Genomic DNA, 57195 nt, shown 5'->3' with positions numbered 1-57195 from the left:
TGGTTGGGCAATGCCGGTGCCGGTGGTGACGGCGGGTCCGGCGGGGCCGGTGGTGACGGCGGCGATACGAGGTTGTTCACCCTGTGGGGCCGTGGCGGGGCCGGTGGTGACGGTGGTAGCGGCGGCGCGGGTGGTGATGGCGGCAGGGGCGGATACCTGATCGGCAGCGGCGGCGCGGGCGGTCAGGGCGGAAACTCCACTGACGTGTCGGCTGCGGGCGGGGCCGGCGGTCATGGTGGCAGCACCGGCTTGTTGTCGATCTGGGGTGACGGCGGTAGCGGCGGCGCGGGCGGTACCGGGGCTAACGCTGTCGGCATCGGCGGCACGGGCGGTGCCGGCGGGGCCGGTGGTGATGGCGGGCTGGGCAGCTGGATCTTCGGCCGCTCCGGTGACGGTGGTGTCGGGGGCACGGGTGGGGTCGGCGCTCAGGGAGTCGCTGGAACCAACGGTGCCGATGCGACCATCCCCGGCGGGGTCGGCGGGACGGGCGGTACCGGCGGGGTCGGCGGGACGGGCGGCACCGGTGGGGCCGGCGGGCAGGCCGGGAACGGGTGGTTGTTCTGGCGCGGACGCGACGGTGACGGCGGTGACGGCGGGGCCGGCGGTCGCAGCGGGACGGGCGGTACCGGTGGACGAGGCGGTGATGGTGATGCCGCCACTCCTGATGGCGGCACCGGCGGCAACGGCGGCACCAGTGGTGCCGCCGGTATCGGCGGGGCCGGGGGTGTGGCCGGTGGGACCGGAGCGACCGCGGGTCACACCGGTGCCACCGGCGTCAGCGGCGTGTCCGGTGACGGCGGTATCGGCGGTGACGGCTACAACGCCGGGGCCGATCCCAGCGCTGTGCCGGGTACCGCTGGCGGTAACGGTGGCGCCGGCGGTGACGGCGGGTCTACCGGTAATGGTGGTGCCGGCGGTGCTGGTGGTAGCGGTGCGGCCGGCATGGCCGGAGCGTTGGGGACGAACGGAAGCGGCGGCGGTCTCGGCGGTAACGGTGGTGCCGGCGGGCGTGGTGGCTCGATCTCGGGTAACGGCGGTGCCGGTGGGGTCGGCGGCCTCGGCGGGGTCGGCGGCGCTGGCGGTGTCGGTGTGACCGGACTCGACGGCGCGACCGCCGGTGCGCAGGGCCAAGCCGGCGGTAACGGCGGTATCGGCGGTATCGGCGGGGCTGGCGGTAACGGCGGTGCTGGTGGGGTGGCCCTGGGTTCGGGTAGCGCGGGCGGCAACGGTAACGGCGGTAACGGCGGGGCCGGCGGTAGTAGCGGGACAGGCGGCACCGGCGGACGAGGCGGTGATGGTGATGCCGCCACTCCTGATGGCGGTACCGGCGGTAACGGCGGCACCAGTGGTGCGGGCGGTATCGGCGGGGCCGGGGGTGCCGCCGGTGGGACCGGAGCCACCGCGGGTCACACCGGCGCCACCGGCGTCAGCGGCGTGTCCGGTAACGGCGGTAACGGCGGTGACGGCTACAACGCCGGGGCCGACCCCAGCGCTGTGGCGGGTACCGCCGGCGGTAACGGCGGCGCCGGCGGTGACGGCGGGTCTACCGGTAATGGTGGTGCCGGCGGTGCTGGTGGTAGCGGTGCGGCCGGCATGGCCGGAGCGTCGGGGACGAACGGAAGCGGCGGCGGTCTCGGCGGTAACGGTGGTGCGGGCGGGCGTGGTGGCTCGATCTCGGGTAACGGCGGTGCCGGTGGGGTCGGCGGCCTCGGTGGGGTCGGCGGGGTCGGCGGCGATGGTGTGACCGGACTCTCCGGTGCGGCCGCCGGTGCGCAGGGCCAAGCCGGTGGTGACGGCGGCACCGGCGGTATCGGCGGGCTGGTGGTAACGGCGGTGCTGGTGGGGTGGCCCTGGGTTCGGGTAGCGCGGGCGGCAACGGTAACGGCGGTAACGGCGGGGCCGGCGGTCGCAGCGGGACAGGCGGCACCGGTGGACGAGGCGGTGATGGTGATGCCGCCACTCCTGATGGCGGTACCGGCGGTACCGGCGGCACCAGTGGTGCCGCCGGTATCGGCGGACGAAGTGCCCCGGCACACCGAACGACCGCGGGTCACACCGGTGCCACCGGCGCCAGCGGCGTGTCCGGTAACGGCGGTAACGGCGGTGACGGCTACAACGCCGGGGCCGACCCCAGCGCGGCACCGGGTACCGCCGGCGGTAACGGCGGCGCCGGCGGCGCGGCTGCCGCTGGTGGCATCAACGGCGACGGCGGCAAGGGCGGTGACGGCAGCGCCGGCGCGGCGGGCGTCGATGGCGCGACAGCCGGGGCCGCTGGCGGCACCGGCGGGGCGGGTGGCGCGGGTGGGTTCGGCGGCGCGGCCGGAACCGGGGCAGGTACCGCAGGCACCGCAGGCACCAACGGCGACGGCGGTGTCGGCGGGGCCGGCGGCAACGGCGCCGACGGCTCTGCCGGCGTAGCAGGCGGCCGGCGGCGGGACCAACGGGCGGCCGGCGTCGGCGCCACCAACGGCGACGGCGGCAACGGCGGGACCGGCGGGACCGGCGGCACCGGTGCCACCGGGATCGACGGCACCGACGGCGCCAAAGGCACCAACGGCACCACCGGCGGGATCGGCGCCGCGGGCGGCGCCGGCGGCAACGGCGGGCAGGCCGGAAGCGGCCCAGGCACGGCGGGCAACCAGGGCGACGGCGGCGGCGGCGGCGGCGGCGGGGTCGGCGGGACCGGCGGGGACGGCGGGTCCAGCATCGCCGGTAACGGCGGGGACGGCGGTGCCGGCGGCGGCGGCGGGACCGGCGGGACCGGCGGCAACGGCCTCACCGGCGGGACCGGCGGCGACGGCGGGACCGGCGGGACCGGCGGGGACGCCGGCGCCCCAGGCTACGGCGGCCCCGGCGGCCCCGGCAGTGCCGGCAGTCCCGGCACGCCCGGCGCCGCGCCCAGCGGCGGGACCGGCGGTGCCGGCGGCGGCGGCGGGACCGGCGGTGCCGGCGGTACCGGTGCCGCCGGCTAGGCATAAACCGCCGCTGCGCGGGGAAGCTGGCGGGCTTCAGACGGGAGAAACCGTCGAGCCCGCCGGCACCGGGTGGAAGCCGATCGTCGCGTCCTCGGCGCGGCGTTATCCGCCAGCTTGCCGCAGGGCTCGCCTGGCTCGACACGGCTGACCTGATCCAGGCGGTCATAGCGCGGTGCGTCGATCTCGATGCTCAGCGCGCCCAGATCGTCGTCGCGCTGCTCGCAGCGATCGCGCCCCGATCACCGGGACAACCCCGGTGGACCAGCATCGGGATCGCTCGAGCAGAACGGCGTCGACGGTAGCCGACTCACGGCCACCGTCTTCACTGTGCGCTAGCCGATTCAGCGATGTGCCGCTCTATCACCTCGGTCTCGGTGCTGGTGCGGATCCCCTGGACCCCACGGAATTGCGCTACCTCGCCGACCGGTGCTTACTTCGTCACCGGGTTCGATCTCCCCGACGGCGACGACGGTGTCACCCAAGACGGTGTGCGGTGTGAGCAGGTGTGGTCCGGCACGGGCGATCGTCTCTTCTATCACTACGGCTACGGAGACGCATCACCGGCGGATCGACGCCGATACCGGCCAGCGGCAACGGTTCCCCTCGGCGATCCTGCCGGCATGGGCGCGCACGTCACCGCAGATGACGTCTACCTGTGGGTCGACGGCATCCACCTCAAAGTCTGGTTGGAGCAGGAGAAGCTCTGCTTGTTGGTGATGATCGGGGTTCGCGCTGGTGGCCCGCAAGGAGCTCGTCGCCTTGGCCGACGGCTACCGGGAGTCGGCCGAGTCGTGGGCCGATCTGCTGCGGGGTTGTCGCCGGCGTGGGATGGCAGCCCCGGTGCTCGCTGTCGGTGACGGGGCGTTGGGGTTCTGGACGGCAGTCCGCGAGGTGTTCCCGGCTAGTCGTGAGCGGCGGTGCTGGTTTCACAAACAGGCCAATGTGCTTGCCGGGCTGCCCAAGTCAGCACACCCGGGCGCGATCTCGGCGATGCGGGAGATCGACGACGCCGAACACATCTACCATGCGCAGGTCGCGATCAAAGCCTTCGAGGTCGACTACGGTGCCACGTGCCCACAGCGGTCGCCACGATCGTCGGCGACGCCGACGTGCCCTTGGAGTTCTACAGGTATCCCGGCCGAGCACTGGATCCACCTGCGCACCACCAACCCGATCGACAGCACTTGTGCCACCGTGCGGTTGAGAACCAAGGTCACCAAGGGTTGTGGATCCCGCGCCGCGGGAATTGTGATGGCCTACCAGCTGATCGACGCCGCATAAGGCCGCTGGCGGGCCGTCAACGCCCCGCACCCGGTCGCCCTCGTCTGTGCTGGCGCGGTGTTCCACACAGGCATAACTGGTGGTAGGCGTCGATGACGAACGTGGCGGGCTGGCCAACCAGGTTGGTGGTGTAGCCCTTCCACCCCGGAGCGACCAAGAGCGTCAACCGCGAGCTGGAGGCCAAGACCCGAGCCCCGGACAGCGTGATGAATCGGTTGCGCTTGACTGCGCCGTGTCCCTCGATAACACGCTGAGCCTTGGCGATCTGTTCATCGATGCCATGCGGCGTGCGCCGAGCCCGGTCGTGGCGGTATTGGCAGTGGATTGCCCGATCCGCAATCCCGCGGGCCTTCTCCGAGGAACTCACCGGCAAGGGCTGGGTCAGCACCAGCCCGTCGGGGATCGCCTCGTCGGGATGTGTGTCACGCCACTCGCGGACGACATCGGGCAAGGAACGGAATCCCCGCGTCCAGGACGTAGGACGAGCCGGCGGCCTGCACCGCGACCCGGTTGGCCTCGCAGATCATGCCCGCATCAGCGACGACGGTCACATCGGTGAGTTGGTGGGCGGCCGTGAACGCGGTGATCACCGGCAGCATCGTGGCGGTCTGGGCCCGGTCACCCTCCAACGCCGCGACCGACAGTGGCACGCCCGCCGCATGGGTGAGCAATCCGAGGGTGATGTGTGGGTCCAGCCGTCGCTTGCTGAACCCCGGTTCGCCGAACCCGTCACCGGCATCGGTCTCGACGTGCAGGTGCTGACGTCTTAGAGCACCAGGCTGGCTGGCCCCAGGCCGGGCAGGGGCGGCGCGTCACGCGAAGACACGAAAAAAGCAGGTCACAGACCTGCAGGACTGCCCGACCGCCGCCAGTGATAAAAGTCAGGACACAGTCGAACCTGGCGTCCGGGCTCGACCGCACGCTGGTCCTCGACGGTGGCGGCGAGTATCACGTGGCCTGGTACTGCGGCTTCTTCGACGGACTGCTCGAGCAGGGGCACCTCGGCCGGTGCGTACATCGGGTCGTCGATGACGTCGGGTCACTTCTAGGACCTGCGCGACGCATTCGACTTCTTCGGCCAGTTCCCCTCCCGCTTCACCCAGCTCGCACCGGTGTCGAACGCCAACCCCAGCCACCAGCACGCCCGCGAGATCAACTTCGAGGTCAAATGCGGCGACACCGAGACCATCCGCCTGATCGGGCACGCCGCGCTGGCCGCCGGCCACGATGTTCACCACGGCCAACGACTGCTACACCGGTCAGCGACTAGTGGGGGGTCAGGATGTGTTGCAGCGCACAGGAATTCCACTGGTGAATGCTTCGGCAGCAAGCTCGTCGCCGCCCGGCGTGATGGGCCCGATGTGGATGGGGCAGCGGGTACTGCATGGACCGGGATTTCCAAGACCTGGGCGCGCACGGACGTGGTGGCCGGTTCGAAGCGGGCGTTGGTGATCACGTTGACCAACGGCTACGAGGGCAGCCTGCTCAGCGGCATCCCGCACAACATCTATCGCGAGATCGACGCGCTCAAGGCCGTCGGGACCACGCCTCTGCTGGTCATCGTGGGTACCCCGCCCGGGGTGAATCGCCGGTGACTTGAGGGTGATGCACTGGCGGCCGGTCTGAGGGGCGGCGTCCGCTCTGGGCGAATACGCAGGAGGCCACCCTTGAGTGCTAGCACTCGCATGTATAGAGTGCTAGGTGGCTTGCGGACAAACCCCCTGTGTCGGCTCCCGCGACGACGGCGCGAGGGTATGGACGTATGCCGAACACCTGGTAATTCCGACCTGGTCCGGGCGCGCAAGCCCCGGCCCGCAAGTTAACTAAGTGGAGGACTCCATCGTGGCCGTGAACATCAAGCCACTCGAGGACAAGATCCTCGTACAGGCCAATGAGGCCGAGACGACCACCGCGTCGGGTCTGGTCATCCCGGACACCGCCAAGGAGAAGCCGCAGGAAGGCACCGTCGTCGCAGTTGGCCCCGGCCGCTGGGACGAAGATGGCGAGAAGCGGATTCCCCTGGATGTCGCCGAGGGCGACACCGTCATCTACAGCAAGTACGGCGGCACTGAAATCAAGTACGGCGGAGAAGAGTACTTGATCTTGTCTGCCCGCGACGTGCTGGCGGTCGTCAACAAGTAGCAATCGTGAACCGCCCCGGAGATCCCCGCATGCGTACGGGTGGTTTCCGGGGCGGATCGCGCTGAAGCCAAGTCAGGACTGACATATGAGCAAGCAGATTGAGTTCAACGAGACTGCGCGCCGGGCCATGGAGGTCGGCGTCGACAAGCTCGCCGATGCCGTGAAGGTAACCCTGGGTCCGCGTGGTCGCCACGTGGTGCTCGCCAAGGCGTTCGGTGGCCCGACGGTCACCAACGACGGCGTGACGATCGCCCGCGAGATCGAGCTCGAGGATCCTTTCGAGAACCTCGGTGCCCAGCTGGTGAAGTCGGTGGCCACCAAGACCAACGACGTCGCCGGTGACGGCACCACCACGGCCACCGTGCTCGCACAGGCCATCATCAAGAACGGCCTGCGCAACGTTGCCGCGGGCGCCAACCCGATCGCCCTGGGCGCGGGTATCGGCCGGGCCGCGGACGCTGTGTCCGAGGCGCTGCTGGCCGCGGCCAAACCGGTGTCGGACAAGGTCGCCATCGGCCAGGTCGCCACCGTCTCCTCGCGTGACGAGGAAGTCGGCGAACTCGTCGGCGAGGCGATGACCAAGGTCGGCACTGACGGTGTCGTCAGCGTCGAGGAGTCCTCGACCATGAACACCGAACTGGAGATCACCGACGGTGTCGGTTTCGATAAGGGCTTCATCTCGGCCTACTTCGTCACCGATTTCGATTTGCAGGAAGCCGTCCTCGAGGACGCGTTGATCCTGCTGCACCGCGACAAGATCAGCTCGCTGCCCGACCTGCTGCCGCTGCTGGAGAAGGTGGCTGAGGCCGGTAAGCCGCTGCTGATCGTCGCCGAGGACGTCGAGGGTGAGGCGCTGTCGACTCTGGTCGTCAACGCTATTCGCAAGACGCTCAAGGCCGTTGCGGTCAAGGCGCCGTTCTTCGGTGATCGGCGTAAGGCGTTCCTCGATGACTTGGCAGTCGTGACCGGCGGACAGGTGGTCAACCCCGACGTCGGCCTACTGCTGCGTGAGGCCGGCCTCGAGGTGCTGGGCTCCGCGCGTCGCGTGGTGGTCAGCAAGGATTCCACCGTCCTGGTCGACGGCGGCGGATCTGCCGATGACATCGCGGGCCGCGTCAAGCAGCTCAAGAGCGAGATCGAGGCGAGCGACTCCGATTGGGACCGCGAGAAGCTGCAAGAGCGGCTGGCCAAACTGGCCGGCGGCGTTGCGGTGATCAAGGTCGGTGCCGCCACCGAGACCGCGCTCAAGGAGCGCAAGCACCGGGTCGAGGACGCCGTTGCGGCGGCCAAGGCCGCGGTCGAGGAAGGCATTGTCGCCGGCGGCGGAAGTGCTCTGGTACAGGCGAACTCGGCACTCGACGCGCTGCGCGCAGAGGTGTCCGGTGACGAGGCGCTCGGCGTCGAGGTGTTCGCCTCGTCGCTGTCGGCTCCGCTGTTCTGGATCGCCACCAACGCCGGTCTCGATGGGGCTGTCGTGGTCAACAAGGTCGGCGAACTGCCCGTCGGGCACGGCTTCAATGCCGCGACGCTGACCTATGGCGACCTGATCGCCGACGGCGTGATCGATCCGGTCAAGGTGACGCGCTCGGCGGTGCTCAACGCCGCGTCGGTGGCACGCATGGTGCTCACCACCGAGACCGCGATTGTTGAGAAGCCGGTCGAGGTCGACGAGCATGCCGGGCATGGCCACGGCCACGGGCACGCGCACTAGATAGTTCATTACGAAACACCCCCGGTCCTGTTGGGCCGGGGGTGTTTCGTCTTTCGGTAGGGGTTGCAGCGGTCAGGAATTGTGAACTAGTAGGCGGGCTTCACTGGCAGGCTGGCTGTTCCGCGTATAGGCGCTGATTGTCATAGGGCGCATCGCCCGCCATGGGGTAATACTTACGACTTGAAATGTATTCGGCCTCAACGGTCCAGGAGTTACCTGTCGTCGGTCAACGCGACACTCAACCGCCGGGTCGCCGCCGCAAGCTGCTCACCCAGCCGGGTGACGTCGGCACCGCTCATCGGCTCGGCGCTGGGCACCAGGCTCAGCATCAGCGAGATCCGCGAATCCGGTCCCAGGATCGGGGAGTCGATGTGGCTCACCGTGTAGGTGTCGCCGGGCGCGAGACTCGCGGGGAACCATTCCTCCTGATGGATCAGTTCGTCGGTCAGCGCCTGGGCCAGTTGGCTCAGCCGGGTGGAACGCACCTCGGCACTGCGCACCACGAGCGCCAGTTCCTGCAGTCGCAGATCAGGCAGGATGTGCAGGCCCACCGCGTACCCGCGCTCGGTGGCATTGGCGATCGCCTCGCGATAGCGATCGCGCACGTCGTCGGGAAGCGCGGACAGCCAGCGCTCCCGGACCTCGGGCCCTCGCCACGCGACGGTCGACGCCCCATACGGCGGCCGGTGCGGAATCTGGGTGCCGATCGGCATCGGGTGACCGCCGCCGTGGCTGCTGCGGACCTGATCGACGACCGTCGAAAAGTCCTCGTCCACCGAGAACGCCACGCAATGGGTGCCCGTCGCGCCCGACAGTTCGGCCATCGCCGAACGCGCCAACACCAGTGCGGGGTAACGGCCGGCCGCTTTTCGCCCGAGGCGCACCAGCGCGGGGCCGAGGTGGTACGTCTTGCGAATCGGGTCGCGCAGCAGCCAACCGGCTCTCAGGAGCTCCGACAGCATCGAATGACAGCTCGCTTTGTGCACACCCAAATGGCGCGACACCTCGGCCAACGTGATCCCACGGGTCCCATCGACAGTCAGATGTTCGAACAGGTTCACCACCCGTTCGGTCTGGGGCGACGGACGCGGAGCCATGCCTGATGGTCGCATAGTGCGACCGCTTGCGGTGTGATAAGCGACCATGTGACGATGGCCACAATGAAGGACCTTCGAGGCAACGTGGCCGTCGTGACCGGGGGAGCCGGCGGGATCGGTCGTGCCATGGGCACGCGCTTCGGCCAGGAGGGCATGAAGGTGGTGCTCGCCGACGTCCTCGCCGAACCGCTTGCCGAAGCGACCCAGGCGCTGACGGACGAGGGCATCGAGGCAATCGGCGTGGTCACCGACGTCACCGATTTCGGCTCCGTGGAGTCGCTCGCCACGCAGGCGCTGGACCGATTCGGCGCGGTGCACGTGGTGTGCAACAACGCCGGCACCGGCGCGGTCTCCGAGGGCTACATGTGGGAACACGACCTCGCCGACTGGCACTGGGGGATCGACGTCAACGTGCTCGGCGTCATCCACGGCATCAAGGCGTTCGTGCCCATCCTGCTCGAACAGGGTGACGGACACGTGGTCAACACCTGTTCGGGCAACGGCGGTTTCGCGCCGATCGCCAGGGGCGCGATGGGCGGGCCGGCGACGGCCGTCTATCCGATGACGAAGGCCGCCGTGCTGTGCCTGACCGAGAGCCTCTACACACACCTGGAGATGACCGGGACCGGGGTGCGGGCCCACGCCCTGTTCCCGGGCGGCTTCTTGAACACCGGCATCTGGGAGTCGTGGCGGCACCGGCCGGATCAGTACGCCGCGACGCAGGAGCGGCGCACCCCCGTCCAAACCCTGGCCAAGGTGGTGGACCGCTTCGAATCTGCCGGTGTGCAGCTCGAATTCACACCGTTGGAGACCGTGGCCGACCAAGTCGTCGAAGGAATTCGGGCGGATAACTTCTGGATGATGGGCCCGCCCGCGCCGTCGGATCAGGTCGTCAGCGCCAAGGCGGCCTCGATCCTGTCTCGCGGTGAGCCGGACTATTTGGTCGACGTGCTCGGCAAAAACGCCGGGAACGCGTCGGAAAACGAAGGAGAAAAGTGATGAACGCCAACGTAGTTCGTTACGGACCTCGCCCGCCGGAGGCGCGGGTCGACCATGAGATCGACGCCACCAAGGCACCGATCGCCACCGAAGCCGTTACGGTCACCTACCGCACCGATCCGGAGATCGTCGCGGCGGTCCTGCCCAAGCCGCTGCAGCCGGCGGCCGAACCGCTGGTGCGGATTCAGCTTCAGCGTGTCCAGATCGAGGGGCGCCCGGCATTCGGCTCGGCGGTGTTCTCGGTGAGAGCCCGGCACGGCGACGTTCACGGTGACTACCCGTTGTTCATGCCGCAATCCACCGAACAGTCGGTGACCGGCGGGCGCGAAACATTCGGCGAACCAAAGAAACTCGCCGAGATCTCCGTCGATCGCGATGGCGACGGCGTCAGCGCCAGCGTCACTCGGCTGGGGTATCCCTTGATCAAGGTGACCGGCCGCATCAGCGGGCCGGCCGAGTTGCCGCCCGACCAGATGAACACCGAGTTCTATTTCAAGTTCCTGCGGGCGCCCGAAGGCGGCGGCATCACCGACCCGCACCTCGTCTACGGCGAATACCACCGGCATTACGAGCTACTGGAGGACATCGACGGCACGGTCGAGTTAGGGGAGTCGTCCTTGGATCCGGTCGCCGACATCGTTGTCCGCGAGATCAGGTCGATCACCTGGTGTCGTCGGCGCACCGTCCAGGTGGGGCGCATCGTCGAGCCGGTGCCACAGGAATGGCTTTTGCCTTACGTGCACCAGCGCTACGACGATGTGGCCCTGCTCGCCGCTCCATGGCCCGAGCCGACCCGGGTGTAGTGCATGGGCCGCTACACGGTCATCTCGGCTGACTGCCACGCCGGCGCGGACCTGCTCGACTACCGCGACTATCTCGAGCCGGCCTTCCGAGACGAATTCGACAGCTGGGCAGCGGCATACGTCAACCCGTTCGCCGATCTCGCCGACGCTGACGCTGAGCGCAACTGGGACAGCGACCGGCGCAATGCCGATCTGGATATCGAGGGCGTTGCGGGAGAGGTGATCTACCCCAACACCATTCCACCGTTCTTTCCGTCCTCGAGCCTGGCGGCAGTGCCGCCGGAGACGGCCCGCGAACTGGAGCTGCGCTGCGCGGGCCTGCGGGCCCACAACCGCTGGCTGGCCGACTTCTGCTCGCTATCGCCACAGCGGCGTGCCGGGGTGGGTCAGGTCATGCTGCAAGATCTCGACCACGCCGTCGACGAGGTCAAGCAGATCGCCGCACTCGGTCTGCGCGGCGGTGTTCTGTTGCCCGGAATTCCGCCCGGAGCGGGCATTCCGCAGCTCTACGCAGAACACTGGGAGCCGCTGTGGGTGGCCTGCGCAGAGGCTGGCGTCGTGATCAACCACCACGGCGGCAATGCCGGGCCGAGCCCGCTCGACGGATGGGGTAGCTCGTTTGCGATCTGGGTGTACGAGACGCACTGGTTCGCGCACCGAGCGCTATGGCACCTGATCTTCAGCGGCGCGATGGATCGCCATCCGGACCTCACCGTGGTCTTCACCGAGCAGGGCGCCGGATGGATTCCGGCAACGCTGGATTCGCTCGACGTCGCGGCGGCCCGTTATGCGCGCGAGGGGTCGGCGATCGCCCGCTTCGCCGGGCCTACCGCAGGCTCGCTTAGCCTGAAGCCCAGCGAGTTCTGGAACCGGCAGTGCTATGTCGGCGCCAGCTTCATGCGGCCCGTCGAGTGCGCCGAGCGCCATACCATCGGTATCGACCGCATCATGTGGGGGAGCGACTACCCGCACCTGGAAGGTACAGGAACCTTTACCCGAGAAGCGTTGCGCTACACGTTCTCCGGTGTTCCACCTCAAGAAGTGGCGGCCATGCTCGGCGGAAACGCCGCGGCCGTCTACGGATTCGATCTCGCGGCGCTGCAACCGCTGGCCGACAGCATCGGCCCGACGGTGGCCGAGGTCGCCGAGCCACTGACCGCGGTACCGGCCGGCGCGAGCAGCACGGTCTTCGAGCCTGATCCGATTAGAACCTGGTAACGAAAGGCCCATTGTGGATCCGTACGCCATCATCTCCGCCGACACCCACGCCGAACTCCCAACCGAGCAATACCGGGAGTACGTCGACCCCGAGTACCGCGACGACTTTGAGGTCTACCTCGAGGAGAAGATCGCTGCGTCCCAAGCCGGCGGGTTCATCGACGAGGAGTTCGCGCAAACATGGTTCGACGAACATGGTGAGGGCATCGCCGGCGGATGGGATGTCGCACAACGGGATAAGGAGCTCGACGGTGACGGCGTGGCCGGCGAGGTCATCTTCCCCGACGCCGACGCCGTGACCGGAGTCGCGGGAGCGCCCTTCGGGGCCGGCCTGGGACAATCGGGAGACCTGGACCCGGGCCGCGCGATGGCCGGAGCACGCGCGCACAACCGCTGGCTGGCTGAGCTGTGCAGTCACAGCCCCGAGCGCAGGGCCGGGGTTGCGGTGATCCCGATCCTGGCCGACGTCGATGCGGCCGTCGCCGAGATCAAGCGCGCCGCCGATTCCGGTCTGCGGGGCGGGATCCTAATCCCGGTGCTGTGGGGCGACTACCCGCCCTACCACGATCGTCGCTACGACAAGGTCTGGGCCGTCTGCCAAGACCTCCAGATGCCGGTGCACACCCATGTCGGCCCGGCGCCGAGCGCGGACTACGGACAGCACCTGGGTATCTACACCACCGAGGTGCGGTGGTGGGGAGCGAGACCGCTGTGGTTCGCCTTATGGGCGGGCGTCTTCGAACGGTTCCCCACCCTGCGCTGGGGTGCTACTGAGTGCGGAGCATACTGGGCCAACGATCTGCTCTGGTTGATGGACACCCGCTTCCTGCGTGAGCATTCGGCCAAGAAGATGAGCACGTTGCTTGAGGGCGATCTGACGATGCCGCCTTCGGAGTACTTCGACCGGAACTGTTTCATCGGGGCCACCACGACCGAGCGTCGCGAACTGGCGCGGCGTTACGAGATCGGTGTTCCGAACCTGCTGTGGGGTAACGACTATCCGCACCCGGAGGGAACGTGGCCGAACACGCGCAAATGGCTGCGGCACACGTTCTGGGATGTCCCGATCGACGAGACCCGGCAGATCCTCGGACTGGCCGCGGCCGAGATCTACAACTTCGATCTCAAGGCGCTGGCGCCGCTGGTCGAACGGATCGGCCCGACGCCTGAGGACCTCGGCCAGGACGATGCGGTGAGCATCCCCAAGTGGGCGGCAGCCCGCGAGGCGGGGCGTCACTGGTTGACAGAAGCGGAGCCGCTGCCCGAGCTCATCGAGAACTGATATAGAAAGCCGTGATGCATTCGGCTGATGAGCCGCACCTGAAATTCGAGCGTGATGGCGACGTCGTCGTACTGACGATGAACAATCCGCAGCGGCGAAACGCGCTGACGCCGTCAATGATCGAGTTGATGGCGCAGGCGTGGGATGAGATCTCGTCGACGGCTGGATGGTTCGGGGCATGCTGTGAAATTGCGGCGTTCCGCGACATACGCCCACCGCGACACACCGGACGATGAGCCGGGAGAGGATTGGTATGGCACACACTGGGCCGCTGAGCGGTATCCGCATTCTGGAACTGTCGATTGCGCTGACCGGACCCTATATCGGCGCCCTGTTCGCCGACCAGGGCGCCGATGTCGTGAAGGTGGAGCGCCCCGGTATCGGCGACATCATGCGGTGGATCGGCCCGAGCGTCAACGGGCTGAGTGCGGTCTTCCGGGTGTGCAATCGCGGCAAGCAGTCCATCGCCGTGGACGTGCGGACCGCCGCCGGCAGGCAGATCGCGCTCGAACTGGCAGCGCAGGCCGACGTCGTCATCCAGAACTTCCGCCCCGGTGTGGCGCAACGGCTCGGCCTCGGATACTCCGACGTCGTCGCGATCAACCCCGACGTCGTCTATCTGTCGCTGACGGGATTCGGTGAGGTGGGGCCCTACCGCGATCGGAGCGCCTACGACACCGTGATTCAGGCCTACGGTGGGTTGGCATCGAGTCAGGCTGGCAAGTCGGGCGAGCCGATCTTCCTGCAACAGGTGGTCGCCGATAAAGTCACGGCGCTCTATGCCAGCCAGGCCGTCACCGCCGCACTGTTGGCGCGCGCGAACGGACGCGGCGGCCAGCACGTGCATGTCTCGATGGTCGACGCGGTGGTGTCATTTCTGTGGGCGGACGCGGCCGGCAATGAGGTGCTGCTCGATTCGGACGGCTCGCAACCGTCGAGTTTCACCCAGGGCTTCAGGCCTTTCCGGTTCATCGATGGCTGGGGTGTGGTGACGCCGATCTCGGACTCCGATTTCACGGGGATGTGCCGCGCGCTGGATGCGCCCGGGTCTGATGATCCGCGACTGGCGACCGCGGACCTCCGCAATCAGCACCGGCCGTTGATGGGAGAGGTGATGCAGGCCTGTTACGCGGGCGCGGAGAAGCTCACGGTGGACGAGGCGACGGCGCGTTTCGAAGCCGAGGATGTGCCATTCGCCATGATCGTGCCGCCCGGTGAGTTGCCCAACGACCCACACGCCATCGAAATGGGGTTGTTCGTGGACGCCGAGGACGCGGTCGTGGGGCGCACCCGGATTCCGCGGCACCCGGCGTTGTTCGACGGTACGCCCGCTCAACTAGCCGGGCCCGCACCGGCTTTGGGTGAGCACACGGCCGATGTGCTGAATCAGTTGGGCCGGTCCGATCAGGAGAGCGCGCTGAGAGCAGCCGGCATCATCGCGGGATGAGGTGCGCTTAGTCCCGGCCGCCGACTAGCAATCCGGCCGAGGCGAACGTCAACCCGGCGCGCAGCTCATCGAGTCGAATCGGGGTGGCGCATGTCGATCGTGTCCATGCGTTCACCGTAGATGCGCCCGGTCGCGGGCGGGGGGTACTGCTGGTACCCCGAACAACAATCACTCCCCGGTCACAGCCAGCCGACATAGTGTCGAACGCATGCGAGCAACCGTGATGTACGAAGCCGGCGACGTGCGCGTCGAGAATGTGCCCGACCCAGTCCTGCAGCGCCCCACTGACGCCATCGTGCGTGTCACGAGCGCCTGCATCTGCGGCAGCGACCTGTGGCCGTATGCGTCCATGCCGCACCAGGACGGCGGCCGCCGGATGGGCCACGAGTTCATCGGCGTCATCGAGGACGTCGGCACCGAGGTGACCGGCTTCGGTCGCGGTGACCTGGTTGTGGCTCCCTTCGTCTGGGCGGACAACACCTGCGATTTCTGCCAAGAAGGTCTGCAGACGTCCTGTCGCCACGGCGGTGGCTGGGGAGCGCGCGATGTCGATGCCGGGCAGGGCGAAGCCGTGCGAGTTCCTCAGGCCCAGGGCACACTGGTGAAGCTCCCCGTCGCTGCCGATTCGGCACTGATGCCGTCGCTGTTGACGTTGTCCGATGTGTTCTGTACCGGGCATCACGGCGCGGTGACCGCCCGTGTGCGCCCGGGATCCTCGGTGACCGTCATCGGTGACGGCGCGGTCGGGTTGTGCGCGGTGCTGGCCGCCAAGCGACTCGGTGCCGAGCAGATCATCCTCAATGGCCGCCACACCGACCGCACCGATCTGGGGCGGGATTTCGGCGCGACCGACGTGGTGGCCGAACGCGGCGACGAAGCCGTGACGAAGATTCGCGAACTCACCGCCGGGGACGGCACACAGGCGGTGATCGAATGCGTCGGGACCGAGCAGTCCTTGGTGACCGCTCTCGGCGCGGTACGGGCCGGCGGCGCGGTCAGCCGGCTCGGAGTTTCTCAATACCGCCAGGTCCCAATGGGATTCGACACGATGATGCGCAACATCACCCTGACCGGCGGAGCCGCACCCGCAAGGGCCTACATCGAGGAACTCATGCCCGACATCCTCGACGGCGTCGTACAACCCGGTCGGGTCTTCGATCGGACCATCGCACTCGATGAGACGCCCGACGGCTATCGCGCCATGGCCGACCGCAAAGCCCTGAAAGTCCTTATCCAGCCCTGAATTAGGAGCACTCACTATGAAGCATGTTCAGCTACGCGACCTCGACGTCGCCCGGATCGGCCTCGGCGCGATGGGGATGTCGTTCGCCTTCACCGGCGCCGGCAGTGACGACGCCGAGTCGATCCGCACCATTCACCGCGCGATCGATCTGGGGGTGACACTGATCGACACGGCCGAAATCTACGGCCCGTACATCAACGAAGAACTCGTCGGACGTGCGCTCAAGGGCCGGCGTGATGACGTCGTGCTGGCCACCAAGTTCGGCATGATCTCCCACACCGGGTCAGGTCCGGGCACCCTCGACAGCAGCCCGGCCAACGTCCGCATCGCCGTCGAAGGATCGCTGAAACGCCTCGACACTGACCGCATCGATCTGTACTACCAGCACCGGGTAGATCCGACCACACCCATCGAGGACACCATTGGTGCGCTCGCCGAGCTGGTGACCGAAGGCAAGATCCGCCACATCGGGCTCTCCGAGGCGGGCGTCGGAACCATTCGGCGCGCCAACGCCGTTCACCCCATCACCGCACTGCAGTCGGAGTACTCGCTGTGGACGCGTGACCCCGAGCCCGAGACGCTGCCGCTGCTGCGCGAACTCGGCATCGGATTCGTGCCCTACTCGCCGCTCGGCAAGGGGTTCCTGACGGGCGCGATCCGCTCGATCGACCAGTTCGACAAGAGCGACTTCCGCGCCACCAACCCGCGTTTCACCGGAGAGAACTTCCAGCGCAACCTGGCCATCGCCGATGAGGTGGCAACGATCGCCACCGAGGTCGGCGCCACGCCGGCACAGGTCGCCATCGCATGGCTGCTGGCCAAGGGTGACGACATCGCCCCCATCCCGGGCACCAAACGCGTCACCCGCCTTGAGGAGAACGTCGGAGCCGACGCCGTGGAGCTCACCGCCGAACAGATCGCCAAGCTCGACAACCTGACTCCGGCCTCGGGTGAGCACCACAACGAGGCGCAGATGGAGATGATCGGCCGCTGAGGGGCTGATCGGCCGCGCAGGGGCTGGCCGGCCGCGCACGAAGGTTGCCACATCCGGTCGGTGACCGCAGTAATGTGCTGCTCGTGGTCAATGTGTTCGCCGGCACCCGAGGTCGCTGGCTTGCAACAGCGGCGTCGGTCGCTGTTGCCACGGCCATGTTCTACGCGCAGAGCAACGAGACCCGGGGTCCTGTTGCCGCGCCAGTTGTTTCACCCGCGGGGCAGGCGTCTGCGGTGCCTGATGCCCCCCGCATCGCAGCGCCCACCGAAGCCGAACTGCTGGCCGCGAGCGCACCTGTCGGCAGTGGCGACTTCCAGCTCGCGCTGCCTCGTGGCATCGCACCCGAGCAGGGTTTGCAGATCCACACCATCTGGGCGGCGCGAGCCATCAGCGTGATGTTCCTCGAGATCAAGACCATCGGCGGCTACCGGCAAGACCCGTTGCCGTGGCATCCGAACGGGTTGGCGATCGACGTGATGATCCCGGACTACCACACTCCGGAGGGCATCGAGCTGGGCAACCAGATCGCCGGGTTCGCGCTGGCCAACGCGAAGCGATGGGGTGTGCTGCACGTGATCTGGCGGCAGGGCTTCTATCCCGGTATCGGCGCACCGAGTTGGACTGCGGACTACGGTAACGAAACCGCAAACCACTATGACCATGTGCACATCGCGACCGACGGTGGGGGATACCCGACCGGGCGCGAGACGTACTTCCTCGGGTCGATGAGCTCGGAACCGGCCTGACGGAGATGGACCATGCGCTGCGGACGGCCTGTGCTCGACTGGCAGCGCACCGGAAAACCTGATCGAGGCCGGTTCGGTGCCGTGGACGATCGTCCAGGCCACGCAGTTCCATCACTACGCGGGCATGGTTTCCAGCTGGACCGAGAAGGACGGGGCCCGCATAGCCCCGACGACGTTCGAACAATGGCTGATTTTTGCCACGAATTCAGGCGGTGCGACGGATTCCACGCTTGAGCAACAATTCGCGCTCGGCTTCGCTCAATCCACCCCAGATACCGTAAGGCTCTCCGACGGCCAACGCATGCGACCGGCATTGTGTGATCACCGGGCAACTCCGGCACATTTCCTTGGCGCGCATCTCGCGCTGGGCGCGGGCGCGGCCGCGCTCCCCGTCGGGGTGAAAGAACACCGAAGAATCGACACCTCGGCAAAGGCCTCGCATCTGCCAATCCCAGATGTCGGCGTTCGGGCCGGGTAGCTGTTGCGGCTGTGGCATTGGAAAACCCCTCTCTCCGCACGTATTTCACGTGCGTGAGTTGTGGAACCGATCCGAGCGCTGTCGCCTATGACTACTCGTGTCCCCAAAATTAGGGGTGCTGTGCAAACGTAGTCAATACCCACACCATGTGCGCAATCACATAATCGCAGCTCGAGAATTTACATCACGTTCATCATTGCGACCCACCGTCGCCGAGCGAGGTGCTATCTGACGGGCGGCGATCGTGATGATTTCGTGATGTGAGCAGCGTGGCACGTCTGGCGTCGGCGCCGGATTTCCTGACGCTCAAGAGGTAGTAAACACAGTCGTAACATGACGACCACGAACTGTTAACTGACATGATTCGGGCAACCGGTTGATAGCGTGCCGGGTCAGATGAACTCCACCGCACTGGCCGCCGCCGCGTTCGGCGACACCCCGGGCCCTTGGCCGCTTCCCGCCGCGCACACACCCGCACAGCTCTGGCTGCGGGCCGTTGCCGCGGCCGGTCAGGGCCGGTACGGCAGTGCACGTGCCGACCTTGCCGATCTTCGTCGCCGCCAGCCTGCCGGTGCGCTGGCGGCATTGTCTTGCAGTACTGAGGCGTCGTTGCGGCGCCAGCTCGGTGGCCACCGTGAGGCAGCCGGCTGGGACGGCCGTGCGCTGGCACTGGCGCAGCCCCTCGGTGCTGACCCGATGGCGTTGCAGGCTTGCGTCGACGCCGTCGTCGGATTGGCGGCCGACGCTCTCGGCGTGGGCCGGCTTGCGCTGTCGGGACGGCTTCTCGAGCAGGCCGAGCAGATCATGCGCCGCGCGGAGGCGCCGCCGAAGCGATTGGCGATCCGGCTGACGTGGGTCAGCGCCGAGTTGGCGATGGCAGCCGGCCGCGGCGCGGACGCGCTGACCCACGCGCGGCGCGGGGTGGAGCTTGCCGAGCAGGCGTTGCCCGGTTTACGGCGCCATCGCGTCAAGAGCGATGTGGTGCTCGCCGCCGCGCTGTGCTGTGCGGGGTCGATCGAGAGTGCTCGGGAGGTCGCCGACACCGCGCTGGCCGACACGCAGACGCACGGCTTGGTTCCGCTGCGCTGGGCGCTGGCGTGTCTGCTGGCCGATATCGATAGCGCAACACTTACGTCTGAGCAGGTCGCGGCGATCCGGGACGATTGTGCTGGCGCTATCACACGGCGCGGCGGGCGGTGGACCCGCCGCTAACGCCCGATTGGCTGTTCGGGCCGATATTGTCTAGCGCAGTGCCTGCCGGGAAGCGTCCCGTTCGTAACGTTGGAGATATCGCCGTCGATGACAATTCCAGGAGAACGTCTCGACGCGGCCGTTGCTGAAGCGGTGGCCGGCAGCCGTGATGCCCTCCGTGAAGTAGTAGAGACCATCCGTCCCATCGTGGTCCGTTATGTCCGGGCTCGTCTGGGCGCCACGGAGCGGGTTGGCCTCTCTGCAGACGACGTCGCTCAGGAGGTTTGCTTGGCCGCCATCCAGGCGCTGCCGCGCTACCAGGATCAGGGTCGCCCCTTCCTGGCCTTCGTGTATGGCATCGCTGCTCACAAGGTCGCCGACGCTCACCGCGCCGCCGGCCGGAACAAATCCGACCCCACCGATGTGGTGCCGGAGCGGTACTCGCTCGAAACGGGTCCCGAGCAGATGGCGGTGAATTCCGATTCCGCCGCCCGGATGAGCAAGTTGTTGGAGGTCTTACCCGAAAAGCAGCGCGAGATCCTGATGCTGCGCATCGTCGTCGGGCTATCGGCAGAAGAGACCGCCGAGGCGGTCGGCAGTACCCCAGGGGCGGTGCGGGTCGCTCAGCATCGCGCGCTGGCCAAGCTCAAAACGGAGATCACGGCGGGAGGTCACGGCTATGCCTGACTTCCGACGTAACTCCGGTGGCGACGATCCGTCGCTGGACGCCATCGTCAACAGTGACCGCTTTATCGATGCCCTGGCCAACGGCCGGCAGGTGGTCCCGCAGGACCAAGGCGACGCCATGCTGGCTGAATTGCTCGGCGGCTGGCGGGACGAAATGCGCTGGCCCCCGGCGACCGGACTGATCACTGAACGTGACGCCGTCACCGCATTGCGGGCTGGACTGGCAGAGAAGCAGCGCAGCGGACGCAGCCGGCGTGGGCTGAGCATCGTCGGCGCGGCGGCGGCCGTTGTGCTGGTGTTCGGCGGTTGCGGTGCCGTCGTCTACGGCGCCGGCCCGGGCGATGCCCTCTATGGACTGCACACGATGTTGTTCGGCGAGCCCAAGCAGGTCCGCGAAGACCAAGTCACCCTGGCCTCCGCCGAGGAGCAGCTCAAACAGGTTCAGCAGCTGGTCGCTCAGGGCGACTGGCAGCAGGCGCAAGACAAGTTGGTCCAGGTCAGCTCGCAGGTGAACGGCGTCGGTGACACCCCGCAGAAGCAGGCGGTGCTCGACCAGTGGAACCAGCTGTCGGCGAAGGTCGTCCAGAAGGATCCGGAGGCCACCGTGCCGCCCGGGATCACCTATACGGTGCCGGCATCGGCGACCGAGATCGTCCCTGCGGTCATCACCCCGACCACCGGGCCCGAGGTGCTGCCGACCAGCGACTGCCGGTCCGCAGGCTGCGATTCGCCGATCACGGTCTCGACCGGTCCGGACGGCCTCGGCACGACTGTTCCGTCGCCGTCGGATATCCCGACCTCGCCGGTCGAGCAGACCCAGAACATGGCCACGACGACGGTGGCGCCGACCACGACGGTTGCGCCGACGACCACTACCTCGGCTGCGCCCATGACCACGTCGCCGGCGCCGTCGACCACCACGACGACACTGCCGACGACCACCACGACGACACTGCCGACGACCACGACAACGACCACCACGACAACGACCACGACCACGACCACCACGACACTGCCGACGACCACGACGACGACGGGCGGGGGCCCCAGCTCGAGTCCGTCCGCGGCGACCGCGTCCACGCCTCCCCAACAGTCGTCGGCTCCCACTGGGGCGTCGGCACCGGGCGCGACCCAGCCACAAACGATCGCCCCACTACCGTCGACCGCGATTCAAGCACCGAAAACACAACCGCCAGCTGCTGTGACCACCACCACGATGGTGATGCCGGCGCCGCAGTTACCGAAGTTGCCGGGTCCCGGCGGCGGGTAAAGCAGCGGGAGCCGCGGTCAGCGGAAACCGTCGCCCGCGGTCAGCGGAAACCGTCGCCCGCGGTCAGCGGAAACCGTCGTAGTCCGACGTCGCTTCGTTGAGCGAGGCGTCGGCGTATCCGCGGCAGTAGTCCCACGTGACGTAGGCGTCCGGCTCAGGGTCGTAAGCAGGCTCGTGGGGACGGACCGTTCCGTCGGCCAGTAGCTGAAGTAGGTTGGCGCGCAACATGTCCCAGTCGTGATAGTGGTCCTGCTGGCATTCGTCACAGCAGACCACAAGCCCGCGGACACCCCGGTGCGCCAGCAGCGCCTCATAGACAGCCAGATCGGCCAGATCGGCCTCGACCGCGGAGCGCTCCTGGGGATCCAACGGCTGTCCGGGCTCAAGTGCATCCAACGCGGCCGACGGGTCGGCGGGGTCGTCGGCGAACGGATCTGGTGGCAGGCCTGGTGGGAGGTGGTCGCGCACGACACCACATTACGCAGCGCAGCGGGTATCGCGCCAGGGAACCTCACCGCGAGCCGATAGGATGGGGTCCACTTTCCGCCAGCTGATGGGGGCCTCCCGATGACCATTGCCGAAGGCAGCGCCGTCCGCATCGACGGCTTCAGCGCGCACCTGAGCGGCCTGCTGGGGGATTCGGTTCCCACCGGCGGCGACGACCCGAACAAGATCGCGATGCTGGGTCTGACATTCGATGACGTTCTGCTGCTACCCGCCGCCTCTGACGTGGTGCCGGCGACCGCCGATACGTCCAGCCAGCTCACCAAGAAGATCCGCCTGAAGGTGCCGCTGGTGAGTTCGGCGATGGATACCGTGACCGAGGCGAGGATGGCCATTGCGATGGCCCGCCAGGGCGGTATGGGTGTGCTGCACCGCAACCTGTCGATCGCCGAGCAGGCCGGCCAGGTTGAGATGGTCAAACGATCCGAGGCTGGCATGGTCACCGACCCGGTGACGTGCTCCCCGGAGAACACCCTGGCCGAGGTCGACGCGATGTGCGCCCGATTCCATATCTCGGGTCTGCCGGTGGTCGACGCGCAGGGCTCGCTGGTCGGCATCATCACCAACCGCGATATGCGCTTCGAAGTCGATATGCACAAGCCGGTCGCCGAGGTGATGACCAAGGCGCCGCTGATCACCGCGCAGGAGGGCGTGACTGCCGACGCCGCCCTTGGTCTGTTGCGGCGCAACAAGATTGAAAAGCTGCCGATCGTCGACGGGCATGGCCGACTGACCGGTCTGATCACCGTCAAAGACTTCGTCAAGACCGAACAGCATCCGCTGGCCACTAAGGACAGTGACGGCCGGCTGCTGGTCGGCGCGGCCGTCGGGGTCGGCGACGACGCGTGGGAACGCGCGATGACCCTCGCCGACGCCGGGGTGGACGTGCTGATCGTCGACACCGCCCACGCCCACAACCGTCGGGTACTTGAAACCGTCGGCAAGCTCAAGGCCGAGGTCGGTGACCGGGTCGAGATCGTCGGCGGCAACGTCGCCACCCGCAGCGCAGCCGCCGCACTCGTCGAGGCCGGCGCGGACGCGGTCAAGGTTGGTGTCGGCCCCGGATCGATCTGCACCACCCGCGTGGTCGCCGGGGTGGGTGCACCTCAGATCACCGCGATCCTGGAGGCCACCGCGGTGTGCGCACCGGCCGGTGTGCCGGTGATCGCCGACGGCGGGCTCCAGTACTCCGGTGACATCGCCAAGGCGCTGGCGGCGGGCGCATCCACCGCGATGCTCGGCTCCCTGCTGGCGGGTACCGCCGAAGCGCCCGGCGAACTGATCTTCGTCAATGGCAAGCAGTTCAAGAGCTACCGCGGCATGGGTTCTCTGGGCGCCATGCAGGGCCGCGGAGCGGCCGGGTCCACGGGGCGCAGCTACTCCAAGGACCGCTACTTCCAGGACGATGTGCTGTCCGAAGACAAGCTGGTGCCCGAGGGCATCGAGGGCCGGGTGCCGTTCCGCGGGCCGCTGTCCACCGTGATCCACCAGCTCACCGGTGGTCTGCGCGCAGCCATGGGCTACACCGGAGCGCCGACGATCGAGATGCTGCAGCACGCTCAGTTCGTGCGCATCACCGCGTCGGGGCTCAAGGAGAGCCATCCGCACGACATCACGATGACTGTCGAAGCCCCCAACTACTACGCCCGCTAGGGGTCGACGTGCGAGACATGGTTGAAATCGGCATGGGCAGAACTGCCCGCCGCACATATGAACTCGGCGATATCAACATCGTTCCGTCGCGGCGCACCCGGTCGTCGCAGGACGTCTCCACCGCCTGGCAGCTCGACGCCTACCGCTTCGAGATCCCGGTTGTCGCACATCCGACCGACGCCCTGGTGTCGCCGGAGTTCGCCATCGAGCTCGGCCGTCTCGGCGGGCTCGGCGTACTCAACGGCGAGGGTCTGATCGGCCGGCACGCCGATGTCGAGGCCAAGATCATCGAGGTCATCGAGGCTGCCGACAAGGAGCCCGAGCCGAACGCGGCGATCCGGCTGCTGCAACAGCTGCACGCCGCGCCGCTGGATCCCGAGTTGCTGGGCGCCGCGGTGGCCCGTATCCGCGACGCGGGCGTCACCACCGCGGTTCGGGTGAGCCCCCAGAACGCGCAGGCGTTGACGCCGGCGCTGGTGCAGGCCGGTGTCGAGCTGCTGGTCATCCAGGGCACAATCATTTCCGCCGAGCGGGTGGATTCCCACGGCGAGCCGCTCAACCTCAAGACGTTCATCTCCGAGCTCGATATCCCGGTGGTGGCCGGTGGGGTTCTCGACCACCGCACCGCGCTGCACCTGATGCGCACCGGCGCGGCCGGCGTCATCGTCGGTTATGGCTCGACGCTCGGGGTGACCACCAGCGACGAGGTGCTCGGCATCAGCGTGCCGATGGCCACTGCGATCGCCGATGCGGCTGCGGCTCGGCGGGAATACCTCGACGAGACCGGCGGGCGCTATGTGCACGTGCTGGCCGACGGCGATATCCACACCTCCGGTGACCTCGCCAAGGCCATCGCCTGCGGTGCCGACGCGGTGGTGCTGGGCACTCCGCTGGCCGAGTCCGCCGAGGCGCTGGGCGACGGCTGGTTCTGGCCGGTGGCCGCGGCGCACCCGTCGCTGCCGCGCGGTGCCCTGCTCCAGATCGCGGCAGGGGAGCGGCCGTCGCTGGACAAGGTGCTCAACGGGCCTTCCGATGACCCGTTCGGCTCGCTGAACCTGGTCGGCGGCCTGCGCCGGTCGATGGCCAAGGCCGGTTACTGCGATCTCAAGGAATTCCAGAAGGTCGGGCTGACCGTCGGCCGCTGAGTGGCCGTCGCGGGGCGCGATGGGCTCCCGTGCTGGACGAGAACATGTTGCGGTGCCACTGCGCCAACGGCGCGGGGGCCCACCAGTTTGCCCGGCCGAGTATGTGCATGAATGCCGGTAGGAGACACATGCGCACTACCGTGGCGTCGGCCAGGACAGCGATCGTGAGTCCGACGGCGAACATCCGCATGAAGGACACGCCGGCGAACATCAGTGCGGCGAACGTGATCGTCATCAGGAGCGCGGCGGCCGTGACAACCCGACCGGTGCGCTCAATGCCGAGCGCGACGCTTTCATCATTGTCCGAACTGGTCTGGGCCGAGGCGAGCCAGTACTCCCGGATGCGCGCGAGCAGGAAGACTTCGTAGTCCATCGACAATCCGAAAGCGATGCAGAACATGAGCACCGGGATGGTGACGACCAGCGTGCCCGTGGGGGTCGTGCCGGCCGCCCACAGGTGGCCCTCCTGAAATATCCACACCAGCGCACCGAAGGCGGCGGTGAGCGAAAGGATGTTGAGCAACACCGCTTTGATGGGCAACACCATGCTGCCGGTGAGCAGGAACAGCAGCGCCAACATGACGGCGGCCATGAATCCCAGTACCAGGGGAAGGCGTGACGTAATGCCCTGCACGCTGTCGCGGTTCGTCTGCGCCGCCCCGGTGAACTGCGGGGAAGTGTTCGGCGGCGGCGCGACCGCATGCAATCGGTCTAGCTGGGCATCCGAGGCCGCCGTGTACGGCGGTGCGTCGCTGTCCACGGATAAAAAGGCGCTGGTGTGATTGATCCCCGCCGGTGCCGAGGGCGGACCTGTGCGCCGACCGCCGACGAACGTGCCGGCCGGCGCCGACACTGCGGCCACGTCGGGCACCAGCGAGAGTTTGGCGGCGTAGCCGTCCAGATCCGCAGGCGTCAGCGCGGTGATATCAGGCAGAACAATCTTGACCGCGTTGTCGGAATTCAACGCGAAATCGGAGCGGATGCGTTCGTTGACCTCACGCGTCGGCGACGAGACAGGTAACACCCGGTCGTCCGGGTACCCCCAGCTGACCCTGAGAAACGGTGCGCCAAGTACCAGTAATGCCGCAGTGAGTGTCAGTGCAATGGGAATCGCATGGCGCATAACAAATTTCGCCATTCGATACCACCCGGTGTGCGCTGCGGGCGCAGTCGCCGGCTCGGCGCGGCCGTGGCGGCGCCTCAGCATCCGCCGGATGTTCAGCGCGTCGAGGCGATCGCCGGCCAGCATGATCGCGGCCGGCGTCACCGTCACCGCCGCGAACACGGCAAACGCCACGACCGCCACCCCGGAGTAGGCGAAGGACTTCAGGAAATACATGGGGAAGATCGCCATCCCGATCATTGCCAGGGCCACCGTCAGCGCCGAAAACAGAACAGTCCGGCCCGCGGTGGTCATCGTGCGTCTTAGCGCTTGCTCGCGGGAGACGCCGTCGGCCAGTTCGTCGCGGTATCTGCTGATGATCAACAGGGTGTAGTCGATCGCCAGTGCGAATCCCAGGGCCGCCGCGACGTTGAGCGCGAAGATCGACACATCGGTGAACACCGCTATCGCGCGCAGGGCCGCCAGTGAGCCCAGGATTGCCAGTCCGCCGACAGCAATCGGTATTGCGGCGGCGAGGAGTCCGCCGAAAATCCAGACCAGCGCGAGGAAGCTCAGGGGTATCGCGATGGATTCCATTCGGATCAAGTCTTTTCCGGTTTGCCGGTTGATCTCGGAATACACCAGTGCGGAGCCGCCCGCGTGAACCTCCACCCCGTCCTTACCGCGCGGCAATCGATTGACCAGTTCTTGTGCGTGTCGCGGTGCGGTGTCCTCGTCGCCCTGGATCGCGGCGATGATCATCGCGGACTTACCGTCGCCGGTGAGTGTTCCTGGGGCCGCTTGACCGTTCCATGGGGAGATGACCTGGGAGACGGCCGGTGACGTCGACAGTTCGCCGGTGATAGCAGTGCCGATGGCGCGCCCGGTATCCACGACGGGTCCGCTGTGCGAGTCCACTAACACCACCAGTTCCATGTCGCCCTGGTGAAAGGTGTCGGCAAGCATCCGAGAGGCTCGCGCCGACTCGGAATCAGGATCGAGGAATCCGCCGCCGGACAGGCTCGATGCCGCCGGAATGCCGAAGATTGCCGTGCAGATCATCAGCACGAGGGCGGCAGCGATGATGCGTTTGGGGGCAGTGATCGACAGGTTTGCCATCGCGGTGAGCATCTACCGTCCTCTGCTCTGGTTGACAGCCCGGCCAATCCCGCCGTCAGCCACTGCCTTACCGAAGGTATATTCAATTGCTTAACTATTCAATAGATGAAGGACATACCCATTTGGCGGTACGGTGGAATCGATCCCGACGTTTGTTTCTGGTTGTGAAGCGGATCGACCGCACGGCATATCCGGTAGTTCCTAAGGCGGCGGCATCGATGGTTCGGTTGGGCCCAGGCGTCCAGTGAAACGAGGTGAGGACTGATATGGCGTTGCTGGAACAGCGCAAGCGCCGGCATATCGAGGTCTGCCTCGACGGAGACGTGGGATTTGAAGGCGTGACGACGGGTCTGGAACGGTACCGACTGCCGTACAACGCGCTCACCCAGACGCGTTTGGATGCGGTCGACCTGGCCACCGAGTTCCTCGGTGTGCCGCTACGTGCGCCGGTCTTGGTGGGTGCCATGACGGGTGGAGCCGAACTTTCTGGCGTCATCAACCGGAATCTGGCGATCGCCGCGCAACGGCTGGGCATCGGGATGATGCTCGGCTCGCAGCGAGTGATGTTCGGCAACGTCCTGGGCGAACGTGCAGCGGCGAGCTTCACCGTGCGGGATGTGGCACCAGATGTGTTACTGCTGGGCAACATCGGGCTCGCGCAGTTGACCAGGGACGCGGTACCCGACATCGCCGCTGCGCTTGACAGAGTCGGAGCGAATGCCCTTGCGGTGCATACGAATCCTCTGCAGGAGGCGATGCAGGCCGATGGCGATACCGATTGTGCGGGTTCGCTTGAGCGATTACACGAGGTGGTCCCCCTGCTGGACTGCCCGGTGCTCCTGAAAGAAGTGGGCCATGGCATCGGCACGCGTGCCGTCTCGGAGTTGCTGCGCCTGACCGGGGAGTCGCCGGTGGCGGCGATCGATGTCGCCGGCGCGGGCGGTACATCGTGGTCGAGGGTCGAGCAACTGGTCCGCTACGGCGAATTGCGATACCCGGATCTGGCGGATTGGGGTATCCCCACCGCTCAAGCACTTGTCGAGGTGCGCGCGGCCCTACCGCGGATACCCCTGGTGGCCTCCGGCGGAATTCGAACCGGATCGGATGCGGCAAAAGCTCTGGCGTTGGGTGCCGACGTGGTAGCGGTCGCCCGCCCGTTGTTGTCGGCCGCCATTGATTCACCCGCGGCGGTCGTGGAGTGGTTGCAGCGGTTTATCGATGAGCTGCGCGTGTGTCTGCACGGTTGCGGCGCAACCGATCTGGGCGTGTTGCGCGGCCTTGGCGTGGTAGAAGTCGGCTAGGCGTCTCGATGGCAGTGATCTTGGCTTACGGCTCGCCGGCTCTGGGTCATGTCTACCCGCTGGCGGCGCTGTTGGTCGAGCTTGCCCAACGCGGTCATCAGGTCCACGTGCGCACCATGGCGGCCCAAGTCGGTGCCATGCGGGCGGTCGGACTGCATGCCGATGCGGTGGACGCGCGGATCGAGGCGATCGACGGGCAGGATTGGTTGGCGCACAACGCTTTGGGCGTCCTCAAGAGGTCGACGGAGGTGTTGTGCCGCCGTGCCGTGATCGAGGTGGAGGACTACCGCGCAGCGGTCGAACAGGTGCGACCCGACGCGACCATCATCGATGCCAACTGCTGGGGCGCTATGTCCGCCGCAGATGTGGGATATGTTGCCTGGTCGGTGTTTTCGCCGTTCACGCCATATCTGCAGTCGCGTCACGCACCGCCGTTCGGGCCAGGCCTACGGCCGCTTCCCGGCCTCGTGGGCGGTATCCGAGATATGACGATGCGTCCCATCATCCGATACCTTTTCGATCGCCCGATTCGTCCACGGATCAGCGAAATCCGGGCCGCTCTCCATGCTCCGCCAGTCGACTCCGTGGACGGCCTGATCCGGCGAGCGCCCTTATTGCTGGCAGTGGGTGGTGAGCCCTTCGAGTACCCGCGTCCGGACTGGCCCGACACCGTGCACTTCATCGGCGCCTGTGTCTTCGCTCCGAACCGCAGCCCGGTACCGCAGTGGCTGGCCGCCGTTGACCGGCCCATCGTGTTGGTCGGCACGTCGTCGATCGCCCAGGGTGACGCGCGGCTGGGACACATTGCGCTGCAAGCGTTGGCCGATCAGCCCGTGCACGTCGTCGCCACGTTCCCTGCCGGCATACCCTCGCGGCTGCCCCGCACACCCAACTCGACCGTCTGTCGGTTCGTCCCGCACGACGCGGTGCTGGACCGCGCGATATGTGTCGTCACTCACGGGGGGATGGGGACCACCGTCAAGGCGCTCGACCGTGGCGTGCCGGTCTGCGTAGTGCCGTTCGCACGCGATCAAGCAGAAGTGGCGCGCAGGGTGCAGATGGCCGGCTGCGGCACCCGGTTGCCGCCCACACGGCTCAGTCCGCGGCGGCTGCGAGGTGCTGTGCAGCGCGCAGTGACGATGGGCGAGGGCGCGCAGCGGGTGGCGGACGGATTCGCTGCCACCGGGGGTCTGCCGCGCGGGGCCGATCTGATCGAGGACCGACTGCTGTCAATCCGACGGCGCGGCGGAACGGGTCTTTCCGCGCGTCCCCCGGGTGGCCGCGGTGCCTCGCCCGACTTTCGGTGACTCGCCGGGCTCCGTGCCGAGGTCGTCCTCGAACATCGCCATCGCGTCGATCATCGCCGCGAAAACCCTGTGAGCGGCCCCCAGATCGCTGTCGGTGAGATCGGTGAGCGCCGCGGTGATCCGAGAGCCGAGAGGCCGGAAGAACGCGTGGGCCAGTCCCATCCCGTGCTCCTCATAGCGCAGTAACCACTTGCGCCGGTCGCTGGGGTCTGGCTCGCGCCGAATGTGACCGGATTCGATCATCCGGTCGACGAGGTAGGTGATCGCGGGGGGAGACAGTTCCATTCTCTGCCGCAGCTGCGCCGGGGTCAGCGGCACACCCTCGGTCTCGGCCACCATGATGTGCAGCAGAGCGTGAAAATCGCTGTTGCGGACCTGATTGGCACGGGCGTAGTGTCGGCCCACGCGGTCGGATCGGGCGGTCATTGCGCGGACGTCGGCGGACAGCTGACGCTCCAACGCCGCCCGCTCGGGCCGAGGTTCACCTGAGCGGGTCTCGGTGCTCACCTGCCTGCATACCTTTCGGATAGCTCGCCGCCCGGCAATTCGCGACGACGGTATTGCATCCCCAGCGCGAGCCACGACACCAGGGCCGCGACGAACGCGAGAGATTGGGCCACTCCGGTCCGGTTGGCAGGGAAGAGGACGCCGCCGATATAGCGGTCGACGAATCCGGTTGCCGGCAGAGGAGCGAGTCCGGCGCGGGCCCGTGCTCGCTGCTCGATGGTGGTCAGCGGGCAGGGTAGATCCGTCGTCACCACTGCCAGCCCCCAGCACACGGCGGCCAGGTGCAACCAGAGTGTCCGCCGCCAGCGCAGAGCCATGAACCCGCCGCTCGGTAGGTAGATCAGGTAGCCGAAATGTGCGATCACGGCCGTGATGACAGTGGCGATATGGACTTTCTTCATGGCGACGTCAGGCTAGCCTGATCCACCTTCTTCGAGCAGCCGATATCGACGTTCGGCGTATTCGAGGTCGTCGCGCCACAACCGTTGCCCGGCGTGACGCACCAGCGGCCGGATCAGTGGTGCGACGGTGCGTGCCAACCTGAAGCCCGGCCACGCGGGTGCCGAATGGACGGTCATTGCGCTGTCCACGAGATGTGTGGAATCAGCTGCAGGGGCCACTGTTTGGGCCAACGACGAATCAGCCGGTCGGTGACGGTCAGCATCCGGCGTTCGCCTGCCGCTGAGCCAGCGAGCGCAGCAGTGCGTACCTGCCTTGCGTGGGAACGGTATGGAGGTCATGTCCGGCCAAGCCCCAGCGCGATAGCAAGTGGTTGGCGGCATCCCACCCGGTCGTAGCCGCACGCTCCATCAGTGCGACCGGCAGATCGATACGAATTCCATCGCCAGCCAACACTAATCCAGGCTGCGGCGTCACGACCGTGGGGCGACGGGTGTAGGTGCCCGGCGTGAACAACGGACAGTCGCTTCGCTCGAGGATGCGTTCGTAGACGACGTTCGCCGATGCGGTCTCCGGATACAGTGCATGCAGCTGCCGCAGGGCATCCTGGCTGGGTGTCGCGGTCTTCAATGCGTACGAATGCAATTCGACAACCGAGCCTTGGTTTCGGCGCGCCCACGCGGCGGCCTGACTTTCGTAGCGGTTCAGCACGCTGATGTTGTCCAGCGGTTCGTGACCCGACGTGCCGAGAAACGGGGGCCGATCGGCTGCGACGGGTGAGTCAAGCCACAGTCGATGTACCGCGAATGATGGTGCGCTGCGAAGGTCTCGAATCTGTTCGTGCCACATCGGGGATCCCACATCGGTGGACTCCGCGGCGATGGCTTGCAGGCCATTCACGTCAGTGGCCAGGACAACCGCGTCCGCGCCGATTGGATCGCCAGGATCGGTGTGCACCATGAATCCGCAGGCGCCGACGGTGTCGACGCGGCGCACCCGGGTGCCCATCCTGAATCGCACCCCACGGTCGCTGAGATAGTCGCGCAGCGGATTCCACAGACTCACATCGAAGTTGGCATTTGCGACATCGAAAATGAGGCCCTCGCTGGAACCCAGGAAGTAGATGTGGAACATCGTCGCCAACTCGCCGGCCGACAGCTGTGAGGGGTCGGCGAAGAAGCTGCGCGAGAACACCTCGAAGGCGAGGTGACGTGCCGACTCCGGGAAGTTGATGTTCTTCAAAAATGATTCGGCGTCAACGTGATCCAGCTGGTGATAGACGCCGGGCACCGACACCGCCGCCAGCGGCGCGGCGGCGCGCGCGTCGATCCGAGCCAGATCGCTGAGCCGGAAGGTCGGGCTACGTAACGCGAACACCAGTGCGTTCAACGGTGGCGTCCGGGGCAGACCGCGGAAACTGTCACGTCGGCCGGCTCCGTCGATCAGGGGGTAATCCTCGACGGGCGTCAGCATCCGCAGTTGCGGGTCGATCCGCCGCAGCAGGTCACGAAGGTTGTAGTACTGGCGAAAGAATGCGTGGAATCCGCGATTCATCGCGAAGTCGGATCCGGCGTGATGTTCGGTCCAGCCGCCGACTCTTCCGCCCAGGTAGTTCTCCTTCTCCACCACATCGACAGCCACACCTCGTTCGGCCAGTGCGGTCGCGGCGGCCAGCCCGGCGATACCGGCTCCGACGATCACCGTGCGCGGACGCTCCGACAGTGCGTGGGCGTCTGCCAAGCCCGGTGTCGCGGGATGTCGCTGGCGCCGGCGGTCGGTCATCGTCGCCCCCACATCAGAAGCACCGCTGTGACCAGAGCGAAGCCGAAAAAGAAGTCTTCGACGGGGATGTCCCACGGAAATCGAACGCCGCTGGTGTGCCGTTCGTTGTAGATGACCACCGGGGCGCTGAGCTTGGTCAGCCAACCGTCAACGAGCACCTGGAAGCCCAGCACGATCACCATCGTCAGCCAGTAGGCAGGTTTGCGGAAAATGCCGGTACGCAACAGCTTCAGCTCCGCCACGCACACGGTCAGCACGGCGATCAGCGCCGGCGCCGTGTAGCCGATTCCGGTCACCGCCGCTTGCGCTTCTCGAGTATCGCGCTGACAGCGTTGTAGGTCAGCAATCCGCACAGTGGGATCACCACGAAGAACAACACCTCCTCGATCGGGATGTTCGGTGGAATGTCCATGCCGGTGACGTAGGCCGGGTTGTACGCCCAGATCGCGGCCGCGATCGCGATCGAGTCCCACACCAGAAACCCAACTGCCACCGGCACTATCGCCCACAACGCGCGGCGTCCCTGGCGGTAGACGCCGGATCCGAAGAATTCCAGCGGTGCGGTGATGATCAGGCAGAGGGCGAGCAGGATCAGATACTGCCAGTGATCGTTCACGCTGCACCGTGGCCCTGGCCTCTGCTCCGGTTATCGGGAGGTGCGCCGGGGAAAGCCCGCCGGGCGCGCCATGATCGGAACAACGCACCGCCCGCGACCTGTAGCCGTCGCGCGTTCCCGACAGTGGCTCGGTGACTGAACACGGCGAAATCAGATTCCTCGATACGATCGAGAATCTCCGAATACAGCGTCAAAGCGGTTGTGACGCATGGCCGAGACCGCGGGGCCAAGAGTGCGATGCCCGGTGCTGCAGACCGGTAGATCTTCTTCGTCAGTTCATGCTGCTCGGCCAGGGCGGCTCGCACGCGGGGATCGGTGCGACGGTGATCGTGACACCATCCCAACAGCTCTCGGTCCACGCCATGCGCCGCGAGTTCGTCAGCGGGCAGGTACACCCGATTGCGCATCAGATCCTCGTCGACATCGCGCAGAAAGTTGGTCAGCTGGAAGGCCTGACCCAATGCGGCTGCGTATGGTTCGGCGTCACCTGGATCGCCGACGGTTCCCAACACCGGAAGCATCTGCAAGCCGATCACTTCCGCCGATCCACGCATGTAGCGGTTGAGTGCGGCGCGATTCGGATAATCGGTGATGGTGAGGTCCATGCGCATTGAGGTCAGAAAGTCCTCGAAGAGCTTGCTGGAAATTCGGTAACGGGCAACGGTGTGATCGACGGCAACCAGCACCGGCTCGTCCCGGCGGTCGTCGTCGCCGAAGAACTGCTCGGATAACACCCGCAGGCGTTCGCCGCGCGCCGCCGCGTCCAGGTGCGAGTCGAACTCATCGAGGATGTCGTCGGCGCGGCGGGCGAAGGCGTAGAGAGCGTGAACGGCGGGACGCTGATCGGGTGCCAGCAACCGGGTGGCCAGAAAATACGTCCGCCCGTGCTTGGCGGCGATCCGGCGGCAGCAGCGGTACGCCTCGCGCAGCTGCGGGTCGTCTATTCGGGCGGCTGCCAATTCGGTATGGATCATGGGAGCCGGGCTTTCAGGTCGATGTTGGTCGTTGAAGCCGACGGGACGCCGGTGATGCGGTCCGCGGCCAGCCGCCCGGAGATCAGCGTGGTCGGCACTCCCACGCCGGGGGTGGTCGACGATCCGGCGAGCACCGCGTTGTCGATCCCGCGCACGAGATTGGCCGGTCGAAACGGTCCGGTTTGGGCGAACGTGTGCGCGAGCGCGAAGGGAGTTCCGGCCGCCATGCCTTGCCGGGCCCAGTCCGCGGGGGTGTCGACGTGCAGCACCTCGACATCGTCACGCAGATTCGGGAGCAGGCGTTGCGCCACCATGTCGACCATGGATTGGGTGTAGGGCTCGGCGGCGTCAGCCCAGCCGATACGGCCGCGGTCCAGATTTGGTGCTGGTGCAAGCACGTAGAGCAGGTCGCGGCCCGGTGGTGCAAGGTTGCTGTCACTGGCAGTAGGGCAGCTGACGAGCAGCGACGGATCTTGCATGAGTCGCCCGTGGCGAATGATGTCGGTGAACGTTTGCTCCCACGCATCGCCGAACAGGATCGTGTGGTGTGGCAGAGGTTGCGTGCCGGTCCTGGCTGTCGGGCAGCCCAGGTGTGCGACGACCGCCGAGGGCGCTGCGCGCAACGGTATCGGCCGCTTCGGCCGACGGCTCAGCAGTTGGTAGGTGAGGGGCAGTTCGGTGGTCAATACCACCGCGTCGCAGGGGATCCGCTCGCCCGTGTCCGTGATCACGCCGCTGACTCGGCTCGATATCCGCTCGAGTTCGGTGACCGTCGATTCGTATCGGAAGCTCACGCCCGCATCCCGCGCTGCCGCGGCGAGCGCGTCGGAGAGTGCTCGGACCCCTCCCCGCGGGAAGAAGACTCCTGACACGGTGTCCATGTATGCGATCACCGCGTAGACCGCGAGCGCCTGTTGCGGAGAGACGCCGGCGTAGAGGGACTGGAACGTGAAGATTCTCTGCAATCGAGGGTCGGCGATGTGTCGCTTGACCATCGTCTCCCATTTTCGGAATCCGCCGAGGCCCGCCAGCCGTGCTAGTTGGGGGGTAAGCATCGACAGGGGGGAGTCGAAGTTGGCGGCGATGAATCCGTCGAACTCGACGCGATACAACTTGTCCAGCCACGCCCGCAACTCGGCGTAGCCGGCGGCTGCGCTCGGTCCGGCGAAGTCGCGCACTGCTGCGGCCATCCGGTCGGCGTCGGTATGAACGTCGATGGCGGCACCGTCGGCGAACGTGGCTCGGTAAGCCGGGTCGACGGGCAGCAGTTCGACTCGCTGAGAAGCGTTTTCGCCGACTGCGGCAAACGCCTCGTCAATGAGGTCCGGCATCGTGATGACCGTCGGCCCGGTGTCGACCAGGTACCCGCCGATGTCGCGCCGGCCGGCGCGCCCACCGGGCCATGGCTCCCGCTCCACGACCGTGACATCGCGGCCGCGGCCGGCGAGGTGAAGCGCCGCGGAGAGACCGGCGAAGCCCGCGCCGACGACAATCACCCGCTCGGTCGGTTCCGAGAGTGTTCGCATCAGTCCAACCTCCTCGTGCTCATGCGACGCGGCGCGTACACACGCTGGCCATGTCCAGCAGCGCCGCCCGTATCGATGCGTCGATCCCGGCGCCGTCGATCGCTTCGTGCGCAGCCTCGACACGGTCTGCGATGAGCCGTTCGACGCGTTGGACGGCGCCCGTGGCCAGGATGAGGCTGCGCCAGCGCTCCAGATCGGTTTCGTCGAGGTGCTCGGCGTCGATCAGTTCGCCGAATTGTTCACGCGTGGCCGGGTCGGCCATCTGATGGGCCGTGACCATAACACTGGAGGCCTTGCGCTCAAGCAGGTCGCCGCCGTTCGGCTTGCCCGTCGTCGAGGGCGAACCGAAAATGCCCAAAATGTCGTCACGCAGCTGGAATGCCTCGCCCACGGCCTCGCCGTACTGGCCGAGCCGGGTGAGGGTCTGTTCGTGGCACCCGGCCATCGCTGCGCCGATCTCCAAGGGCCGCCGCACGGTGTAGTTCCCCGATTTCATGCGCGCCACCTGTAGCACGGACTCCAGGGTTGGCAACTTGCGGATGTCCAGCACCAGGTCGGCGAACTGGCCCGTTGCGAGTTCGGTGCGCATGGCGTCGTACCGGGGCCAGGCGCGTTCGAGCTGTTCGGCGGAGAGACCACTTTCCCTCAGCACCCGCTCCGCCCAGATCAGGCACAGATCGCCGAGTAGCACCGCCCCCGATTCACCAAACCGGCGAGACGATCCGGAAAGGCCACGCTGGGCATGCCAGGTGGCTAGTTGAACGTGCGCGGAGGGGCGTCCCCTTCTTGCCGGCGAACTGTCCATGACGTCGTCTTGCAGTAACGCGAATGCATGAATCAGCTCCAGACTGCCGGTGGCGTGAATTGCCGCGTCGTTGGGTGGCGCGCCGCACAGCCAGCCCAGATACATGAACGTCGATCGCAGGCACTTGCCGCCGTTGACGAACTCCAGAAGCACGTTCCCCGCCGCATCGACGCCGCAGTCACCCAATGTGTCCGCACACCGTGCAGCGATGAAGTCGGTGATATGTGTCAGGACTGCGTCCCGTACATCCGTTCGCCAGCGGTCGAATTCGTCGAGCGAGGGCCGGCGAGCATTGTTCGCGTGTGTGGGATCGACCATCCTCGGCTGCGGAAACTCGCGCACACTGCCCACCAATACTCCCTCGAGACGACGGCTCGTCAGCGACTCGTGACGGCGTTGATTCACCGATCCGCCACCCTTCGCCGAGACACTGGAGGGACGCTGCGGCGTGCAGTGTCTGGATGTTTTCCAGTGTCATTCATTTATTTAATCATTAACTTAGTGAATGACTCACGGTCGCGCCACCTTTTCTGCTCCATGCCCGCCGGCCAGGCCAAAGTCGCCCAACGGCGCGGACCTTCGCGCGCCATACGTGACGTTGTTGGAAGACTTAGGTGCTCCTATCTGGCTTGTTACCAGCCGGTAAGTTCATACTGGTCCGATGGAGCCGGATTTCGACGTGCTGATCATCGGTTCGGGTTTTGGCGGCAGCGTCAGCGCGCTGCGGCTCACCGAAAAGGGCTACAAGGTTGGTGTTCTGGAGGCCGGCCGCCGCTATGCCGACCACGAGTTCGCCAAGACGTCCTGGCGGCTGCGGGAGTTCCTCTGGGCGCCCCGGCTGGGGTGCTACGGCATCCAGAGGATCCATCTGCTGCGCAACGTGATGATCCTGGCCGGTGCGGGCGTGGGCGGCGGGTCGCTGAACTACGCCAACACCCTCTACGTGCCGCCGGACCCGTTCTTCAACGATCCGCAGTGGAAGCACATCACCGACTGGCGCGCCGAGCTGATGCCGCACTACGACCAGGCGCAGCGGATGCTCGGCGTCGTCAAGAACCCGTCCTTCACCGACGCCGACCGCATCATGAAGGAGGTGGCCGACGAGATGGGGGTCGGCGACACCTTCACCCCCACCCCGGTTGGGGTGTTCTTCGGAGTCGACGGCGCGAAGGCCCCCGGCAAAACGGTGCCCGACCCCTACTTCGGCGGTGTCGGCCCAGCGCGCACCGGCTGCATCGAGTGTGGCGAGTGCATGACTGGCTGCCGGCACGGTGCCAAGAACACGCTCGTCAAGAACTATCTCGGATTGGCGGAACGAGCTGGGGCGCAGGTCATTCCGATGACGACGGTCACGGGGTTCGCGCAGCGTCCCGGCGGAGTCTGGGAGATCCACACCGTGCGCACCGGCCGCCTGGCCCGCAAGGATCGTCGGACGTTCACCGCGGGCCAGGTTGTTCTGGCGGCGGGTACCTGGGGCACACAGCAGTTGCTGTTCAAGATGCGCGACACCGGCAGGCTGGCGAAGCTGTCCGACAAACTCGGCGTGCTCACTCGCACCAACTCGGAATCGATTGTGGGCGCGGGCCGCATGGAAGCTCGCCCCGATCTCGACCTCACCCACGGTGTCGCGATCACGTCATCCATTCATCCCACGCCGGACACCCACGTCGAACCCTGCCGGTACGGTAAGGGGTCCAACGCGATGGGTCTGCTCCAGACTTTGATGACCGATGGACCGGGTCCAGAAGGTAGTGACGTTCCGCGCTGGAAGCAGCTGCTCACCAATGCCGGCGAAGACCCGAAGGCCATGATTCGGATGCTCAGCCCTCGGCGCTGGAGTGAGCGCACCATGATCTCGTTGGTCATGCAGCATCTTGATAACTCGATCACCACCTATACCAAACGTGGTGTGCTCGGGATGCGACGGATGACCAGTAAGCAGGGGCACGGCCTACCGAACCCCACCTGGATTCCGGCCGGTAACAAGGTCACTCGTCGGATCGCCGAGAAGATTGACGGTGTTGCCGGCGGAACGTGGGGGGAGTTGTTCAATATCCCGCTGACCGCGCACTTCCTCGGCGGCGCGGCAATCGGCGACAATCCCGATCATGGTGTCATCGACCCCTATCAGAGGGTGTACGGCTACCCGACATTGCACGTGATGGACGGCGCGGCAGTCTCGGCCAACCTCGGTGTCAATCCATCGCTATCGATCACCGCCCAGGCTGAGCGGGCAACATCGTTGTGGCCCAACAAAGATGAGGATGACCAGCGCCCCGATCAGGGGCAGCCCTACCGGCGGCTGGCGCCGATCGAACCGAAGAACCCGGTGGTGCCTGTCGATGCGCCGGGCGGGTTGCGCCACCTGCCGATCGAGCCCATCAACACCGGGGGCTAACGCTTCGCGGCATCCCGCCGCCCCGCGATGTGACGCCGTGTCACCGTGGCCCCGGCACCAGTGGGGACGCTGACGCGCATCAGCAACCGGGTGCGCCACGAGGAGCGTTCGGTGGTGTCGCCGGTCAGGATCGGCAGAAGTGGGCTGCGCAGCTCTGCGGGCACAGCGGCCAGCGCGTCGCGGACCGGGCTTTCGTCAGCGAAAGGCTACCTGCGGCGGGTGAGCGGGTTGGCCGATCCGGCGCACTAGACTCGACCTGTGACATTCCCTTCGCCTCGTCCCGTGTTGGTGGTCGACTTCGGCGCGCAGTACGCCCAGTTGATCGCGCGGCGAGTCCGGGAAGCCCGAGTGTTCTCCGAGGTCATCCCGCACACCGCGACCGTCGATGAGATCAAGGCCAAAGATCCGCAGGCCATCGTGCTCTCCGGTGGGCCGTCCAGTGTGTACGCCGACGGTGCCCCGCAACTGGATCCGGCCGTCTTCGACCTGGACGTGCCGGTGTTCGGCATCTGCTATGGCTTTCAGGCCATGGCCCAGGCGCTCGGCGGGACCGTCGCTCGCACCGGCACCAGCGAATACGGCCGCACCGAACTGGAAGTCGTTGGTGGCGAACTGCATTCAGGCCTTCCCGGCACACAGCCGGTGTGGATGAGCCATGGTGACGCGGTCACCGCCGCCCCGGCGGGCTTCGAGGTGGTGGCCGTCAGCGCCGGAGCCCCGGTTGCCGCGTTCGAGGACCGTGCCCGTCGACTGGCCGGAGTGCAGTACCACCCCGAGGTCATGCACACCCCGCATGGCCAGCAGATTTTGACCAGATTCCTACAGGATTTCGCTGGTGTCGACGCCGCGTGGACACCGGCCAATATCGCCGAAACGCTCATCGAAGCGGTCCAGGCTCAGATCGGCGACGGGCGGGCGATCTGCGGATTGTCGGGTGGCGTCGACTCGGCGGTAGCCGCGGCGCTGGTCCAGCGGGCTATCGGAGACCGGTTGACCTGTGTGTTCGTCGATCACGGACTGTTGCGTGCTGGTGAGCGTGAACAGGTGCAGCGCGATTTCGTCGCCGCGACCGGTGCCAAGCTCATCACGATCGATGCCGAAGAGCGCTTCCTGCAAGCGTTGTCGGGTGTGCACGATCCCGAAGGCAAGCGCAAGATCATCGGCCGCGAATTCATTCGCGCCTTCGAGGGCGCGGTGCGCGACATCGTGACGGACGGCGCCGGCGAGGTCGACTTCCTGGTTCAGGGCACGCTGTATCCCGATGTCGTCGAGTCCGGCGGCGGCACCGGGACGGCAAACATCAAGAGTCACCACAATGTTGGCGGTCTGCCCGCGGATCTGAAGTTCAAGCTCGTCGAACCGCTGCGGTTGCTGTTCAAGGACGAGGTGCGTGCGGTGGGCCGGGAGCTGGGCCTGCCGGAGGAAATCGTTGGCCGCCAGCCCTTCCCGGGCCCGGGTCTGGGTATCCGGATTGTCGGCGAGGTGACGGCAGACCGGCTGGACACGCTGCGCCGTGCCGACTCGATCGCCCGCGAGGAGCTGACGTCGGCCGGTTTGGACGACCAGATCTGGCAATGCCCGGTGGTGCTGCTGGCCGATGTCCGCTCAGTTGGCGTGCAGGGCGATGGGCGCACCTATGGCCATCCGATCGTGCTGCGGCCGGTGTCCAGCGAGGACGCGATGACCGCCGACTGGACGCGGGTGCCCTACGAGGTGCTGGAGCGCATCTCCACGCGCATCACCAATGAGGTGTCCGAGGTGAACCGGGTGGTGCTCGACGTCACGAGCAAGCCGCCCGGCACCATCGAGTGGGAGTAGCCCAGTAGGACGACGATGGTTTGGGCCGCCTTGAGGCTCATTGACGTTCGGGCGTTCGGGTGTTACGCGCCTTCTGCGGGATCGCTGTTCGCGGCGTCCGTGTCGAGCAGCGTGCTCACCGGCAGATCCATCGCGAAAGCGATGTCAAATAGCCGCTCGTAAAGCAATCCTCGTCGACCGCTCTCGACATCGATGAGCACGTTGCGGGTGACGCCCGAACGGCCTTGAGTTGCTCCTCGGCCTCGCCCTTTTGGGGTGAGTGGATGTCGACCTCTGGCTCGATGATCGGCACCAGTCCGGCAGCCAGGATCTGGCGGGCGACCTCGAACTGCTGGTCGACCACGGCTTCCAGTCCGGCGCCGGGAAGCTTGATGACCGAACGCATCTTGGTGCCGAAGATGCCCAAGGCGGCCGCGCGGGCCAGCAGCTCGGCGAGGCCGTCGATGGGCTTCATCACCTGGGCACCATCCTCTTCGGCGGCCAGCCCCTTGTCGACCTTGAGAATCGGCACGACGTTCTTGACGTTCCACAGGTAATCGGCGGTCGGCCGGCCCTCGATCTCGCGGTCCATGGTCATCTCGAACAGGATCGCGGCGATGATCCGGTCGCCGCCGAAACTCGGGCTGGTGATGATCCGGGTGCGCATCTGGTGCACTAGATCGAACATCTGCTCGTCACTGGAGTACTCGTCCTCGGCGATGCCGTAGAGCTTCAGCGCCTTGGGGGTACTGCCGCCGCTCTGGTCCAGTGCGGCAACGAAGCCCGCCCCGTGGGCGACCTTCTCAGCCTGTTCGGTGTTCGTCATGGCATGCATCGCGCCAGGTGCGTTGTCGACCCCATTCGGGGGAGCGACTCCCGCTTGACGCTGTCGGGGGGCGGGTGTTTACTCATGTTATCGAACATACATTCGAACACGGTGAATGGCGATCGCAGCTGGAGGTGGGCGATGACGGCGGTGATTGCCCAGGGGAAACGGCAACTTGACCGCGCTGAGCAGCTGCAACAGCTTCGGCGTCAGATGGCTGCGATATCCGGGAAGGCGGCTGTCGCTCAGCCTGTTGCGGATGTGGCTAATGAGGTTCTACCCGCCTCGGAAAGTTTGCTGCCGATCCCCGAATCGCTGGCCGGAGTGCTGCCGTTGGGATTGCCGCGGGGTGCGGTCGCAGTGGCCTCGGGGGCTCGCTCACTGCTGGTGAGCCTGGTTGCGGCGGTGACGGCAGACGGTGGGCACGTGGCTGTCGTCGGACTGCCGGACTTCGGCCTGCTGGCCGCCGCGGAGATGGGCGCGGACCTGGGCCGGCTCGCGGTGATCCCGGATCCGGGCGCCGATCCCGTCGAGGTGGCCGCGGTGCTGATGGACGGGATGGATCTGGTGGTGCTCGGCCTGGCCGGCCGGACGGTGACCGCTACCCGGGCCCGGGCGGTGGTGGCCAGGGCTCGGCAGAAGGGTTGCACCCTGCTCGTTGCGCGCGGGGACTGGCAGGACGCGACCATGCGACTGGATGCGCGGGTGAGCGGTTATGAAACCACCGCCGGTCACGGTGGCGCCCCGGTGTCGGGGTCCGGGCGCATCAGCCGGGTGCGGTTGGCTGTCCGGGCGCACGGTCGCGCGGCGCGGTCCAGAGTGAGCTGATGTGCCCGCTCGGGTGATGGCGATCTGGTGCATGGACTGGCCTGCTGTCGCCGCGGCGACAGCGGCCGGGCTGCCGGCGACGGCCCCGGTCGCGGTCACTCTGGCCAACCGGGTGATCGCCTGTTCGGCGGCTGCCCGGGCGGGCGGGGTGCGCCGCACGCTGCGCCGGCGCGAGGCGCAGGCCCGGTGTCGGCAACTGCATGTGGTGAGCGCCGACCCGGCCCGCGACGCCCGCTATTTCGAAGGGGTGACCGCGGCCGTCGACGAGGTGGTGCCCCGCGCCGAGGTGCTGCGGCCGGGGCTGCTGGTGCTGTCGGTTCGCGGCGCGGCCCGCTACTTCGGTTCCGAGGCGGCTGCCGCCGAGCGGTTGGTCGACGCCGTCGCCGCCGCAGGTGCCGAATGTCAGGTGGGGGTCGCAGACCAGCTGCCGACGGCCGTTTTCGCCGCTCGGGCCGGCCGGATGATCGAGCCCGGTGGGGATGCCGCGTTCCTATCGGCATTGTCCATCCGCCAGCTGTCCGGTGAACCCAGCCTGGCCGGACCGGGGCGGGAAGAATTGGCTGATCTGTTGTGGCGCATGGGGATCCGTAACCTCGGTCAGTTCGCGGCACTGTCCCGCAGCGATGTGACCTCCCGGTTCGGGGCCGACGCGACAGCCGCGCACCGCTTCGCCCGCGGCGAGCCGGTGCGCGGGCCGTCCGGTCGCGAGCCGGCAGCCGATCTCGATGCGGTGCTGCACTGCGACCCGCCAGTCGACCGGGTCGATGCGGCCGCGTTCGCCGGCCGGACGCTGGCCAGTGCTCTGCACCGCAGCCTGGAGGCGGCGGGTGTGGGATGCACTCGACTGGCCATCCACGCCCTCACCTCGGGAGGCGGTGAGCTGACTCGGGTGTGGCGGTGTGCCGAACCGCTGACCGAGGACGCCACTGCCGACCGGGTGCGCTGGCAGCTCGATGGCTGGCTTAATCGGCGCAACCCGGACGACCGGCCGAACTCGCCGGTGACGGTGCTTCGGTTGCAACCGGTGGAAGTTGTTTCCGCGGAGGCGCTTCAGCTGCCGCTGTGGGGTGGGGTAGGGGAGGAGGACCGGTTACGGGCCCGCCGCGCGCTGGTCCGCGTGCAGGGGTTGTTGGGGCAGGAGGCCGTCCAGCTGCCGGTGCTATCCGGTGGCCGCGGCCCGGCCGAACGCATTACCTTGACCCCGCTCGGCGACGAGCTGGTGCCCCGAGCCGACCCGGACCGGCCCTGGCCCGGTCAGCTGCCTGAGCCCGCTCCGGCGGTGATCCTCGACGACCCGGTGGAACTACTTGATGCTCAAGGTAATCCGGTTCGAGTGACCGGGCGGGGGATGTTCACCGCCGAGCCGGCGCGATTGGACGGTGCGGGTCACCATTACCGGGGTGTGCTGCGTTGGTGGGCTGGGCCGTGGTCGGTGGACGAGCGGTGGTGGGATCAGAGCGAACAGTCCAGAGCCGGTCGGACGGCACGCGCTCAGGTGTTGGTGGACGACCAGTCCGGTGAGCCGGGATCTGCACTGCTGCTGTGCTATCGGCGGCGGCGGTGGTATCTGGAAGGGGTCTACGAATGAGCCAGGGCGCGTGCGAACGGGCCGACTCGTTCGATGAACCGAGCGAAGAACGCGGCCGGATCGACCCCGACGCCGACGTGCGCGTTGGATTCCCGGCCCCATCGCCGGCTCCAGTCGGCGATGGTCATGCCGCGGGTGAGCGTCCCGGTGAGCTCGACGTCGACCGTGGTCGCCCGGGTCTGGACCAGTCCGGGATCCAGGGCCACCGCTGCCGCCAATGGGTCGTGCAGATGTGCCAGGAAACCCTCGCCCTGGTCGAAGTGGAATTCGAAGTAGAACCGCATCGCATCCTCGAGCGCACGGATCAAGAAGTTGTCGGCGGTCGATCGCGTGCCGCGGGCATCGAGCACGCTCATGGCTGTCGTGGTGGCCCCCGATGCGGTAGCCAGCCGGCTCAGGAGCGTCGGCGTCAACATGATGTTCTCGGTCAGGTTCAGCCCGCATACGATCGGAAGCTGATGCTGCTGAATCACTTCGGCATCCGCGGCCCGCCCCCACGCGTCGAAAACCTCGGCGGCGGCTTCCGGGTCCACGCTGATGTTCCACTCGGCCACCGGGGTCGTGTTGCCGCGGTAGTCGAACGCGCCGCCCATGATGACCAGCCGGCGCAACAGCGACGGCAGGTTTGGCTCGTCACGCACGGCCAGTGCCAGATTGGTCAACGGTCCGGTGACCAGGCCGATCAGCTCGCCGGGCTCGGCGTGGGCAGCACGCACCCAGGCCTCGGCCGAGCCGTATTCGGTGAGTTCACGTTGGTGCGTCGGCAGTTCGGCATAACCGAGCCCGGCGGGACCGTGGGTGTCCTCGGCGGTGCGCATTGGGGTGCTCAGGGGTTGATCGGCCCCCCGGGACACCGGAATCGCATCGGCCCGGCACAGCTCAAGTAGCCCGAGGTTGTTGCGGCACACTTGGTCCACCGCGACATTGCCACCGGTGGAGGCGATTCCGACGAGGTTCGCATCCGGGCTGGCCAACAGGTACACCAATGCCATCGCATCGTCGACGCCGGTATCCACGTCAGCGAAAACGGGTAGCGCAGCAGCCTGATCTTCCCCGACGCTCACCGCGGTAACGATACCCGGCACCGCATCAGGTTCCGTACGGGCGCGGCCCACCCTCGCGGATGATCGCGGCCAGCCCATCGCGTTCGGACACACCGAGTTTCAGGCGTGCCCGGTACACGTGACCCTCGACGGTGCGAACCGAAACCGACAGTTGCTCGGCGATCTCCCGATTCGATGAGCCGGCAGCGACCAACTCGGCGACCTCAAGTTCACGCGCGGTCACCGGCAGCGGTCGCGACGCGCCCCGGATGGCGGGGGAGGAGGCGCCCTCGCACAACGACGCCAGACGCATTGCGCGGGTGACGGATTCGATCTCCCGGCGGCGGGCACCGCGTTGTTCGTGGCATCCGGCTGCCTGCGCAGCGGCATCAGCGGCCGACAACAGCAGTCCAGCCTGTTCGAAGTCGATGCTGACCGCGTCCAGCGCATCGCCGTCTGAGTCCCCCAATGCGGTGGCGTGACGGGCGTACAGGCGTGGCAGCGGACCGTCGACACACACTGCCAGCGACTGCAGCCGATGGCCCAGTTGGCGATCGCCGAACCGGGCCGCGTCGTGCAATGCCTCGGCCTCCACCGCGACCCACGCCTTGACCGCCAGCACCCGTTCGTAATCGCGCAACCGGTAGGTCGAGGCGCTCACCGAGCGCCGAATCGAGCGGCCGGCGTCGTTGACCAGATACTCGACATGGCCGCTGCCGCCCGGAACCAGTCCGGCCACGGCTGCTTGTCGAAGGTCGTCGCATCGACGCAGACGTGGATCATCGCGGCCTCGGCGATCACGTCCGGGCCGCGGCGGATTTCGTAGGTACTGCGCAGCGACGTGCGACCCAGTGGATCGAATCCCACGCCGATCACCAGGTCCTCGTCGAAATGCGCGGGCCGGCGAAACTGCAGTTCGGCGGCGGCCACCACGAAATCGATACCGCTGGAGGTCAGCGTCTGGAAATCGCCGAACACATCGCGCAGCGCCTCGTTCATGGCCATGTCGACCCACGTCAGGTAATGACCGTTGAAAACCCGCCCCTGCATATCGCATTCGACGTAGCGCACTCGCAGCGGCATACCGAACCGTTCGGTGCCCATGTCAGAACGACGTGATGCCGTCCCAATCGACCAGCGTCCAGCCCATCACCGGGTTGCCGGTCACCACCACGCGGCCGGTGTTGGGCAGCGGGTGATCGGTGGCCAGGCTGCTCTTGGCGTTGCGGGCGTTCATCAGGGTCCACATCATGATCGATGCGGCGCTGGAGAAGGCGACCGGCTTGTTGTTGCCGCTCGCATAAATACGCTGTACGGCCTCGGTGAACTTCCCGTTGAAGTCAGTGCCGCTGATCGATCCAGGGATGCTGAAGCTGGTGTCTCCACGCAGCCAGTCGGCCGGGGCCACCATGTAGGTGATGGCGGCCTTGTCCTCCCGGACGCCGTCGAACCAGCCCGCGGGGATCTCGTTGAGGCCGGGCAGCACCGTCACCTGTTCCCCGAGGGCCTTGGACATCGGGGCGGCCGTCTGCTGAGTGCGCACCAGTTCCGAGGCGTAGATACCGTCGTATTTATTGCTCTGCAGCCGGCTGGCCACGGCCTCGGCCTGCTGCTGGCCGGTCGGGGTCAGCGACGGCCCGGGCACGGCGGTGTTGATGATGCCGCTGGCGTTGCCCTCTGACTGCCCGTGCCGGATGAACGTCAGCGTGATCGTGCGCTCATTCGGCGTGGACGAACTGCATGAGGCGAGCAGAACGGCTGCCATCAGCGCAGCGAGGATCGCGACGAGAGTTCGGGTGCGGGAAACAGGCATGGTCCTAGGGTGCACTGTCCACCGCTGTGGTGGGTGCGATTTCCCCAGTGCGACTATTTACCCAGTGCAACGATCGAGTTTCTCCACCCACGATCTTGAGGAGTGCGGCAATGCCCATCGACCCCACGGCAATCGGAGCGGTCACCGACGCGCAGCGGACCCAGTGGACCGATCGCGACACCATGCTCTATGCACTCGGCGTGGGAGCGGGCACCGACGACTTGCCCTTCACCACCGACAACAGCCACGACATCGCCCAGCAGGTGCTGCCGACCTTCGCCGTCATCTGCTGCCCGGCGTTCGGCGCTGCCACCAAGGTGGGCTCGTTCAACTGGGGCATGCTGCTGCACGGCTCCCAGGAGATCCGGTTGCACAAGCCGCTGCCCGCCTCCGGTGAACTGTCGGTGGTTTCCGAGGTCGCCGATATCCAGGACAAGGGCGAGGGCAAGAACGCGATCATCGTGATGCGGGGCAAGGGCACCGATCCGGCCACCGGCGAGCTGATCGCCGAGACGCTGTCGACCGCCGTCATCCGCGGCGAGGGTGGTTTCGGCGGACAGCCCGGTCAGCGGCCGGTCGCCCCGGAATTCCCCGACCGCGAGCCCGACGCCCGCATTGCTGCGGCCACCCGGGAAGACCAGGCGCTGATCTACCGGCTCTCCGGTGACCGCAACCCCCTGCACAGCGATCCGTGGTTCGCGCGCGAGCTGGCTGGTTTCGACAGGCCGATCCTGCATGGGTTGTGCACGTACGGATTCGCCGGGCGCGCGCTGCTTTCCGAGCTTGCCGGCAATGACGCCGCGAGGCTCACCGCAGTCAGCGCACGGTTCACGTCGCCGGTGTTCCCGGGCGAGACGTTGACGACGTCGATCTGGCGCACCGGGCCCGGGCGTGCGGTGTATCGGACCGAGGCCAGTGGGCCGGACGGCTCGAATACGCGGGTCGTGCTCGACGACGGCTCAGCCGAATACGTCTAACCGACCGCGCCGCCGACGAGGTGGCCTATGCCGAATGTAATGGCCATCGCCAGCGCACCCCCGATGACCACCCGGTAGATCGCGCGTCGTGCGTCGGCGCCGCCGAGGCGCGCACTGATCAGGCCGGTGATCGCCAGCGCGATCAGCACTGCGACAAACGTGATCGGCACCCGCAGCGACGTCGGTGGTAACAGGATCGCCAGCAGCGGCAGGGTGGCGCCGACGGTGAAGGCGATGGCAGACGAGATCGCGGCCTGCCAGGGGTTGGTGAGCTCATCGGGGTCGAGGCGCAGTTCGATGTCGACGTGGGCGGCGAACGCATCGTGGTCGGTGAGCTCTTCGGCGACGGTCCGGGCGGTCGCCGGGGTCAGCCCCTTGGCTTCGTAAAGCGCTGCCAGTTCGTCGAGTTCGGCACCGGGGTCGGTCTCGAGCTCTCGGCGTTCCTTGCCCAGCATCGCCTTTTCGGTGTCGCGCTGGGTGCTGACGGACACGTATTCGCCGACGGCCATCGACAGCGCTCCCGCGGCCAGCGCCGCGATTCCTGCGGTGAAGATCGGTGCTCGCTCGGTGGACGCTGCGGCGACGCCGACGACAATCCCCGCGGTGGACACGATGCCGTCGTTGGCCCCGAGCACGCCGGCGCGCAGCCAGTTCAGTCGGCTGCCGAACCCGTCGTGGTGCGGCTCGTAGGGGTGTGTCGATGGGTCGGTAGGCGTTGTCACGTGTGCAGCGTAGAACCATCACCGTAGCGGCGCGCGATGTCGGGCGAGCCCGCTCAGCCGGAATACCTCGGCCGCTGTGGTAAGCCGTCCGGAGAGTCTTGCCACTTCTGACGGCCCCACGGCAACAGGTCGATGAGCGGGAACGAGTGGCTGAGTTGCTCGGTGCTGCGGCCGTTGGTGTGCCAGGTGTGGTAGACGGTGTCACCGTCGCGCAGGAAGACGTTGACCCCGAATCCCTCGCCAGGTCCGGCGTCGACGTCGGCGCCGCCGGCCTTGCCCGTCTTGCCGGCCGCTGCCCACGGGTGCACGAGAATTTGCGCATCTGACTCGAAATCCAATGTGCGGCAGTTGCCGCCACAGTAGGTCTGTGTATTTCTTGTCAGGAAACTGTGCGCCGCTGATCGCCATTTTCGCTTGCGGTGCCCGACGGCGCTTCGGCTAGTCCAGCCAGCGCCCACGGCAATGGACGCTGATGCAGCACACCCAACCGCTGGGTGGCACGGGTGAGCGCGACATACAGCTCGGCCGCCCCGCGCGGGCCAGCCGCGAGAATGCGATCCGGGTCCACCACCAGTACCGCGTCGAACTCCAAACCCTTGGTCGCCGAGGGGGCGACCGCGCCCGGCACGTCCGCGGGCCCGATCACGATGCTGGTGCCCTCCCGGGCGGCTTCGGATGCCACGAACTCCTCGACGGCGGCCGAGACACCTTCCGCGCTGACATGCCGGGACCAGGGGCGGATACCGCACGCGCGCACCGACTCCGGGGCCCGGACATCGGGTGCGAAGTCAGCCAGCAACGCGGCGGCGACGGCCATGATCTCGGCCGGTGTGCGGTAGTTCACCGACAGCGACCGGTACAGCCACCGGCCGGGTACGTAGGGATCCAGCATCTCGGCCCACGACCTCGCCCCGGCCATCGAGCGGCGTTGCGCGAGGTCGCCGACCACTGTGAACGACCGGCTCGGGCAGCGGCGCATCAGTACCCGCCAGTCCATCTCCGAGAGCTCCTGCGCCTCGTCCACCACGACGTGCCGGTACGTCCAGTCCCGGTCGGCGGCGGCGCGCTCGGCGAGATCGCGGGTATCACGCTCGGTGAAGCGCTCAGCGAGGTCTTCGGCGCCGATCAGATCCTGTGCCAGCAGATGATCCTCGTCGTCCATCAGATCCTCGCGGGCCACCATATTCTCCAACACGCCTGCGGCATAATCTGTTTCGGCGATTCGCTCCCGCTCGGCGGCCTCGTCGGAGCGCTTGTCGCGGCCCAGTAGGTCGACCAGTTCGTCGAGCAGCGGCACGTCCGACACCGTCCAGGCGGTGCCGTCTTCGCGCCACAGTGCCGTCTCGGCGCCGGCTGAGCGTAACCGCGCGGTTGAGGTGTACAGCGTGGCCAACACGTCCTCCGGTGTCAGCACCGGCCAGAGCTCGTCGAGGGCGGCCTCGAACTGCTCGCGGCCGTCGAGCTCGTCGATCAGGTCGACGCGAATCTTCTCCCAGGCATCGCGATTGTCTCGGGTCAGCCAACCGTGCCCGATCCTGGCGATCGCGCGCTCGGTCAGAACGTAGGTGATGATCTCGCGGAACACCGCACGGGCCGCGTTGTGCGGCAGCTTGCTCATCCGGGCTTCCTCCACGGCCCACTGGGCCGTATCGGCATCGATCCGCATGGTGACATCGGCCAACGGGATCTCGATCGGGCTCTCGGGCAGCCGCTGGCGGTCGGTGATCGCGGCCGCCAGTACCGCCAGCATGGCTCGGGAACCCTTGATACGGGCGACATCTGGGGCCTCTTCAGCGGTGACATGCAGTCCGGGAACCAGGTCGCCGACCGTCATGAACACCACCTCCGACTCGCCCAGTGACGGCAGCACCCGGCTGATGTGGTCCATGAACGCCTGGTTGGGTCCCACCACCAGCACCCCGTGGCGTTCGATCCGCTGCCGTTGCGTGTAGAGCAGGTAGGCGACGCGGTGCAGTGCCACCACGGTCTTGCCGGTGCCCGGTCCGCCCTCGATCACCAGCACGCCCGGATGATCGTGCCGAATGATCTCGTCCTGTTCGGCCTGGATCGTCGCGACAATGTCGCGCATACCCTCACCGCGAGGTGCGTTGACCGCCGCGAGCAGGGCCGCGTCACTGCTGAAGGGGCTGTCGTCGCCGGCCTCGGGGTCGGGGCGGCCGAAGACTTCGTCGGTGAAATCGACCAGGCGGCGACCGAGGGAATGGAACTGGCGACGCCGACGCATGCCTTCGGGGCTGGCTGCGGTGGCCACGTAGAAAGCACGCGCGGCCGGTGCCCGCCAGTCGAGCAAGAGCGGTTCGTGGTCGCCGTGCTCGTCGAAGATACCGATGCGGCCGACGTAGAGCCGTTCGCCCGAAATCGCGTCCAGCCGCCCGAAGCACAACCCGTGGTCGGCGACGTCCAACCGCGTCATCGATCGAGCCAGGGTCCGGACCTCGGCGTCCCGCGCCACCAGCGTTCCGCCGTCCTGCAGATCGATCGGTCCCCGCAGCGCGGCTTGGTATTGGTCCTTGACCTGCGAACGCTTGGCGTCGAGCCGGGTATAGAGCTCGGCCAGGTATGCCTGCTCAGACTCCAGTTCATGATCATGCGCGTGAGCCGGCATGCGTCTCAGTTCCCCCTCAATTCCGTAGTCCGAGACATCATCTTCGTCTAGTTTGCCCGCACCGCTCAGCGCATCGAACATTTGTTCGATACGCTAGCTGCGTGAACTGGTTCACCGGCCCGCCGAGCTGGTCGGAGATGGAGCGGGTGCTGGGCGGCAAGCCCCGACGGCCCGGCTTGTCGCTCGGGGAACCACACGCCGACGGCGGGGACGGCCCGGCCTGGTCACGCCATCGGGAACCATACGAGCCGCCCGGTGGGCGTCCGCTGCGCTCAGCCGTGCCCTACGCCGAGTTGCATGCGCATTCGGCCTACAGCTTTCTCGACGGAGCCAGCACCCCGGAAGAACTCGTCGAGGAGGCCTCGCGACTGGACCTGCGGGCCATCGCACTGACCGATCACGACGGTCTCTACGGTGTGGTGCGATTCGCCGAGGCGGCCAAGGAACTCGATATGCGCACTGTCTTCGGTGCTGAACTGTCGCTGGGCAATACCGCACGCGCCGAGGCGCCCGACCCGCCTGGGCCGCACCTGCTGGTGCTGGCCCGCGGCCCGGAGGGCTACCGCCGGCTGTCTCGTCAGTTGGCGGCTGCGCATCTGGCCGGTGGTGAGAAGGGCAAGCCGCACTATGACTACGACGCGCTCACCGAGGCGGCCGGTGGGCACTGGCATATTCTCACCGGATGTCGTAAAGGTCATGTCCGGCAGTCCCTTTCGGAACACGGGCCGCAGGCGGCCGAAGCGGCGCTGGCTGACCTGGTGGACCGCTTCGGCAGTGATCGGGTCAGCATCGAACTCACCTGTCACGGTGATCCGCTCGACGACGAACGCAATGCCGCGCTAGCTGCGTTGGCGCCGCGCTTCGGGGTGGGTGTCGTCGCCACCACTGGCGCTCACTTCGCCGAGCCGAGCCGAGGACGGCTGGCCATGGCCATGGGGGCGATCCGGGCGCGCCAGTCGCTGGACGAAGCGGCCGGCTGGCTGGCGCCATTGGGAGGCGCACATCTGCGCTCCGGCGACGAGATGGCCCAGCTATTCGCACGGCACCCCGAAGCTATCAGCGCTGCAGCTGATCTCGGTGAGCAGTGCGCCTTCGGGCTGGCGCTGATTGCGCCGCAGCTGCCACTGTTCGACGTGCCCGATGGGCATACCGAGGACAGCTGGCTGCGGGAGTTGGTAATGGTCGGGGCCACCCAGCGCTACGGGCCGCGCGCTAATGCCACAGAGGCGTACACCCAGATCGAGCGCGAGCTCGACATCATCGCCGCGTTGAAGTTCCCGGGGTATTTCCTGGTGGTTCACGACATCACCCGGTTCTGTCGAGAGAATGACATCCTGTGTCAGGGAAGGGGATCGGCGGCCAACTCTGCCGTCTGCTACGCGCTGGGTGTCACTGCCGTCGACCCGATCGCCAATGAGCTGCTCTTCGAGAGGTTCCTGTCCCCGGCCCGAGACGGGCCACCCGATATCGACATCGATATCGAATCGGACCTGCGGGAAAAGGCCATTCAATACGTCTACGACCGCTACGGCCGCGATTACGCCGCGCAGGTAGCCAACGTCATCACCTACCGGGGCAAAAGTGCGGTGCGTGACATGGCTCGTGCGCTCGGCTTCTCTCAAGGCCAGCAAGACGCTTGGAGCAAGCAGATCAGTCACTGGCATTCCGGGGCCGATTCGCCGGACGTCGACGGCATCCCCGCGCCGGTGGTCGAGTTGGCGACCCAGATCAAGAACCTGCCGCGGCACCTGGGCATTCACTCCGGGGGCATGGTGATCTGCGACCGTCCGATTGCCGACGTGTGCCCGGTGGAGTGGGCGCGCATGGAGAACCGTAGCGTGTTGCAGTGGGATAAAGATGACTGTGCGGCAATCGGTTTGGTGAAATTCGATATGCTCGGCCTCGGTATGCTCTCGGCGTTGCACTATGCCATCGACCTGGTTGCCGAGCACAAGGGCATCAAGGTTGATTTGGCTCAGCTGGATCTCACCGACTCCGCGGTTTACGAAATGTTGCAGAAGGCCGACTCCGTCGGAGTGTTCCAGGTGGAGTCGCGCGCCCAGATGGCCACCCTGCCCCGACTGAAGCCACGGGTGTTCTACGACCTGGTGGTGGAGGTGGCGCTGATCCGCCCCGGGCCCATCCAGGGTGGCTCCGTGCACCCCTATATCAAGCGGCGCAACGGCTTAGAAGCCGTCACCTATGACCATCCGTCGATGGAACCCGCACTGCGAAAAACGCTGGGGGTCCCGCTGTTCCAGGAACAGCTGATGCAGCTGGCGGTGGACTGCGCGGGCTTCTCGGCGGCCGAGGCCGACCAGCTGCGCCGGGCGATGGGGTCCAAGCGCTCTACCGAGAAGATGCGACGGCTGCGAGACCGGTTCTACGCCGGGATGGCCCAGCGGCACGGTATCACCGGCGAGGTTGCCGAACGGATCTACGAGAAACTGGAAGCCTTCGCCAATTTCGGTTTCCCGGAAAGTCATTCGCTGAGCTTCGCCTCGTTGGTGTATTACTCCTCGTGGTTCAAGCTGTACCATCCGGCGGCGTTCTGCGCTGCGCTGCTGCGCGCCCAGCCGATGGGTTTCTACTCGCCGCAATCGCTGGTGGCCGACGCCCGTAGACATGGGGTCGAGGTGCACGGGCCCGATATCAACGCCAGCCTGGCGTATCCCACATTGGAGAATTCCGGGCTTGATGTGCGGCTGGGGCTGGGCACCGTGCGCAATATCGGTGATGAGCTGGCCCAACGCATCGTCGACGAGCGCGATGCCGGTGGGCTGTACACCTCACTGCTGGATGTGACTGGGCGAGTACAGCTTTCGGTGCCACAGGCAGAGGCGTTGGCCACCGCGGGAGCGTTGGGCTGCTTTTCGGTCACCCGTCGAGAGGGGCTGTGGGCCGCCGGCGCGGCGGCTACTGCGCGCCCCGACCGGCTGCCGGGTGTCGGCTCATCGTCACATGTGCCGGCCCTGCCCGGCATGACCGACGTGGAACTGGCCGCCGCGGATGTGTGGGCCACCGGTATTTCGCCGGACAGCTATCCGACCCAGTTCCTGCGGGAAGACCTCGACGCGATGGGCGTGGTCCCGGCCGACCGATTACTGGAGGTGCCCGACGGCAGCCGGGTGCTGATCGCCGGCGCGGTGACGCATCGGCAGCGGCCGGCCACCGCGCAAGGCGTGACGTTCATGAACATCGAGGATGAGACCGGCATGGTCAACGTGCTGTGCACCCCGGGGGTGTGGACCCGGCATCGAAAACTGGCCCAGACCGCCTCGGCACTGTTGATCCGCGGCCAGGTGCAAAACGCCACGGGCGCGGTGACGGTGATGGCCGAGCGGATGGGCCGCATCACCTTGAAGGTGGGCTCCCGCTCGCGGGACTTCCGCTGAGCGAAGCGAAGCGGAAAATCAGGCCTGTGCCGCTGAGCTAGTCTTTTTCGTCGTCTTTGGGGAGGAGTGCCATCAGGGTGGAAGCGGTAGTTGCCGGGGTGCGGATCAGCGTGGATGAGGCTGGCATGCCGATGATTCCCCAGGCTGAACCGCATGACGACCTCTGCCCAGGCGTTCTTCAAATCCTGGTCAGCGTGTTGCGCTGCCGCCCAATCCATCCCGTCGAGGTAGGTCATTGTCAAGACGCGGCCGTTCGATGCCTCCGGAATGACTTGGGGAGTCCGGATGAACGGATGGCCCCGATACAACTCGCCGAAGGCCGCGATGTTCGCCGCCTCCTTGGCGGCCGGGTCCGGAGCGCTCTATCACCACTTCACGTCGAAGGAGGCGCTGCTCGACGCCGGGATCGACCGTCAGCTGGACCGCCGCCGCGCCATGCGGGATATCCGGTCGCTCTTTGCCGGTCTCGGCGATCTGCAGGCCGAGCTCACGGTGCTCGGTCGTTACCTATTCGGTGTCATCGACGAAGAGCTCTTGCAGATCGCCGCCAGAACCCCTGCCGGCCGATCGAGCCGGCTGGACACCGCGTACGCCGCGCTCATCGACGGACTCCACGTCGAATTGGGGGACTGGATCGCGGCGTGGGTGCCTGCCATGGCCGCAGAGGAGCGCGATGTCGTGACCGCAATCGCCATCAACGCGCTACTCGGATCCCGTTCTGCCACCAGCCTTTTCCATCAATCCGTGTCGCGGATCCCGGACGACCGCTATCGGGTCGAGTACGCCACGTTCCTGGCGAACCGAATTCGGGAACCCCGCTAGCCCTACTCGGTCGGCGTCGTCCACACCTTGTCGATGCTGATCCGCAGCCGCAAGTTGTACCCGCCCATCGTCTCGGTCAGGCCGAATTGATCTGACAGGGCACCATATTTCGCCCAGTAGGGCGCGTCATCGCGCGGATCGGCTTCCTCGCTGTCAACGGTGGCCGGACCTCCGACCACGATGATGCCTCCACCGTTGCCATCGGAGTCCAGGTTCAGGCTGACCCTCGGATGCGACTTGATGTGGCGCACCTTGGCCGCTTTCGGTTCGGTGTAGATGACGATGTCGGCGCCGTCGTAGAAGAACCAGACCAACTTGGGCACCGGCTGGCCGGATTTGGCGACCGTGGTCAGCCAGCCGTAGTCGTCACCGGTGAGCCGATCGACCACCTTGTGACTCAGTTCAATTGCCATAGGCTCGAATGTAGTCTCAGCTCATGACACTGCCTCTGAGCGTTGACGAACTCCTGACCTCCACCCGATCAGTGCGCAAACGGCTCGACTTCGACCGCCCGGTACCGCGCGATGTGCTGATGGAATGTCTCGATCTCGCACTGCAGGCGCCCACGGGGTCAAACGCTCAGGGCTGGCAGTTCGTGTTCGTCGAGGATGCCGCCAAGAAGAAGGCGCTGGCCGATATTTACCGGGCCAACGCGACGCCGTATCTCGACCTGCCGAAGCCGGTGCGCGGCGATATCCGCGACGGCCAGATGGACGCCGTGATGGACTCGGCCAAGTTCCTCAACCAGAACCTCGAGAAGGCGCCGGTATTCCTGATCCCGGTCCTGGAAGGCCGCCCCGACGGTGCCCCGGCCGGCATGCAAGCCTCCTACTGGGGATCGCTGATCCCCGCCGTCTGGAGCTTCATGCTTGCCCTGCGCTCGCGCGGTCTCGGTTCGGCGTATACGACGCTGCACCTGATCGGGGACGGGGAAAAGCAGGCCGCTGAGCTCCTCGGCATCCCCTTCGACCAGTACGCCCAGGGTGGACTGTGGCCGATCGCCTACACCAAGGGCACCGACTTCAAGCCCGCCAGGCGACTGCCCGCCGAGCAGCTCACCCACTGGGACACCTGGTGAGCTAGAGCTGGGACACCTGGTGAGCTAGAGCTAGACAGCTCCACAGAACCCCTGCTGGCGCCACGCCTCATAGGCCGCCACCGCCGCGGCGTTGGACAGATTCAGCGACCGCCGACCCGCCAGCATCGGGATGCGTACCCGTTCGGTGATGTGCGGGTCGGCGAGCGTCTCGTCGTCCAAGCCGGTGGGTTCTGGCCCGAAGAGCAAGACATCGCCGGGCCGGTAGGCGATCTCGGAGAACGATCGCTGCGCATGCGCGGTGAACGCGAACACCCGCGCGCCGCCCACCGCCGCCCACGCCTGCTCCAAGCTTGCGTGCACCGTCACCCAGGCCAGGTCGTGATAGTCGAGCCCGGCGCGGCGCAGCTTCGGCTCGGAGAGGTCGAAACCAAGCGGTTCGACCAGATGCAATTCACATCCGGTCGCGGCCACCATGCGGATCGCGTTGCCCGTGTTGGGGGCGATACGCGGCGAATAGAACATCACTTTGAACACGACGCCCCGTCCTCGGTGTGTGCAAGGGTGCGGATAATGGTGGCATGGTCGAGCCGAGTATCTGGATGCAGAAGGCCGCGGCCGATCCCGGTCATTCCCATTGGTACATCGAGCGTTTCCGTGCGATGGCGCGCGCCGGTGACGACCTGGCCGGTGAGGCGCGTTTCGTGGACGCGATGGCACCCCGGCACGCTCACATCCTCGACGCCGGCTGCGGGCCCGGCCGGCTGGGTGGGTACCTGGCGCACACAGGTGCTGGCCCGGTTGCGCACTCACCTCAAACCCGATGGGCGAGCGGTGATCGGATTCGGCGCTGGGCGCGACAACGAATACGGCCAGTTTCTCGTCGCCTGCTCAAACCCGCGTAGGCATTTCACTGGAGTTGATGATCTCAGTTGTGCCGCAGCACAATTTGCTCGACACGTGATTGGGGTTTATCCCGCGGTCATGGCGGTATCTCTCTGTTCAGTAACGATTCTGGAG

Annotated in this window: 48 protein-coding genes and 8 pseudogenes; 30 read left to right on the top strand and 26 right to left on the bottom strand. The window is 66.8% G+C overall.

Features of this window, described 5'->3' with window-relative positions:
* Positions 1-72 precede the first annotated feature (72 nt).
* Together G6N13_RS26045 and G6N13_RS02925 are read left to right on the top strand one after the other, a co-directional pair.
* A pseudogene (locus tag G6N13_RS26045) lies at positions 73-2972 on the top strand (PE family protein).
* Between the two features lie 738 nt (positions 2973-3710).
* The gene (locus tag G6N13_RS02925) at positions 3711-4256 is read left to right on the top strand and encodes a transposase (RefSeq protein ID WP_163694737.1); all 546 of its coding nucleotides are present in this window, start codon (positions 3711-3713) and stop codon (positions 4254-4256) included.
* Positions 4257-4329: 73 nt separating this feature from the next.
* On the opposite strand, the pseudogene G6N13_RS02920 reads toward G6N13_RS02925, so the two are convergent.
* Positions 4330-5052: pseudogene (locus G6N13_RS02920) on the bottom strand (IS1634 family transposase); the annotation flags it as partial.
* 316 nt (positions 5053-5368) lie between these two features.
* On the opposite strand from G6N13_RS02920, the gene G6N13_RS02915 reads away from it, so the two are divergent.
* The 3 genes from G6N13_RS02915 (at position 5369) to groL (ending at position 8109) form a co-directional block, all read left to right on the top strand.
* A complete protein-coding gene (locus G6N13_RS02915) occupies positions 5369-5851 on the top strand; it encodes a hypothetical protein (RefSeq protein WP_163694736.1) in 483 nt (160 codons plus the stop codon).
* 244 nt (positions 5852-6095) lie between these two features.
* A complete protein-coding gene (groES, locus tag G6N13_RS02910; RefSeq protein WP_036421278.1) occupies positions 6096-6398 on the top strand; it encodes a co-chaperone GroES in 303 nt (100 codons plus the stop codon).
* 85 nt (positions 6399-6483) lie between these two features.
* Complete coding sequence (gene groL, locus G6N13_RS02905) at positions 6484-8109, top strand: chaperonin GroEL (RefSeq protein ID WP_163694735.1); 1626 nt, start codon at positions 6484-6486, stop codon at positions 8107-8109.
* 212 nt (positions 8110-8321) lie between these two features.
* Here the strand turns inward: groL and G6N13_RS02900 are convergent, their stop codons facing one another.
* On the bottom strand, positions 8322-9206 hold the full coding sequence (locus G6N13_RS02900; RefSeq protein WP_163694734.1) for an IclR family transcriptional regulator: 885 nt from the start codon (positions 9204-9206) through the stop codon (positions 8322-8324).
* A gap of 63 nt (positions 9207-9269) precedes the next feature.
* On the opposite strand from G6N13_RS02900, the gene G6N13_RS02895 reads away from it, so the two are divergent.
* From G6N13_RS02895 to G6N13_RS02860, 9 genes and pseudogenes are all read left to right on the top strand, one after another.
* On the top strand, positions 9270-10205 hold the full coding sequence (locus tag G6N13_RS02895; protein ID WP_163701608.1) for an SDR family NAD(P)-dependent oxidoreductase: 936 nt from the start codon (positions 9270-9272) through the stop codon (positions 10203-10205).
* Positions 10205-11008: an acetoacetate decarboxylase family protein gene (locus G6N13_RS02890; RefSeq protein WP_163694733.1), complete on the top strand. Its 804-nt coding sequence runs from the start codon at positions 10205-10207 to the stop codon at positions 11006-11008. The genes G6N13_RS02895 and G6N13_RS02890 overlap by 1 nt, the downstream gene beginning before the upstream one ends.
* Positions 11009-11011: 3 nt before the next feature.
* Complete coding sequence (locus G6N13_RS02885; protein WP_163694732.1) at positions 11012-12226, top strand: amidohydrolase family protein; 1215 nt, start codon at positions 11012-11014, stop codon at positions 12224-12226.
* Positions 12227-12239: 13 nt separating this feature from the next.
* Positions 12240-13508: an amidohydrolase family protein gene (locus G6N13_RS02880; RefSeq protein WP_163694731.1), complete on the top strand. Its 1269-nt coding sequence runs from the start codon at positions 12240-12242 to the stop codon at positions 13506-13508.
* A gap of 14 nt (positions 13509-13522) precedes the next feature.
* Positions 13523-13675: pseudogene (locus tag G6N13_RS25810) on the top strand (crotonase/enoyl-CoA hydratase family protein); the annotation flags it as partial.
* Positions 13676-13761: 86 nt separating this feature from the next.
* The gene (locus G6N13_RS02875; protein WP_163694730.1) at positions 13762-14955 is read left to right on the top strand and encodes a CaiB/BaiF CoA transferase family protein; all 1194 of its coding nucleotides are present in this window, start codon (positions 13762-13764) and stop codon (positions 14953-14955) included.
* Between the two features lie 208 nt (positions 14956-15163).
* The gene (locus tag G6N13_RS02870; protein WP_163694729.1) at positions 15164-16198 is read left to right on the top strand and encodes a zinc-binding dehydrogenase; all 1035 of its coding nucleotides are present in this window, start codon (positions 15164-15166) and stop codon (positions 16196-16198) included.
* 16 nt (positions 16199-16214) lie between these two features.
* Positions 16215-17192, top strand: a complete 978-nt coding sequence (locus tag G6N13_RS02865) for an aldo/keto reductase (protein ID WP_163694728.1) — start codon at positions 16215-16217, stop codon at positions 17190-17192.
* A 77-nt stretch (positions 17193-17269) separates the two neighbouring features.
* The gene (locus tag G6N13_RS02860; RefSeq protein WP_407663901.1) at positions 17270-17938 is read left to right on the top strand and encodes a VldE C-terminal domain-containing protein; all 669 of its coding nucleotides are present in this window, start codon (positions 17270-17272) and stop codon (positions 17936-17938) included.
* A gap of 205 nt (positions 17939-18143) precedes the next feature.
* Here the strand turns inward: G6N13_RS02860 and G6N13_RS02850 are convergent, their stop codons facing one another.
* On the bottom strand, positions 18144-18434 hold the full coding sequence (locus tag G6N13_RS02850) for a WhiB family transcriptional regulator (protein ID WP_163694726.1): 291 nt from the start codon (positions 18432-18434) through the stop codon (positions 18144-18146).
* A 378-nt stretch (positions 18435-18812) separates the two neighbouring features.
* Here G6N13_RS02850 and G6N13_RS02845 point away from each other — a divergent pair, with 378 nt between their 5' ends.
* The 3 genes from G6N13_RS02845 (at position 18813) to G6N13_RS24255 (ending at position 21564) form a co-directional block, all read left to right on the top strand.
* Positions 18813-19628: a serine/threonine-protein kinase gene (locus G6N13_RS02845; protein WP_163694725.1), complete on the top strand. Its 816-nt coding sequence runs from the start codon at positions 18813-18815 to the stop codon at positions 19626-19628.
* 87 nt (positions 19629-19715) lie between these two features.
* Positions 19716-20294, top strand: a complete 579-nt coding sequence (locus tag G6N13_RS02840) for a sigma-70 family RNA polymerase sigma factor (RefSeq protein ID WP_163701605.1) — start codon at positions 19716-19718, stop codon at positions 20292-20294.
* The gene (locus G6N13_RS24255; protein WP_163694724.1) at positions 20287-21564 is read left to right on the top strand and encodes an anti-sigma-D factor RsdA; all 1278 of its coding nucleotides are present in this window, start codon (positions 20287-20289) and stop codon (positions 21562-21564) included. The genes G6N13_RS02840 and G6N13_RS24255 overlap by 8 nt, the downstream gene beginning before the upstream one ends.
* Before the next feature lie 63 nt (positions 21565-21627).
* Here the strand turns inward: G6N13_RS24255 and G6N13_RS02830 are convergent, their stop codons facing one another.
* A complete protein-coding gene (locus G6N13_RS02830) occupies positions 21628-22032 on the bottom strand; it encodes a DUF5319 domain-containing protein (RefSeq protein WP_163694723.1) in 405 nt (134 codons plus the stop codon).
* A gap of 99 nt (positions 22033-22131) precedes the next feature.
* Between G6N13_RS02830 and guaB the strand changes: the two genes are divergently transcribed.
* Both guaB and G6N13_RS02820 read left to right on the top strand, forming a co-directional pair.
* Complete coding sequence (gene guaB, locus G6N13_RS02825; RefSeq protein WP_179965067.1) at positions 22132-23721, top strand: IMP dehydrogenase; 1590 nt, start codon at positions 22132-22134, stop codon at positions 23719-23721.
* Positions 23722-23738: 17 nt separating this feature from the next.
* Positions 23739-24866 (top strand): GuaB3 family IMP dehydrogenase-related protein, encoded by a 1128-nt coding sequence (locus tag G6N13_RS02820; RefSeq protein ID WP_179965066.1) that lies wholly within the window; start codon positions 23739-23741, stop codon positions 24864-24866.
* Here G6N13_RS02820 and G6N13_RS02815 read toward each other — a convergent pair.
* Entirely contained in the window at positions 24826-27099 is a 2274-nt protein-coding gene (locus G6N13_RS02815) for an MMPL family transporter (RefSeq protein WP_163694721.1), read from the bottom strand. The two genes, G6N13_RS02820 and G6N13_RS02815, sit on opposite strands and share 41 nt — an antisense overlap.
* 254 nt (positions 27100-27353) lie before the next feature.
* Here G6N13_RS02815 and fni point away from each other — a divergent pair, with 254 nt between their 5' ends.
* Together fni and G6N13_RS02805 are read left to right on the top strand one after the other, a co-directional pair.
* Entirely contained in the window at positions 27354-28388 is a 1035-nt protein-coding gene (gene fni, locus G6N13_RS02810) for a type 2 isopentenyl-diphosphate Delta-isomerase (RefSeq protein ID WP_163694720.1), read from the top strand.
* Positions 28389-28396: 8 nt separating this feature from the next.
* A complete protein-coding gene (locus G6N13_RS02805) occupies positions 28397-29695 on the top strand; it encodes a nucleotide disphospho-sugar-binding domain-containing protein (protein WP_163694719.1) in 1299 nt (432 codons plus the stop codon).
* On the opposite strand, the gene G6N13_RS02800 is transcribed toward G6N13_RS02805, so the two are convergent.
* From G6N13_RS02800 to G6N13_RS02760, 9 genes and pseudogenes are all read right to left on the bottom strand, one after another.
* Complete coding sequence (locus tag G6N13_RS02800; RefSeq protein ID WP_163701599.1) at positions 29618-30121, bottom strand: MarR family winged helix-turn-helix transcriptional regulator; 504 nt, start codon at positions 30119-30121, stop codon at positions 29618-29620. The genes G6N13_RS02805 and G6N13_RS02800 overlap by 78 nt on opposite strands.
* Positions 30122-30198: 77 nt before the next feature.
* Positions 30199-30603 carry a DUF2784 domain-containing protein gene (locus G6N13_RS02795; RefSeq protein ID WP_163694718.1) on the bottom strand — a complete coding sequence of 135 codons (405 nt, stop codon included), beginning with the start codon at positions 30601-30603 and terminating at the stop codon, positions 30199-30201.
* A gap of 12 nt (positions 30604-30615) precedes the next feature.
* Positions 30616-30753, bottom strand: a pseudogene (locus G6N13_RS02790) (DUF5914 domain-containing protein); the annotation flags it as partial.
* A 106-nt stretch (positions 30754-30859) separates the two neighbouring features.
* A complete protein-coding gene (locus G6N13_RS02785; protein WP_179965065.1) occupies positions 30860-32395 on the bottom strand; it encodes an FAD-dependent oxidoreductase in 1536 nt (511 codons plus the stop codon).
* Positions 32380-32679 (bottom strand): lycopene cyclase domain-containing protein, encoded by a 300-nt coding sequence (locus G6N13_RS02780; RefSeq protein ID WP_163694716.1) that lies wholly within the window; start codon positions 32677-32679, stop codon positions 32380-32382. The genes G6N13_RS02785 and G6N13_RS02780 overlap by 16 nt, the downstream gene beginning before the upstream one ends.
* The gene (locus G6N13_RS02775; protein ID WP_163694715.1) at positions 32676-32999 is read right to left on the bottom strand and encodes a lycopene cyclase domain-containing protein; all 324 of its coding nucleotides are present in this window, start codon (positions 32997-32999) and stop codon (positions 32676-32678) included. The genes G6N13_RS02780 and G6N13_RS02775 overlap by 4 nt, the downstream gene beginning before the upstream one ends.
* The gene (locus tag G6N13_RS02770; protein WP_163694714.1) at positions 32996-33973 is read right to left on the bottom strand and encodes a phytoene/squalene synthase family protein; all 978 of its coding nucleotides are present in this window, start codon (positions 33971-33973) and stop codon (positions 32996-32998) included. Before G6N13_RS02770 ends, G6N13_RS02775 begins: the two co-directional genes overlap by 4 nt.
* Entirely contained in the window at positions 33970-35499 is a 1530-nt protein-coding gene (gene crtI / locus G6N13_RS02765) for a phytoene desaturase family protein (protein ID WP_163694713.1), read from the bottom strand. The genes G6N13_RS02770 and crtI overlap by 4 nt, the downstream gene beginning before the upstream one ends.
* Positions 35500-35518: 19 nt before the next feature.
* The gene (locus G6N13_RS02760; RefSeq protein WP_163701596.1) at positions 35519-36622 is read right to left on the bottom strand and encodes a polyprenyl synthetase family protein; all 1104 of its coding nucleotides are present in this window, start codon (positions 36620-36622) and stop codon (positions 35519-35521) included.
* A gap of 343 nt (positions 36623-36965) precedes the next feature.
* On the opposite strand from G6N13_RS02760, the gene G6N13_RS02755 reads away from it, so the two are divergent.
* Positions 36966-38702: a GMC oxidoreductase gene (locus G6N13_RS02755; RefSeq protein WP_163694712.1), complete on the top strand. Its 1737-nt coding sequence runs from the start codon at positions 36966-36968 to the stop codon at positions 38700-38702.
* Here G6N13_RS02755 and G6N13_RS02750 read toward each other — a convergent pair.
* Entirely contained in the window at positions 38699-38866 is a 168-nt protein-coding gene (locus G6N13_RS02750; protein WP_179965064.1) for a hypothetical protein, read from the bottom strand. The genes G6N13_RS02755 and G6N13_RS02750 overlap by 4 nt on opposite strands.
* A 94-nt stretch (positions 38867-38960) precedes the next feature.
* On the opposite strand from G6N13_RS02750, the gene guaA reads away from it, so the two are divergent.
* Positions 38961-40520: a glutamine-hydrolyzing GMP synthase gene (gene guaA, locus G6N13_RS02745; RefSeq protein ID WP_163694711.1), complete on the top strand. Its 1560-nt coding sequence runs from the start codon at positions 38961-38963 to the stop codon at positions 40518-40520.
* Positions 40521-40740: 220 nt separating this feature from the next.
* Here the strand turns inward: guaA and G6N13_RS02740 are convergent.
* Positions 40741-41334 (bottom strand): annotated as a pseudogene (locus tag G6N13_RS02740) (class I fructose-bisphosphate aldolase); the annotation flags it as partial.
* Between the two features lie 132 nt (positions 41335-41466).
* Between G6N13_RS02740 and G6N13_RS02735 the strand changes: the two are divergent.
* Both G6N13_RS02735 and G6N13_RS02730 read left to right on the top strand, forming a co-directional pair.
* The gene (locus G6N13_RS02735; protein WP_235677909.1) at positions 41467-42153 is read left to right on the top strand and encodes a DnaE2-dependent mutagenesis accessory factor ImuA'; all 687 of its coding nucleotides are present in this window, start codon (positions 41467-41469) and stop codon (positions 42151-42153) included.
* 16 nt (positions 42154-42169) lie between these two features.
* Positions 42170-43741: a DNA polymerase Y family protein gene (locus G6N13_RS02730; RefSeq protein ID WP_407663900.1), complete on the top strand. Its 1572-nt coding sequence runs from the start codon at positions 42170-42172 to the stop codon at positions 43739-43741.
* On the opposite strand, the gene G6N13_RS02725 is transcribed toward G6N13_RS02730, so the two are convergent.
* The 4 genes from G6N13_RS02725 to G6N13_RS02710 form a co-directional block, all read right to left on the bottom strand.
* A complete protein-coding gene (locus G6N13_RS02725) occupies positions 43732-44733 on the bottom strand; it encodes a nucleoside hydrolase (protein ID WP_235678022.1) in 1002 nt (333 codons plus the stop codon). The two genes, G6N13_RS02730 and G6N13_RS02725, sit on opposite strands and share 10 nt — an antisense overlap.
* A gap of 97 nt (positions 44734-44830) precedes the next feature.
* On the bottom strand, positions 44831-45523 hold the full coding sequence (locus G6N13_RS02720; protein ID WP_322789296.1) for a helix-turn-helix transcriptional regulator: 693 nt from the start codon (positions 45521-45523) through the stop codon (positions 44831-44833).
* The gene (locus G6N13_RS02715) at positions 45442-45888 is read right to left on the bottom strand and encodes an acyl-CoA thioesterase (RefSeq protein WP_163694707.1); all 447 of its coding nucleotides are present in this window, start codon (positions 45886-45888) and stop codon (positions 45442-45444) included. The genes G6N13_RS02720 and G6N13_RS02715 overlap by 82 nt, the downstream gene beginning before the upstream one ends.
* A 1-nt stretch (position 45889) precedes the next feature.
* Complete coding sequence (locus G6N13_RS02710) at positions 45890-46597, bottom strand: histidine phosphatase family protein (RefSeq protein ID WP_163694706.1); 708 nt, start codon at positions 46595-46597, stop codon at positions 45890-45892.
* 110 nt (positions 46598-46707) lie between these two features.
* Here G6N13_RS02710 and G6N13_RS02705 point away from each other — a divergent pair, with 110 nt between their 5' ends.
* The gene (locus G6N13_RS02705) at positions 46708-47574 is read left to right on the top strand and encodes a MaoC family dehydratase (RefSeq protein WP_163694705.1); all 867 of its coding nucleotides are present in this window, start codon (positions 46708-46710) and stop codon (positions 47572-47574) included.
* Here G6N13_RS02705 and G6N13_RS02700 read toward each other — a convergent pair.
* The 3 genes and pseudogenes from G6N13_RS02700 to helR form a co-directional block, all read right to left on the bottom strand.
* The gene (locus G6N13_RS02700; protein WP_163694704.1) at positions 47571-48296 is read right to left on the bottom strand and encodes a VIT1/CCC1 transporter family protein; all 726 of its coding nucleotides are present in this window, start codon (positions 48294-48296) and stop codon (positions 47571-47573) included. The genes G6N13_RS02705 and G6N13_RS02700 overlap by 4 nt on opposite strands.
* A gap of 53 nt (positions 48297-48349) precedes the next feature.
* Positions 48350-48562 (bottom strand): annotated as a pseudogene (locus tag G6N13_RS02695) (DUF899 family protein); the annotation flags it as partial.
* A 113-nt stretch (positions 48563-48675) separates the two neighbouring features.
* A complete protein-coding gene (helR, locus tag G6N13_RS02690; protein WP_170310472.1) occupies positions 48676-50922 on the bottom strand; it encodes an RNA polymerase recycling motor ATPase HelR in 2247 nt (748 codons plus the stop codon).
* 101 nt (positions 50923-51023) lie between these two features.
* On the opposite strand from helR, the gene G6N13_RS02685 reads away from it, so the two are divergent.
* Positions 51024-54317: an error-prone DNA polymerase gene (locus G6N13_RS02685; protein WP_163694703.1), complete on the top strand. Its 3294-nt coding sequence runs from the start codon at positions 51024-51026 to the stop codon at positions 54315-54317.
* 65 nt (positions 54318-54382) lie between these two features.
* Here G6N13_RS02685 and G6N13_RS24530 read toward each other — a convergent pair.
* A pseudogene (locus tag G6N13_RS24530) lies at positions 54383-54655 on the bottom strand (AarF/UbiB family protein); the annotation flags it as partial.
* Here G6N13_RS24530 and G6N13_RS02680 point away from each other — a divergent pair.
* A complete protein-coding gene (locus G6N13_RS02680) occupies positions 54603-55139 on the top strand; it encodes a TetR/AcrR family transcriptional regulator (RefSeq protein ID WP_407663863.1) in 537 nt (178 codons plus the stop codon). The pseudogene G6N13_RS24530 and the gene G6N13_RS02680 sit on opposite strands and share 53 nt — an antisense overlap.
* A 2-nt stretch (positions 55140-55141) precedes the next feature.
* Here G6N13_RS02680 and G6N13_RS02675 read toward each other — a convergent pair whose 3' ends face one another.
* Positions 55142-55552, bottom strand: a complete 411-nt coding sequence (locus tag G6N13_RS02675; protein ID WP_163694701.1) for a TIGR03667 family PPOX class F420-dependent oxidoreductase — start codon at positions 55550-55552, stop codon at positions 55142-55144.
* Positions 55553-55575: 23 nt separating this feature from the next.
* On the opposite strand from G6N13_RS02675, the gene G6N13_RS02670 reads away from it, so the two are divergent.
* Positions 55576-56217 (top strand): nitroreductase family protein, encoded by a 642-nt coding sequence (locus tag G6N13_RS02670; RefSeq protein ID WP_163694700.1) that lies wholly within the window; start codon positions 55576-55578, stop codon positions 56215-56217.
* A gap of 30 nt (positions 56218-56247) precedes the next feature.
* Here G6N13_RS02670 and G6N13_RS02665 read toward each other — a convergent pair whose 3' ends face one another.
* Positions 56248-56712, bottom strand: coding sequence for a tRNA (cytidine(34)-2'-O)-methyltransferase (locus G6N13_RS02665; protein WP_163694699.1), 465 nt, complete (start codon positions 56710-56712; stop codon positions 56248-56250).
* A 44-nt stretch (positions 56713-56756) separates the two neighbouring features.
* Between G6N13_RS02665 and G6N13_RS02660 the strand changes: the two are divergent.
* A pseudogene (locus G6N13_RS02660) lies at positions 56757-57057 on the top strand (hypothetical protein); the annotation flags it as partial.
* Positions 57058-57195 lie beyond the last annotated feature (138 nt).

It is taken from the genome of Mycolicibacterium sarraceniae (genome assembly GCF_010731875.1).
Taxonomy (GTDB): Bacteria; Actinomycetota; Actinomycetes; order Mycobacteriales; family Mycobacteriaceae; genus Mycobacterium; species Mycobacterium sarraceniae.
Note: the sequence above shows the minus strand (reverse complement) of the source record. Positions and strands in the feature narration are given on the sequence as shown.

What these genes read in the sequence shown, in the direction of transcription:
- groL (WP_163694735.1), top strand. Translation starts at nt 6,484, where the DNA reads ATGAGCAAGCAGATTGAGTTCAACGAGACTGCGCGCCGGGCCATGGAG.
- G6N13_RS02680 (WP_407663863.1), top strand. Translation starts at nt 54,603, where the DNA reads ATGAACGGATGGCCCCGATACAACTCGCCGAAGGCCGCGATGTTCGCC.
- G6N13_RS02865 (WP_163694728.1), top strand. Translation starts at nt 16,215, where the DNA reads ATGAAGCATGTTCAGCTACGCGACCTCGACGTCGCCCGGATCGGCCTC.
- G6N13_RS02675 (WP_163694701.1), bottom strand. Translation starts at nt 55,552, where the DNA reads ATGGCAATTGAACTGAGTCACAAGGTGGTCGATCGGCTCACCGGTGAC.
- G6N13_RS02705 (WP_163694705.1), top strand. Translation starts at nt 46,708, where the DNA reads ATGCCCATCGACCCCACGGCAATCGGAGCGGTCACCGACGCGCAGCGG.
- G6N13_RS02845 (WP_163694725.1), top strand. Translation starts at nt 18,813, where the DNA reads ATGAACTCCACCGCACTGGCCGCCGCCGCGTTCGGCGACACCCCGGGC.
- G6N13_RS02815 (WP_163694721.1), bottom strand. Translation starts at nt 27,099, where the DNA reads ATGCTCACCGCGATGGCAAACCTGTCGATCACTGCCCCCAAACGCATC.
- G6N13_RS02725 (WP_235678022.1), bottom strand. Translation starts at nt 44,733, where the DNA reads ATGGCATTGGTGTACCTGTTGGCCAGCCCGGATGCGAACCTCGTCGGA.
- G6N13_RS02800 (WP_163701599.1), bottom strand. Translation starts at nt 30,121, where the DNA reads ATGACCGCCCGATCCGACCGCGTGGGCCGACACTACGCCCGTGCCAAT.
- G6N13_RS02850 (WP_163694726.1), bottom strand. Translation starts at nt 18,434, where the DNA reads ATGCCACAGCCGCAACAGCTACCCGGCCCGAACGCCGACATCTGGGAT.
- G6N13_RS02840 (WP_163701605.1), top strand. Translation starts at nt 19,716, where the DNA reads ATGACAATTCCAGGAGAACGTCTCGACGCGGCCGTTGCTGAAGCGGTG.
- G6N13_RS02875 (WP_163694730.1), top strand. Translation starts at nt 13,762, where the DNA reads ATGGCACACACTGGGCCGCTGAGCGGTATCCGCATTCTGGAACTGTCG.
- G6N13_RS02890 (WP_163694733.1), top strand. Translation starts at nt 10,205, where the DNA reads ATGAACGCCAACGTAGTTCGTTACGGACCTCGCCCGCCGGAGGCGCGG.
- G6N13_RS02755 (WP_163694712.1), top strand. Translation starts at nt 36,966, where the DNA reads ATGGAGCCGGATTTCGACGTGCTGATCATCGGTTCGGGTTTTGGCGGC.
- G6N13_RS02820 (WP_179965066.1), top strand. Translation starts at nt 23,739, where the DNA reads ATGGTTGAAATCGGCATGGGCAGAACTGCCCGCCGCACATATGAACTC.
- G6N13_RS02805 (WP_163694719.1), top strand. Translation starts at nt 28,397, where the DNA reads ATGGCAGTGATCTTGGCTTACGGCTCGCCGGCTCTGGGTCATGTCTAC.
- G6N13_RS02710 (WP_163694706.1), bottom strand. Translation starts at nt 46,597, where the DNA reads ATGCCTGTTTCCCGCACCCGAACTCTCGTCGCGATCCTCGCTGCGCTG.
- G6N13_RS02735 (WP_235677909.1), top strand. Translation starts at nt 41,467, where the DNA reads ATGACGGCGGTGATTGCCCAGGGGAAACGGCAACTTGACCGCGCTGAG.
- G6N13_RS02900 (WP_163694734.1), bottom strand. Translation starts at nt 9,206, where the DNA reads ATGGCTCCGCGTCCGTCGCCCCAGACCGAACGGGTGGTGAACCTGTTC.
- G6N13_RS02730 (WP_407663900.1), top strand. Translation starts at nt 42,170, where the DNA reads ATGGCGATCTGGTGCATGGACTGGCCTGCTGTCGCCGCGGCGACAGCG.
- G6N13_RS02870 (WP_163694729.1), top strand. Translation starts at nt 15,164, where the DNA reads ATGCGAGCAACCGTGATGTACGAAGCCGGCGACGTGCGCGTCGAGAAT.
- helR (WP_170310472.1), bottom strand. Translation starts at nt 50,922, where the DNA reads ATGCCGGCTCACGCGCATGATCATGAACTGGAGTCTGAGCAGGCATAC.
- G6N13_RS02715 (WP_163694707.1), bottom strand. Translation starts at nt 45,888, where the DNA reads ATGGGCACCGAACGGTTCGGTATGCCGCTGCGAGTGCGCTACGTCGAA.
- G6N13_RS02670 (WP_163694700.1), top strand. Translation starts at nt 55,576, where the DNA reads ATGACACTGCCTCTGAGCGTTGACGAACTCCTGACCTCCACCCGATCA.
- G6N13_RS02795 (WP_163694718.1), bottom strand. Translation starts at nt 30,603, where the DNA reads ATGAAGAAAGTCCATATCGCCACTGTCATCACGGCCGTGATCGCACAT.
- G6N13_RS02885 (WP_163694732.1), top strand. Translation starts at nt 11,012, where the DNA reads ATGGGCCGCTACACGGTCATCTCGGCTGACTGCCACGCCGGCGCGGAC.
- G6N13_RS02760 (WP_163701596.1), bottom strand. Translation starts at nt 36,622, where the DNA reads ATGGTCGATCCCACACACGCGAACAATGCTCGCCGGCCCTCGCTCGAC.
- G6N13_RS02895 (WP_163701608.1), top strand. Translation starts at nt 9,270, where the DNA reads ATGAAGGACCTTCGAGGCAACGTGGCCGTCGTGACCGGGGGAGCCGGC.
- G6N13_RS24255 (WP_163694724.1), top strand. Translation starts at nt 20,287, where the DNA reads ATGCCTGACTTCCGACGTAACTCCGGTGGCGACGATCCGTCGCTGGAC.
- guaB (WP_179965067.1), top strand. Translation starts at nt 22,132, where the DNA reads ATGACCATTGCCGAAGGCAGCGCCGTCCGCATCGACGGCTTCAGCGCG.
- G6N13_RS02770 (WP_163694714.1), bottom strand. Translation starts at nt 33,973, where the DNA reads ATGATCCATACCGAATTGGCAGCCGCCCGAATAGACGACCCGCAGCTG.
- fni (WP_163694720.1), top strand. Translation starts at nt 27,354, where the DNA reads ATGGCGTTGCTGGAACAGCGCAAGCGCCGGCATATCGAGGTCTGCCTC.
- crtI (WP_163694713.1), bottom strand. Translation starts at nt 35,499, where the DNA reads ATGCGAACACTCTCGGAACCGACCGAGCGGGTGATTGTCGTCGGCGCG.